Origin of the sequence: Clostridium sp. CS001, assembly GCF_020443565.1 — a bacterium.
GTDB lineage: Bacteria > Bacillota > Clostridia > Clostridiales > Clostridiaceae > Clostridium_AD.
In genome coordinates this window covers 57,672-106,489 of sequence record NZ_JAIZZN010000012.1, presented here as the reverse complement: position 1 = coordinate 106,489, position 48,818 = coordinate 57,672, and the positions used below count along the sequence as shown (strand labels likewise).

Annotated in this window: 37 protein-coding genes and 1 riboswitch (1 of these 38 only partly in view); of the genes, 20 read left to right on the top strand and 17 right to left on the bottom strand. The window is 31.1% G+C overall.

Going from position 1 to position 48,818, the window contains the following annotated elements; genetic code table 11:
* Window positions 1-171: 171 nt before the first annotated feature.
* Both LGK97_RS10220 and LGK97_RS10215 read left to right on the top strand, forming a co-directional pair.
* Window positions 172-426 (top strand): hypothetical protein, encoded by a 255-nt coding sequence (locus tag LGK97_RS10220; RefSeq protein WP_226259663.1) that lies wholly within the window; start codon window positions 172-174, stop codon window positions 424-426.
* Window positions 427-678: 252 nt separating this feature from the next.
* Window positions 679-4,575 carry a tetratricopeptide repeat protein gene (locus LGK97_RS10215; protein ID WP_226259662.1) on the top strand — a complete coding sequence of 1,299 codons (3,897 nt, stop codon included), beginning with the start codon at window positions 679-681 and terminating at the stop codon, window positions 4,573-4,575.
* A gap of 245 nt (window positions 4,576-4,820) precedes the next feature.
* Here LGK97_RS10215 and LGK97_RS10210 read toward each other — a convergent pair whose 3' ends face one another.
* Window positions 4,821-6,557, bottom strand: coding sequence for a TnsD family transposase (locus tag LGK97_RS10210; RefSeq protein ID WP_226259661.1), 1,737 nt, complete (start codon window positions 6,555-6,557; stop codon window positions 4,821-4,823).
* 108 nt (window positions 6,558-6,665) lie between these two features.
* Between LGK97_RS10210 and istA the strand changes: the two genes are divergently transcribed.
* A complete protein-coding gene (gene istA, locus LGK97_RS10205; protein WP_226259660.1) occupies window positions 6,666-8,174 on the top strand; it encodes an IS21 family transposase in 1,509 nt (502 codons plus the stop codon).
* Complete coding sequence (istB, locus tag LGK97_RS10200; protein ID WP_226259659.1) at window positions 8,171-8,902, top strand: IS21-like element helper ATPase IstB; 732 nt, start codon at window positions 8,171-8,173, stop codon at window positions 8,900-8,902. Before istA ends, istB begins: the two co-directional genes overlap by 4 nt.
* Here the strand turns inward: istB and LGK97_RS10195 are convergent.
* The 5 genes from LGK97_RS10195 to LGK97_RS10175 all read right to left on the bottom strand — a co-directional run bounded on the left by LGK97_RS10195 (window position 8,866) and on the right by LGK97_RS10175 (window position 17,319).
* Entirely contained in the window at window positions 8,866-9,153 is a 288-nt protein-coding gene (locus tag LGK97_RS10195) for a hypothetical protein (protein WP_226259658.1), read from the bottom strand. The genes istB and LGK97_RS10195 overlap by 37 nt on opposite strands.
* A 12-nt stretch (window positions 9,154-9,165) precedes the next feature.
* On the bottom strand, window positions 9,166-10,842 hold the full coding sequence (locus tag LGK97_RS10190; protein WP_226259657.1) for an ATP-binding protein: 1,677 nt from the start codon (window positions 10,840-10,842) through the stop codon (window positions 9,166-9,168).
* A 16-nt stretch (window positions 10,843-10,858) separates the two neighbouring features.
* Complete coding sequence (locus LGK97_RS10185) at window positions 10,859-13,027, bottom strand: transposase family protein (protein WP_226259656.1); 2,169 nt, start codon at window positions 13,025-13,027, stop codon at window positions 10,859-10,861.
* A gap of 10 nt (window positions 13,028-13,037) precedes the next feature.
* Complete coding sequence (locus LGK97_RS10180; protein ID WP_226259655.1) at window positions 13,038-13,892, bottom strand: TnsA endonuclease N-terminal domain-containing protein; 855 nt, start codon at window positions 13,890-13,892, stop codon at window positions 13,038-13,040.
* Window positions 13,893-14,298: 406 nt separating this feature from the next.
* Window positions 14,299-17,319 carry a vitamin B12-dependent ribonucleotide reductase gene (locus LGK97_RS10175; protein WP_226259654.1) on the bottom strand — a complete coding sequence of 1,007 codons (3,021 nt, stop codon included), beginning with the start codon at window positions 17,317-17,319 and terminating at the stop codon, window positions 14,299-14,301.
* Window positions 17,320-17,673: 354 nt separating this feature from the next.
* Here LGK97_RS10175 and LGK97_RS10170 point away from each other — a divergent pair, with 354 nt between their 5' ends.
* From LGK97_RS10170 to LGK97_RS10160, 3 genes are all read left to right on the top strand, one after another.
* Window positions 17,674-18,180 (top strand): gamma carbonic anhydrase family protein, encoded by a 507-nt coding sequence (locus LGK97_RS10170; RefSeq protein WP_226259653.1) that lies wholly within the window; start codon window positions 17,674-17,676, stop codon window positions 18,178-18,180.
* A 74-nt stretch (window positions 18,181-18,254) separates the two neighbouring features.
* Window positions 18,255-18,752, top strand: coding sequence for a GAF domain-containing protein (locus LGK97_RS10165; protein WP_226259652.1), 498 nt, complete (start codon window positions 18,255-18,257; stop codon window positions 18,750-18,752).
* 59 nt (window positions 18,753-18,811) lie between these two features.
* Complete coding sequence (locus tag LGK97_RS10160) at window positions 18,812-19,651, top strand: S1 RNA-binding domain-containing protein (protein WP_226259651.1); 840 nt, start codon at window positions 18,812-18,814, stop codon at window positions 19,649-19,651.
* Window positions 19,652-19,709: 58 nt separating this feature from the next.
* On the opposite strand, the gene LGK97_RS10155 is transcribed toward LGK97_RS10160, so the two are convergent.
* The 3 genes from LGK97_RS10155 to LGK97_RS10145 form a co-directional block, all read right to left on the bottom strand.
* The gene (locus LGK97_RS10155) at window positions 19,710-22,373 is read right to left on the bottom strand and encodes a cation-translocating P-type ATPase (RefSeq protein ID WP_319001559.1); all 2,664 of its coding nucleotides are present in this window, start codon (window positions 22,371-22,373) and stop codon (window positions 19,710-19,712) included.
* Window positions 22,374-22,554: 181 nt separating this feature from the next.
* Window positions 22,555-23,082: a chromate transporter gene (locus tag LGK97_RS10150; protein ID WP_226259650.1), complete on the bottom strand. Its 528-nt coding sequence runs from the start codon at window positions 23,080-23,082 to the stop codon at window positions 22,555-22,557.
* A complete protein-coding gene (locus LGK97_RS10145) occupies window positions 23,083-23,619 on the bottom strand; it encodes a chromate transporter (protein WP_226259649.1) in 537 nt (178 codons plus the stop codon). It lies immediately after the preceding gene.
* 314 nt (window positions 23,620-23,933) lie between these two features.
* Between LGK97_RS10145 and LGK97_RS10140 the strand changes: the two genes are divergently transcribed.
* Window positions 23,934-24,356, top strand: coding sequence for a YaaR family protein (locus tag LGK97_RS10140; protein ID WP_226259648.1), 423 nt, complete (start codon window positions 23,934-23,936; stop codon window positions 24,354-24,356).
* An 88-nt stretch (window positions 24,357-24,444) separates the two neighbouring features.
* Here the strand turns inward: LGK97_RS10140 and LGK97_RS10135 are convergent, their stop codons facing one another.
* Window positions 24,445-26,361: an NAD(+) synthase gene (locus LGK97_RS10135; RefSeq protein WP_264175011.1), complete on the bottom strand. Its 1,917-nt coding sequence runs from the start codon at window positions 26,359-26,361 to the stop codon at window positions 24,445-24,447.
* A gap of 522 nt (window positions 26,362-26,883) precedes the next feature.
* Here LGK97_RS10135 and LGK97_RS10130 point away from each other — a divergent pair.
* Complete coding sequence (locus tag LGK97_RS10130; RefSeq protein ID WP_226259647.1) at window positions 26,884-27,312, top strand: NfeD family protein; 429 nt, start codon at window positions 26,884-26,886, stop codon at window positions 27,310-27,312.
* A 30-nt stretch (window positions 27,313-27,342) separates the two neighbouring features.
* Entirely contained in the window at window positions 27,343-28,293 is a 951-nt protein-coding gene (locus tag LGK97_RS10125; RefSeq protein WP_226259646.1) for an SPFH domain-containing protein, read from the top strand.
* Between the two features lie 88 nt (window positions 28,294-28,381).
* On the opposite strand, the gene LGK97_RS10120 is transcribed toward LGK97_RS10125, so the two are convergent.
* The gene (locus tag LGK97_RS10120) at window positions 28,382-28,999 is read right to left on the bottom strand and encodes a flavin reductase family protein (RefSeq protein ID WP_226259645.1); all 618 of its coding nucleotides are present in this window, start codon (window positions 28,997-28,999) and stop codon (window positions 28,382-28,384) included.
* Window positions 29,000-29,230: 231 nt separating this feature from the next.
* On the opposite strand from LGK97_RS10120, the gene LGK97_RS10115 reads away from it, so the two are divergent.
* The 5 genes from LGK97_RS10115 to LGK97_RS10095 all read left to right on the top strand — a co-directional run bounded on the left by LGK97_RS10115 (window position 29,231) and on the right by LGK97_RS10095 (window position 35,309).
* A complete protein-coding gene (locus tag LGK97_RS10115) occupies window positions 29,231-31,561 on the top strand; it encodes a DUF4901 domain-containing protein (protein ID WP_226259644.1) in 2,331 nt (776 codons plus the stop codon).
* Window positions 31,562-31,769: 208 nt separating this feature from the next.
* The gene (locus tag LGK97_RS10110; protein ID WP_226259643.1) at window positions 31,770-32,702 is read left to right on the top strand and encodes an alpha/beta hydrolase; all 933 of its coding nucleotides are present in this window, start codon (window positions 31,770-31,772) and stop codon (window positions 32,700-32,702) included.
* A gap of 153 nt (window positions 32,703-32,855) precedes the next feature.
* Window positions 32,856-33,950, top strand: coding sequence for a PfkB family carbohydrate kinase (locus LGK97_RS10105; protein ID WP_226259642.1), 1,095 nt, complete (start codon window positions 32,856-32,858; stop codon window positions 33,948-33,950).
* Window positions 33,944-34,861, top strand: coding sequence for a pseudouridine-5'-phosphate glycosidase (locus LGK97_RS10100; protein ID WP_226259641.1), 918 nt, complete (start codon window positions 33,944-33,946; stop codon window positions 34,859-34,861). Before LGK97_RS10105 ends, LGK97_RS10100 begins: the two co-directional genes overlap by 7 nt.
* A gap of 160 nt (window positions 34,862-35,021) precedes the next feature.
* Entirely contained in the window at window positions 35,022-35,309 is a 288-nt protein-coding gene (locus LGK97_RS10095; RefSeq protein ID WP_226259640.1) for a hypothetical protein, read from the top strand.
* Window positions 35,310-35,373: 64 nt separating this feature from the next.
* Here the strand turns inward: LGK97_RS10095 and lpdA are convergent, their stop codons facing one another.
* From lpdA to gcvT, 5 genes are read right to left on the bottom strand one after another with little or no spacing between them, the layout of a single operon-like run.
* On the bottom strand, window positions 35,374-36,753 hold the full coding sequence (gene lpdA / locus LGK97_RS10090; RefSeq protein WP_226259639.1) for a dihydrolipoyl dehydrogenase: 1,380 nt from the start codon (window positions 36,751-36,753) through the stop codon (window positions 35,374-35,376).
* Between the two features lie 42 nt (window positions 36,754-36,795).
* Window positions 36,796-38,262 carry an aminomethyl-transferring glycine dehydrogenase subunit GcvPB gene (gene gcvPB, locus LGK97_RS10085; protein WP_226259638.1) on the bottom strand — a complete coding sequence of 489 codons (1,467 nt, stop codon included), beginning with the start codon at window positions 38,260-38,262 and terminating at the stop codon, window positions 36,796-36,798.
* A complete protein-coding gene (gcvPA, locus tag LGK97_RS10080) occupies window positions 38,262-39,602 on the bottom strand; it encodes an aminomethyl-transferring glycine dehydrogenase subunit GcvPA (RefSeq protein WP_226259637.1) in 1,341 nt (446 codons plus the stop codon). Before gcvPA ends, gcvPB begins: the two co-directional genes overlap by 1 nt.
* Window position 39,603: 1 nt before the next feature.
* Window positions 39,604-39,999 carry a glycine cleavage system protein GcvH gene (gcvH, locus tag LGK97_RS10075; protein ID WP_226259636.1) on the bottom strand — a complete coding sequence of 132 codons (396 nt, stop codon included), beginning with the start codon at window positions 39,997-39,999 and terminating at the stop codon, window positions 39,604-39,606.
* A 12-nt stretch (window positions 40,000-40,011) separates the two neighbouring features.
* Window positions 40,012-41,118: a glycine cleavage system aminomethyltransferase GcvT gene (gene gcvT / locus LGK97_RS10070; RefSeq protein ID WP_226259635.1), complete on the bottom strand. Its 1,107-nt coding sequence runs from the start codon at window positions 41,116-41,118 to the stop codon at window positions 40,012-40,014.
* 336 nt (window positions 41,119-41,454) lie between these two features.
* Between gcvT and LGK97_RS10065 the strand changes: the two genes are divergently transcribed.
* From LGK97_RS10065 to LGK97_RS10045, 5 genes are all read left to right on the top strand, one after another.
* Entirely contained in the window at window positions 41,455-42,948 is a 1,494-nt protein-coding gene (locus LGK97_RS10065) for a YjjI family glycine radical enzyme (RefSeq protein WP_226259634.1), read from the top strand.
* Window positions 42,941-43,792: a YjjW family glycine radical enzyme activase gene (locus tag LGK97_RS10060; protein WP_226259669.1), complete on the top strand. Its 852-nt coding sequence runs from the start codon at window positions 42,941-42,943 to the stop codon at window positions 43,790-43,792. The genes LGK97_RS10065 and LGK97_RS10060 overlap by 8 nt, the downstream gene beginning before the upstream one ends.
* 151 nt (window positions 43,793-43,943) lie before the next feature.
* A complete protein-coding gene (gene pepF / locus LGK97_RS10055; RefSeq protein ID WP_226259633.1) occupies window positions 43,944-45,743 on the top strand; it encodes an oligoendopeptidase F in 1,800 nt (599 codons plus the stop codon).
* Window positions 45,744-46,083: 340 nt separating this feature from the next.
* The gene (locus LGK97_RS19945) at window positions 46,084-46,389 is read left to right on the top strand and encodes an RNA polymerase sigma factor (protein WP_319001560.1); all 306 of its coding nucleotides are present in this window, start codon (window positions 46,084-46,086) and stop codon (window positions 46,387-46,389) included.
* The gene (locus LGK97_RS10045; protein WP_226259632.1) at window positions 46,379-47,035 is read left to right on the top strand and encodes a hypothetical protein; all 657 of its coding nucleotides are present in this window, start codon (window positions 46,379-46,381) and stop codon (window positions 47,033-47,035) included. The genes LGK97_RS19945 and LGK97_RS10045 overlap by 11 nt, the downstream gene beginning before the upstream one ends.
* 109 nt (window positions 47,036-47,144) lie before the next feature.
* Here the strand turns inward: LGK97_RS10045 and LGK97_RS10040 are convergent, their stop codons facing one another.
* A complete protein-coding gene (locus LGK97_RS10040; protein ID WP_226259631.1) occupies window positions 47,145-48,479 on the bottom strand; it encodes an APC family permease in 1,335 nt (444 codons plus the stop codon).
* A gap of 303 nt (window positions 48,480-48,782) precedes the next feature.
* Window positions 48,783-48,818, bottom strand: a riboswitch (glycine riboswitch) (it continues 61 nt past the right edge of the window).

Sequence of the window (48,818 nt, the reverse complement as noted above, 5' to 3'; positions counted from 1 at the left end):
AAAAGCCGTAGGCAGTTTAGAACTTATATAAAAGCTATCTACGATTTTTTTTAATATTCTTGCTGCAACTTTTCTTGTCCTGAATGCTGCAAACTGAGATGTCCTATAACACTTGTATATTCTTTCATAAACATTATCGCTATGATAAAGCAAACAATTTATGATAGCTTTATGAATCGAATATATGTGATAAAAGAAGGCATTGACATAATTTCAATGAAAGAAAAACAAATTGGAAAATTAAAAGTAATTAAGATTGAATTTGTACCTAATGCTGAATCCATTAATTCTATGAATAAATGGATTATGAGGATAGAAAAAAAGGATGGAAATGTTATGCATGGTCAAATATTTACAAAACAAACGAAGTTCAATAAAGAAAATTTTACAATTACTGCAAAAGCAATTGTGTACATTTTACTTTAGATTACTCAGTATTATTATACTACGATATCCATCTAAAATAGATGAATAAAAAGTTAAGGGTTGAATAAAAAGTCATAAGACACCTAGAGATTTAGATTATAATTTGAAATAGTAGCGGAAATGTTATTATAGAATTACCTATAATAAGTGTAATGAACAACTTCTATTTTCTAATTATGTAATATATGAATAAGTCTAAATTAATTAAGTTTTGAAATGATGGCAATATTTCTACGAAAGGGATGATTTAATATGCCAATATGTCCTCAATGCTCAAGTATATTGGAAGTTGTAAATAACAATATTTATGAATGTCCTAATTGTGGATTCATGATGAGAATTGATAAATTTAAAAGTAAATATGAAAATAATAAAAAAAGTTGGTTTATAAAAATTTGTGAGGATGATGAACTATGGTTTAAACCAGCATTTAGCGAATATCCATCTATTATTGCTCACGAATATTATAGAATTTATTGTATGTTAAAAGAAGGACACACCTACGGAGCAATTCTTCAGATAAAAGATCTTCTAGAAGTATTGCTAAAGTTTCCGACGCTAATGGCTATGAGTGTTATATATAATAGAAAAGAAAAATCTATACAAGAAATAGAGTTAATAGCATTGTCTTTTCAAAAAATTCTTGGACTTGGAGATTGGAGAAATTTAACTAATATAATATATAAAGAAAACTTAATCAATGATAGTGTTATATTACCGATATTGAAAAGCATTAGGGATATTTATTTTAATCAGAAGATAGATATCGTTAAATGGAGAAATGAAACTATTGGGCATGGTGCTCTAAAGTTTGATTCGGATATTGAATTTCAGAATGAAGTTATTAATCTTATAAAAATTATAAAAAGGCACTTTAACGTATGTAATCATTTATACTTGAAGTTGAACTTCTGTATGGAAATGAGTAGTAGTAATATAGAACTTAGAGGAATAGAGTTAGCAAAGAACCTTTCTGTTGATGGTATGCTATATTTTGAAGATGAAATGTCCTTAAACAAAATTCATCCATTTATTTTGGTAGATAACGGTGAAATATTCTTCTTCGATACATATATTGAAAAAAAGAAAAAAGTATCCATATTAAATTATATAAATGGAATTAAAAAAGATATTGTAAATGGCAATATGATTCGATATTACCATTCACTTTATAAGGAAAGTATTGAGATTTTAAAAAGTAATGGAAATATAAAAATTATAGAACAAAACACTGAAAGTCCGGAAGAAGAAAGTTATCTAGCAGAAAGCGAAAGAGTTTTAAATGAAATACAGCATATTAATGATTATAAAAATCCTATGTATATTGAAGAATGGTTGAGAAGTAGATTGTTAAATACTAACAAAGGGATTTTCTTACTTCAGATGGAAAGAGGTATGGGTAAAACTACATTTTCAAAAGCCTTAGATGAAAATGGCTATAATAAAATTGAAATTGATGATTTTACAGTTAGAAGTTATTATATGAATGACTCATACCTTTCAGATTATGGTTATTTTTATACAGGATTAAGTGATTTATTTAGGACCAATAGCGAAGGAAAGGTTATCATTAAGGAAAAAAATATTAAAATGTTATCCGGAAAACCAGCTGAAATGAAAAAAAAATTTGGTGAGCTACTTTCTGATTATAGAGACAAGTATAAAAAGTATTTTGGTAAAGATAAGTTATTGCTAATTATTGATGGAATAGACGAGATGCCAAATAAAGATAATGATTCAATATTAAAAATTATTCCTCATGATGAAGAGTTAGATGAAGGAATTTATATATTGTTAACATGTCGAACTGACAAGGAGTTACCTCCACACATACTTCAATCAGTTAAAGAATACAATATTCCAGAAGAAAATCAGATTGTCTACGATAGATTTAATGCTGAAAATATAGAGATACTAAAAGAGTATATAATTGAAGAGTTAAAGTTTCAAGAAGAAGAGAAAATTCAAGTTATTCTGGAAAAAGCTGATTACAGATTTTTATATTTGAGTATTTTAAAAGTGATTATGCAAAATTCAGATGATGAATTACTCGAGTTATTACCTAAAGGAGCTAAAATATTTGAAATCTTTTTAAAAAAACTTAACCTGCATTTGGGAGATAAATATTTTAAAGGGTTTCAACAAGTATTGGCAATTGTAGCATTTGCTGACGAGCCCCTTACATTAAAAGAAATTGTTTATCTTTACGGTGATGATAGAATAACGTTTAAAGTTCTTTCTTATCTTTACCAAATTCAAAGTTTGTTAAAAAGTGAAAGAAGTTATCGTGGAAATCTACTATCAATATCACATATAGAATTAAAAGATTTTATACAGGAAAAGTTAAAAACTACAATTGAACAGCTCGTAGAAGGATGGATAGTGAAGCTATCAAATTATAAGTTTGATGAGAATGAATCAATTAATGATGGAGAACTGTATCTAATTTCAAATATACTGAGCTATTTTGATAAAGGAATTGATGTAGACTTTTCATCTATTCTAAATGAAAATTTCTGCAAAATTCTTATTGATGAGGGTATAAAACTCGATCATAGTAGCTTTAATGAACACAATAGAAAGCGTTATTTTAAAATTTATTCTGAGCTTATAAAGATTCAGAAATTGTTATCAGGTGAAATAGATTACTTTAAGACACTTTACTTTGAAGCTTTTGGAAATTCAAAGTTGGGAGATTCATTATTTGAAAATATTGAAACTGAATATGAGATTGCAATTGAAAAATACAATATGGCAATTAATTGTAGAAAAGAAATGTTTAAAATTTTTTCTAATATTACGTTTGAAGAGTTTTTAGAAGATGAAGATACTTTAGAGAATTCTAATGAATTACTTATTTACTTAATAAAAGAGATAGCAGAAGAGTATGTAAATATAGGTAGAGTTTATTATAGAGTATCCGATTACGGAAAAGCTGAGGAATATTATGACAAGGCAATTAAGATTTATAATAGATACATTGATGATAGCGATAAACATGATAATTGGATGTTTTCCAATGTTCTTCTTGAGATTTCCAGAGTTTATTGCTATACCCGAAAATATGATAAAGCATTAGAAACCGCGGAAACGACGTTAGAAATTCAATATAAACTATTACAGGAAGATAAAGAATTTGTAAGCATGATTGCAAGAACTGAAGAGTGTATTGGTAGTATATATTATAATATGGGAAAAGTAGATATTGCTCTAAAAAATCTAAACGAAGCATTGAATAGACTTGAGGAAGTAACTGGGGTTAATCAAAGTGTGAATTACTCATTTATTATACATATTGCCACTGAAATTGGAACAATTTATTCTATGGAAAAAAAGTTTGAAAGTTCAGTTCCTTATTTTAGTAAAGCAATTGAATTATGCGATAACATAGAAAATGCTGGCATAGTATATGAAAAAATGAGTTGTTTAAATGCTCATAAAGGAATAGGTCTAGCCTATCTTGATTTAGGAATGAATTATAAAGCTATTAAACATTTAAAAAAAGCTTTATATTTAAGTGAGAATGATATTATTTTAATTAAATCAAGTCATTATGCATATACAATAAACAAATGTGAAATATATATGGGACTTGCTGATAGTTATTATTTAATTAAAAACTATCGAGAGTGCTTAAAATACTATTTAGAGTATTTTATGATGGTATTAGAGGATTGGCCTAAAGATCATAGAATTAGCACGCATGATTTACACGTATCATTTGAACGTATATGTAGTGCATATTTAAACCTTAAAAATATAAAAGAAGCTAGAATTCAATATGAAAGGTTTGAAAAAATAGACAATTTGTTAAATTGTAACAAAACAGATTTAACGATGAATGAGCTTAGGGTTATTCTTGGAGATATTGAAAATCACGAAGTAATTAAAGAAAGAAAACAAATAGAAAGCAATTTCCCTTATGGTTATTTTATTATTGATATAAATACTCATGCTGTAAGAGAATGCATTAATGCAGTGAAGCCTTTAGAGTCTAGGTACTCTGATAGCAAAAAAACATATTCAATTAAATTTGACACTAAGATTTGTAGTGCTTGTAAATTAAAGGATTGTCCTTCCAAAAAGAAAAAAGGGATAGTTAAATTTAGTAAAAAGGCTTGGGAAAAGAACAATAAAGTTGAAGCATAAATAGTAAACGGAATACAATAAAAATAAATAAAGCATTGAAATATTATAAGTTACCTGAAAAGTTATTATTTTGAGTATTGATAATATTATGAGTATACAATTTTTAATTATTCATAGAATTAGAAGCAACAATCCAAGTGTTAAAGTATACAAAATTCAAAAAATTCAGTAACATAGATGTTTTCGGGTATGTAAATATATGTATATTTATAAAGTAAAGAATTGGATTATCCCAATTCTTTACTTTAGTTATCGCTATTTTCTATAACAATTACATCGCCACAGTTATGCTTGTTTACCGTTTCTTCTATATAATTAAGAACTTCTTCATTTGCTCGAGTTCTTAAACCTGCATCTCGCATAACTTTAGCAATACTTATATTAACACCATTATCAGCCATTTCCTTCATAACGTAATTCACCCTGCGTTTTTGATAATCGGGGATTGTTTCACATACTTTATTTAAAATCTCAGAACATCTAGGAAGTTTTTTTCTGTTTTGATGCAAATTATAATATCCAATATATTTTTGTAAAACAGTAATGGTTAATCTTTCATAAAGTGGTTTTTCAGCTTTAATTTTACTTATTGCCTTTAATAAATCTCTTGCTATTAATTCATCTTTATTTAACCAATACTTATTAAGTCTTTCTTCTTTTGAAACAGTTATATGTCCCTCAACAAATTTTATATTATTAAATATCCACTCATTATCATTTTCAGACAAGTAATTATAGGCCTTTGGGTTAAATCTACGCATATCTAATCTAGTAGCAGTAGGGGTATCTTTTATGAAACTTATGAATTCATTTTTATACTGCTCTATTAATAGAATATCAGGCTCATTAGTTAATTCCATTTCAGGGGTTTTCACTAAATTAGGATGCTTGTATTCATTAGCCCAAGTTCTAAGGCTTTCAATGTTGCAGCCTATTATCTTAGACATTTTTCTAAGACTAAAACCTTTATCTACACATTCTTTTAATTTATCATGACATAGATGACCATAATGCTTAACATAGGTCTTGTTATATATATCATTATCATTCTTATCTGGTCCTCTACTGGAATATTTAAAGCCACAATGTTCGCATATAAAAGTAGCCAGTGGATAACCATGTGATTCATTTATTTGCATTACATCCTTTATTACAAGCTTATTGTAATTAGAGCAGACTATATTTAAACAAGGATAAGGTCCTTCTTTAAATACCCTATATTCTTTATTATAATTATAAAATTCTTTAAAACTACCAAACAAATATCTTATAACTAAAATAAACTTTAAAGGATCTCCTACAGGTTTCTTTCTAGTAGTAGTATGCCTAATCCAACTATCATTTTCATCTACATCGAAATTATATCCAATATAATCTAAAAATTCTTCAGTATAATATTTTTTGAAGTCTTTACTAAATTGTTGCTGTAATGTTACACCATTAACTGTTACATATCCTTTTTCAGCAATTCTATTTGATATCTTATTTTTGGTGATTTCAATACTCCAGTTGTCTAAGTTTGCAGTAAATATAGTATTTATATCCTCAGCGATATCCAAGAATCTTTCTTTGAATTCTCCGCGGATAGCTATCTCTTTTGAATTACTTAAAACTGTATAGTAATCATCATATCTTCTTGGTATTTTATACGGGAATATATTATACTCATACAAAGGAACTTTATGTTTATAACACATTCTGTTTAATTCAATCTCATGTTGCCGTCTATAATAAGGCTCCCCATAAATATTAAAATCTTCTTTAATACATTCTTTACATACTCTTATGTATGTTTTTGTTTTAGTAATATCGCTTATTCTAAGGCATTTATTAATTTTATCAGCATAATCACCTTTGAAATATGCTAAAGCCTTTTCCTGCTTTTCTGTTGTTAAAAAAGGCATAAAAAGAGGATAGATAGTATTATTGTTAAGAAAAGATTCAGAAGTAAAGTTTGAATGTTTCTGGTATACTAAAATCAATGCAGACCGGCCTTTAAAAAACCAAGCATAAAATGGAAAAATCCATTGCCAGCACCCTCAAAATATACTATCCTTTTTAGTGACGAAACTGAAAAGGAGAACGAGGAGATGCTAACAATGGAACACATATATCGTATCAGACATTTGAGGAAATTTGAAGGAAAAAGTTTAAGAAAAATTGCTGAAATTACTGGGCATGATTTTTCTACAGTAAAAAGATATGTTGATAAAGAAGATTTTAATCTCGGAATGCCCATAAAACAAAAGCGTGAGGGCAAATTATCACCTTACAGAGATATTGTCTTGAAATGGCTCACTGATGATAAGAATGCTCCGCACAAACAACAGCATACAGCAAAAAGAATACATGATCGATTAGAAGAACTTTATCCAAACGAGTTTGATGCTCATGAAAGATCAGTAAGAAAATTCGTTGCAAAGCTACGAAAGGAATTGGTCATGGTTACCGATGGATTTCTACCACTAGAGCATCCGCCAGGTGAAGCTCAGGTTGATTTTGGAGAAGCTCGTTTTATTGAAAATGGTATTACATATGATGGCAATTATCTTAATATTTCTTATCCACATAGCAATGGTGGATATATGCAACTCTTTAAAAGTCAAAATCAAGAATGTCTATTAGAAGGTATGAAAGCAATATTTGAACATGTTGGTGGTGTTCCAATAGCTATATGGTTTGACAATATGTCTACAGCAGTTAAGAAAGTTAAAGAATATGGAAAACGTGATTTAACAGATGGATTTATAAGATTTATGATGCACTATGGCTTTCAAAGTAATTTTTGCAATCCAAATAGTGGTAATGAGAAAGGGTCCGTTGAAGCAAAGGTGGGATACCACCGCCGAAATCTCTTAGTGCCAGTTCCGGAATTTAAGAGTCTAAAAGAATTCAATAAGGAACTTCTTGAAAAATGTGATAAGGACATGAATAGAATGCATTATAAAGGCCATGGGCTTATCAAAGATTTGTTTGAAGAAGATATCATAGAATTCTTTAAACTTCCGGATGCTCCATTTGAGGTGTATTTGCATCACTTTGCAAAGGCAGACAATTATGGTAAAGCGAAGTTTGATGGAAGACTTTATTCAACATCTCCCAATATGGCAGGCCAACAAGTTATGTTTAAAGTTGGAGCCGATGATATTGATGTGTTAGATTATAACAGTAAACTTATAGTTACTCATAGTAGGCTATATGGAGAGGAAAAAGAATCGATGATTTGGGTTCCTTATTTAGAACTTATGTCTAACCGGCCTACGGCCCTAAAATACACAGGACTCTTTAATCAATTACCTACAACCATTAAAGAATATATGAATCAATGTGATTATGTAACCAAAAAGCAAGCACTTAAATTACTTACCAGAATGACAGCAAATACAAATATAGATTCCGCAATAGCAGCATTTGAAGAAAGCATTAACTGTGGGACAAGTGATGTAGATAGTATTTTGGCTACCTATTGCCGATTAACGACCGGCCCTTTACCGGAAGTAGATATTTGTCTTTCCGAAACAGTACCAAAACTTGAGAAGTACACTCCTGACATAACTGTTTATGATAAATTAATGGTTGCAGGAGGACTAAATCAATGAACTCAGATGTATTAATAAAACATTATTGCAAAGAACTTAGACTAGGAACTAGTTTTTACGAAAACTATGCGGAAATTCAAGCAACGGATTTTGGGGACTTCTTAGCACAAATATTAAAACGTGAAGCTGAAAATAGAGAAGTAGTTAGAAGAAATAGAAACCTTAAATCAGCTGGATTTGATGTTATTAAAACCTTTGAAGATTATATTTTTAAAGATATTCAAGTTCCTCAAGCAATTGATATTGATGATTTAAAAACCGGAGGTTTTATTGATAAGCTAGAAAATTTAGTATTATATGGCCCTGTTGGAACTGGGAAAAGTCACATGGCCACTGCCATAGGCGTAGCTGCTTGTTCTAGAGGAAAAAGAGTAAAGTTCTTTCGCACAGCAGCACTAGTTAATCAATTGAGCGAAGCAAAAGCTAAAGGAGAATTGAAACGATTTATGCGTCAGATAGAGAAAGTTGACCTGTTGATTTGTGATGAGTGGGGGTACGTCCCTTTTGAAAAAGAGGGAGCACAGCTACTATTTCAAGTAATCTCGGAATGTTATGAAAAACGAAGTGTAATTATCACCACTAACTTAGAATTTAGCAAATGGAATGGTATTTTTTATGATGAAAAGCTTACCAGCGCTATCATTGATCGACTAGTTCATCACAGCCATTTATTAGTTTTTAGTGGGCCAAGCTACCGCTTAACACACTCAACCATGAATACCCAATAATGGAAATAGGGTGCTGGAAAAATTAAGTTCCGCAATGCATGGTTTTTAGCTTGCCAAAAACAGTTTGAAGGAAGATTATTGCATAGATAATCAAAAGAACCTTGGAAGTTTAATCTTCCAACTTCAAATTTTCTATTAAAAAGCATTATTCCCATAACTTCAAAATTAGGTGGTTGCATAGCAAATTGAAGCCTTGAAAAAATACTATAGGTTGACTCCTCATCTCTTATTTGAGGAAAATAGGAAAGCATATTTACACCGCCTTAATTTATGAACTCTATAGGAGATTTAATATAGCCCATCTCGTGAAGCACCATATATACATCTTTTTTCTCTTTTTTACCATTATCAAATGCACTGCGCAAGTCATCTTTTTTATAAGAAGCAATATTTTTGATTTTTTGTTGCTTTTGTAGATTCTGTGATTCATTCATTAATTTATTCCTAAACTTCTCCATAAACAATACTTGTGCATCCTGTTCAATCTCTAAATATGATTTAGTTATATCAACATTCTTTAATGTTTCATGTAATGCCTTTTTTAATAAGTCAGTCTCTCCAGAGGCCATCTTTTGCATTTTATTAAGCAATTCTAAATATAAATCCTCTTTCCGATTTTCTAGTACCATCTTATCTAAAGCGAAGGTTTGTTTTATAATTTCTTCTTTTTCTGATAATCTAGCAAGATCCCTTAATTTTTCTGTTGCATCAGGTATTAAGATATCTTCATATTGAGCCATCAGTTCAATATCACCGCTTTTTATTGCGTCTCTCATTTTCTTAGTAAGAGCAAGATCCTTTTTGGAAGTTTCATTGATTGTTTGTTCATCTATTTTTTCATGGCCATTATAAATCGAATTAGCTTGAGTGAATGTAAAAAGTTTAACTGCAAAGTCTACAATGCCCTGGGAGTGTTCATAAAACAAATCAATTAGCTTATCTGATAAAGGAACTTTCTCTTGAGTCCACTGATATTGCCATAGGGCTGTCATAAAGGTATTCCATTCACTCTTATCGGTTATCCTATCCCAAAGCATAAACCCATTACCACCTATCCTTCTTGGCCCTCTAATGTTATCCTGTAGAACCTGATAGGCTTTATTTGTGCCAATTACAAGTATAGGAACTTGGATAGTATTTATTATCTCAACCAGGAAATCTAAAAGTTCTTTAGTTTTCGATTGGGTTCTTGCAAGATGCTGTATTTCATCTATTACAATAAGACCAATGTTTTCATTAATAGCAGCATTAGGCATATTTTGAACCATAGTTCCACGTCTTTCCCCACCCCAATTTTTAAAATACTGAGCATTATCTATAATTTCATCAAGTTTGTTGAATAGGGCATTACATAGAGATTTTATGGTTCCATCTGTAGGACATTCTAATTTAATATAAACTATTTGATTCTCTATTAATGAATAGCCTTTATATTCAGTATGCTGTACAAATTGAGGAAAGAGATTAAGTATTTTGTTAGTTGAAACAGTCTTTCCACCACCACTAATACCAAATATGCATAAGCCACTGGAGGTAGTATATATATCCTCAATCATATCTTCATCTATATAAAAATTACTAATATCAATATTATGATTAAAGTATTTTCGTCGTATATTACATTTCCTTCTGACATTCTCAGGGTTAAAAGGGTTTTTATCTTTGTAACCATCTGTAAGTGCCATGTAGATTTTATTATATAGCTCAACATGTTTATTATTAGGCATAAAAAATTGTTTTAACCTACTTAGAATTTGTATTCTTTGACTTTTTGATAATGTCCTTTCATCATCACTATACTTAATAGGTGAATATAGCTTCCTATATAGTTCAGTGGGCTCAAGGAGTGGAGGTAGAGCCTCTATAAAAGGATTACCATCATAATCAGGTAGAGAGGGAGTAGTGTATATTGCATTCATCCTACGTTTATATTCAGTCAAAATTTATCTACCTCCATTATTTATTATACTTATCTGCAAACACAATACTTTGCAATAAAGCATTCATTTCATCCTTATGCTTTTGTTCATGTTCTTCATATGACAATTCACCATTATCTGAAGGCAGTTTTTTATATTTATCTAACTCCACAACAGGGGTTTCATTACTTTGAATTTGAGGAGCAAGATCAAAGTATTCCTCTTTACGCATAATTGTTCTTTCAAGTCTTTTATTTAGAGGTATATTTTTTATCTTACCTTTTGATAATGGGGATAAGACTTTTGCTTGTTTTACAGCATTATCAATTATATCCTTCATCTGATGATGGGAATTTATTTGTACTGAGATATTTTCAGTATTATTTAATTTCTTTAATTTAGACTCAGTACTTCTTATCTTAACTAATTCATCAAGGGATATATCTTTATAATCTTTAAGACTTTTTTGAAGCATATTGCAGGTTTCAAATTGCATCGTTTTTTTGTCATAGACGTATATTTTATTAAGATTCCTTGGATCATAGGCAATATCAACACTTCTAGGTGCATTTGAAACTCTTAAGAACCAATTCTCACGTATTCCAGTTTCACATGAATAATATAGCCGTTTAAAACAAATGCCACCCCTTTGAACCGATGCCTTATCCTTTGGCATTAGTGCAAGCATCATTTTTTCTTTGGGTATACTATTTGTAAAGAGAAGTTTCATTGTAGCACCATAATTCCAGATGTTTGCCGGTGTAGGAACTATTTGATTATCAATCATATCTCTACTCATAGAAAATGATTGCATGACAGTATTGTTATAACCAAGGATAAATCTTATCATCATCTCATTAAACTCTCTTATATTAAGTACAGCACTTTTCCTATAATCTTCACCACCTCTTTGCTGATGATCTTTTCTAACTCCACCTGGAACATAGCGTTGCAAATATTCACTAATAGTTTTAAACCATCTTTCAACGATACCTTTCATATCAGGGCAATAGGGAGGGTTATTTTCAATGTTTATATGAAGATGTTTTACAAGTTCGTCAGATGCCTTACTTATAGTTTCGCCTCTATCTGCATTTATTCTGGAGGGTATGCCATAGGAAGGCCATTGTTCTTCTTCAATATCTATATCATATGTTTTACAAAACTCTACCTTATTTTCATTCATATTCATGTATGCCATCATAGCAGCAATCCAACTACTCTCTTCAAGTCCTGTATAAAATCCAGTTATAAGGCGGCTATACACATCAATTGTTATGTATAAAACTGCTCTTCCCACAACTATATTCCTAGAAAAATTGCTTGTAAGGTAGATATCACTTACTGTTGAGTCAATTTCATATAAATGTCCTGGACCAAAGATATTAATATCTTCTCTTGAAAGAGTAGGTCTTTCAGTTTGCTGATATTTAATTTCTCCAATTTTGCGTATTATTTCTTGTTTAATATTTCTAATCTTATCCATGTGGTATGTAAACTGTCTAAGTGTTGGTATCTTATCATCATCAAGTATATTCCTAACTTCATTGTCATTTTCTATTGTAAGATAAGAATAATATTGATATAAAAATTCATGATACGCTTGTTTTATAGTTGAACCATCAATCTTTAGGTAATACTTTTCATAGATGTTTTTTATATGTAGTAAAACATTATCATCAATTATGATGCCTTCACCTTGAGTTACGGATCGTTTTCTTCCAGTTTTAACTGAAAATATAGGAACTTTGGGTTTTGGTGGAGGTGGTAAAAGAGTATTTTTGGTCATTCCACCTTGAAGAAATTTACGCATGTTTTTATATATAGTTCGTTTAGTTACTTTAAAGGTTGTAGCCACTTCATTAATAAAATTTCCCCTCTTGTATTCATTGCAAAGGTCAAATAAGTTCTTAGAGGAACATAAGTTTTGTATATATTCAAAAGCGTTATCTCTCATTAATAAGAATTTGGATGGAATAACGCTTTCATCAAAAAATCTAAAATAGGGATCATTCTCTAAAAGTTCTAATTCACTATCACTAATTTGAGATTCTACATTTGCAGTATTATCACAATATGGAAGTGCTTTTTCATTATTAAGATTTATGCAAACTATGTCAGAATAATCATAGGATATATGGATAATTCTAAAATCAATATTATCTTTTGTATTTCTAAACACCATATTGACCTGTAATTTTTTCATGCTATACCTCCTAGAGTGCATTAACTGCCATTAAAAGTATTTCGTTATTTACTTTTACATCACTTATAGTTAATGTTGTTATATTTAAAGGCTTATTATATATATCTAAAACTATTATTTTATCGGCTATTGCTTTTAAAAATATTTCAGTTATATCTGAAATACTTACATTCAAGTCGTTTGATAGCTGTGTAAGAGTATAGGCTATTGGAATGTTTTTAGGAGTAGCTTTTTCTATGCCTTCAGTCAGCTGTTTATACATAGCAAATAAATACTGTTTTTCTAAGATGGTTCCATTACTTAGTAATTTATTTGAATGAAGTAATTCCATATTGCTTAAAAATACATCTGATAACTCTTTTTCAGTTATGATGCCCCAGTCTATGCCCTTTGAATTAAAGAATCGCCTCTCAATTTCAAACTTTTCTATAATTCTTTCATCAGAAAGGTCAGCAGATGGTTTTACTGTTCTAGCATAGTGAATTATCTTGCCATTTATCTTAGTGGTAATGAGGAAATCTGTAGTCATAATAATAGGTTCACCATTAAAACTAGGATAATCTATTCCAGCTTCTATCGCTATATGTTGTAAAGCTTCCATGGGAAAAAGAGGATACTGTTCTTTTATATCTAATATGTCATCACTCCAATCAAAATAATAAAATGCAGCATATTCTAACTTTGATAAGAAATGATGTTCTCTACAAGTTTTCCATCCAATAATACGGTTAGCCTTACCTTTAGTTGGTACACTTCTTACGCTTAAGAAAGGAACATAATCAGAGTTATCTTTTTCCCAAAGTCTATCCTTCATATAGCCCTTAACAAATTTAGTTGTAAGTTTATTTGAATTGTATCTGCCCATTTATATTCCTCCTGATAGTTTAAAAGGATTTATTTGTAACAATTTGTTAAAGATAAAACCCCCTGGAGTTTCCTCCAGAGGGTGAAGTGCAAAAATCAAACATTAGGATAATGATTTTTAATTTACAAGATGTTCACCTTCTTAGAGAACAAATGTTCTTATAAATTAGTATATCCCAAGTTACATATCAATATGTAACAAAAATGACTATTTATATTAAATTTATAAATAGTCATTTAAAGTTTTATTTAAAAGTAAAATTATATAAATATACATTTTAATAAAAATTTCAGTATACAACAAAGTTGTATTAGGATATGAGATTGTTGTTTGAGGATACAACATAGTTGTTTCAGTATACAACTATGTTGTCTTTATACTTTTGCCACTTGCCACTTGGGTGGCACTAGCTACAACCTGTAGTTGTTCCGCAGTCCAAGCATACCTTGCAAGTTCCGTTTCTAACAAGTCTAGTGCTTGAGCAATGAGAGCAGGTTTCAGAGTATAACCTTTCACCTTGAATTTTATCAGTACTTAAAGTAACTACCACATCTTCACATTCTGCCATGCTACTTGAAATTTCACTTTCTTCGGGCATTAGTGGGTTTTTAGGTGTATTGTTGTAATTGTCAGGTTTTATTTGACACCTAGTATAGTCTCCTAGTTCAATATCTATAATTTTACTAATTAAATCTGATATTGAAGAAACAGATTTAATATATGGATGTTTTTGCACAAAACCATAAGGTTCAAATTTTTGACCTCTTAGCATTTTAGAAATATCTTCTGCAGGCACATGGTACTGGAGCATTACTGAAATTGACTTTGAAAGAGAATTCAATAGCCCTGTAATTATTGTACCTTCTCTATCTGTTGTTATATATATTTCAGAGATTTCTCCGTTTGAACGCCTATTTACTGTAGTATAGACTTTTACATCATCAATTTGTGCAGGATGAGTAGTGCCATAACGTATTCCAATTGGTTTTTCTCTTGTAGAATGATTTGAAACTTCTTGTTGTGATTTAGCTTTTTTCAAAAGGTCTGAATAAGATAAATCTTCAAGGGACAGTTCTTTATCTTCAGATAAAGTAGTGTTTAAAGGCTGACTTGCCTTAGAACCATCTCTATACAAGGAGATACCTTTAACACCTAATTTCCAAGACTGTAATATAACTTCTTTAAAATCCTCTATAGTAGCATTTCCAGGTAGATTTACTGTTTTTGATATAGCACCTGATATCATTGGAGTTATTGCTGCCATCATTAAAACATGACCCATATAAGGTATATATCTCTTTCCACTACCGCACTTATTAGCTGTATCAAATACATGTAGATGCTCAGGTTTTAGATGCGGTGCGCCTTCGATTTTTCCATCAATAATCTTTTCATACTCAAAGCCATTTTCGCTAACTTTTTCTTTTCTAAGAATATAATCTAGAATATCATTTATTTCACTTTGAGAGTACCCTAAGTTATCCAATGAATCTTTAATTACAGGGTTTACCATGGTCATATAACCACCACCGGATAATTTCTTATAAATAAAATGACTAAAATATGGTTCAATAGAAGTTGCTCCACAATCCATTGCAAAGGAAATAGTGCCAGTAGGAGCAATAACCGAAACCTGGGCATTTCTAAAGCCGTGTTTTTCACCGCTTTTAATTACCTTTAACCAACAACTTTTTAAGGTTTCTGAAATGGACTCTAAGGAGTTTTTACTTAAAATATCATGGTTAACTTTTATAGGCTCATAATTTAAATTTTCATAGGCACTATTTAGTGCTCCAGCTGCTCTAGCGTGATTTCGTATAACCAGTTGCATATGCTCTTTATTGATTTCATACTTATCAAAAGGAGCTAACTCTTTTGATAGTAGTGATGAAACATAATAAGACTGAGCAGTCATTATTCCAATTAACGAGGAGGCTAGGTTTCTTGCGTTTTCTGAATCATAGGCATAACCCATTACCATAAATAAAGAGGCTATATTTGCAATTCCAAGTCCTGTGCTTCTAAATAAGTAAGATTTTCTTGCTATATCTTCAGTTGGGAATTGACCCCAATGAATAGAGGCTTCAAGTACTAATTGAGTAAGTCCTATTAAATGCACATACCCCTCTACATCAAACTTCTTAGTTTTAATATCATAGAATTTATAGATATTAATAGAAGCTAGGTTACACGCTGTATCATCTAAAAAGGCATATTCGCCGCAAGGGTTAGTTGAATTGATTCTGTTGTGTTTAGCATTAACTTGTCCATCTTCTCCAGCAGGGCAAGTATGCCAAGCGTTAAAGGTATCATCAAATTGAGGAGCGGGGTCAGCACATTGCCAAGCAGCGTTATTAAAGGTATCCCATAGTTTTTTAACACTTATATCTGTATCTACCGAACTATCAGTTCTTCCTTTAAGGGTAATTGTCTGTTTAGGATTGCTTGGAAGGTTACTAACCTTTTTCATGAATTCATCTGAGAATCTTATAGAGTTGTTTCCATTTTGGCCAGAGACAGTCTCATATGATTCGCCTTCAAAACTACCATCATAACCCATTTTTGTGAGAGCTCGTACTTTGTCTTCTTCTTTAGCCTTCCAAGTCATAAACTCCATTATTTCAGGATGGTCAATATCAAGACATAACATTTTAGCAGCACGTCTTGTAGTTCCACCAGATTTTATTGCTCCTGCATTTCTATCTAGGCCTTTTAAAAAACTCATTAGACCTGAAGAAATTCCACCACCAGATAATCTTTCACCTTTACCTCTTATAGAAGAGAAGTTAGTACCTGTACCAGAGCCACCTTTAAATAACTTAGTCTCTGTTACATACTGCTCAGAGATAGAGTGCTTTCCAAGTAATTTATCTTCAATTGAGAGAATGAAACATGCTGAAGCCTGAGTTCTTGAATAAGCATCTTCACTTTCCACTATTTTATTTTCTTTTTCATCAAAATAATAATTTTCTAAAGATCTACCCTTTATACCATAGGATAAGTTAAGACCAGTGTTAAACCATTGTGGAGAATTAGGAGCAAACATTTGATTTAAAAATGCATATACTAATTCATCATAAACAATGTTTTTTTCTTCTTGAGATTTAATGACAGTTTCATCAATCAGAGCTTCACACCAAAAGTTAACAAGCCTATGAGCCACTAATCGCATACTGTTTTCATAGCCAACTTTATTATTGACACCGGACTTTCTGAAATATTTTGAAGCAATAATATCGCAGGAATTTTGTGAGTAATCTTCAGGAAATTCTAAATCCTTCATATCTACAAGAGTTTTATTAGATTTATGGTCTTTTAGAAAAACATCTACCTTTTTCCATTTAAACAAATCAAAAACAGTGATGTTTTTATTGTTTTCTAGTTCTTTTGTGTAAAACCTTTTAAATAAACTTTTTATCTCAGTCATAATTAATACTAGCTCAAAAAGCTAGTACCTTCACCCCCTATTATTTAACAGTTATTTAAAGCTAGGTCCATATTATGTAAGTTAATCTTTTGTATTGCATGCGTTGATATATCTAAAGGCATTATAAATTACTTAGCACAATATTATTTGCTAAGGTAGTGCAATATACAATATGTAGTAAGCACAAAGAAATCAATAACTATATATGGTATCATATAGCAAAGCCATAGAAAAATCAATAACAATTTTTCTTTAGGAATATTAAAGAAAATATCAAATTATAGGTGAATTTATAGAATATATGAGTATAATAGAGATATGTTTATTATTTTAAGAAGAGGGGTCGTTTAACTTATGATACATCAATTTGATGGACAAATACCAAATATACACAAAGATTGTTTTATTGCTAGTAGCGCGGATGTTATAGGAAATGTGTGTATAGGCGAGAATAGTAATATATGGTTTGGAACTGTATTAAGAGGTGATATGAATTATTTATCTATAGGTACTTGTACAAATATTCAAGATAACTCTACAGTGCATAATGATGATGATTTTCCAACGGATATCGGAGATTATGTAACTATTGGTCATAACTCCATAATACATGGGTGTAAAATTTCTAATAACACTTTAATTGGTATGGGTAGCACGCTATTAAATGGTGCTGAAATAGGGGAATACACAATAATTGGAGCTGGTAGTTTAGTTACTCAAGGTAAGAAGATACCTTCGGGGGTGCTTTGTATGGGAGTACCTGCAAAGGTAATTAGAGAACTAACAGTGGAAGAAAAAGAAAGCATAAGAATATCTGCAGAAAATTATGTATCGCTTTCAAAAAAATATGGTATAAAATAAAATAGATTTTATTTTTATGAGAGTTTAACCAGAATAAAGGGTATGGACTTATTGTTTTTTAAGGAGTGATAGAAATGATAAAGCTAAATGGTATAGAAAACATGACAAATGAGCAGAAATATAAATATATGCTTATTCTTTTAGAAGGACAGCTTAGCTCAGAAAAAGACAATCTAGCAAATTTATCAAATGCTGCAGCAATAATTAAAGCGGTTATGGATAGACTTAATTGGGCGGGGTTTTACATATTAAGAGAAGATACATTAGTTCTTGGAATGTTTCAGGGACTTCCAGCTTGTAACAGAATAGACATGGGCAAAGGTGTATGCGGAACAGCGGTAGCTCAAAAGAAACTTCAGCGCGTTGAAAATGTAGAGGAATTTCCAGGACATATTGCCTGTGATGGTGCAACAAAATCAGAAATAGTTATACCAATAATAAAAGATGATATAGTTTATGGGGTTTTAGATCTAGATAGCCCGGAAATCGGAAGGTTTACAGAGCTTGAAGAAAAATACTTAGTACAATTTGTTGATAAGCTTAACAAATATGTAGATTGGTCAAAAGTTTAGAGGTATTTTAATATTATATCACCGCGGGTGATGATTAAATAAGAGGTAGGAGATTATATATGATAAAAGTAGGAGATTTTAATAGTTTAAAAGTAGTTAGAAGAGCAGAATTTGGGTACTACTTGGACGCTGAGACAGGAAACACAAGTGATGACATATTATTACCAATGAAAAGTACTTTAGGTAGGGCGCTTAATATTGATGATGAAGTTGAAGCATTCATATACAGGGATACAAGCGACAGGTTAATTTCAACTCTAAAAAGACCCCATGCAAAGGTTGGAGATTTAGCTTATCTTAAAGTAATCGATATTACTGAAATAGGAAGTTTTGTAGATATCGGTTTAGAAAGAGATGTACTTGTTCCTTTTAAGGAGGAAAATTACAAATTAGAAACAGGTAGAAAGTACCTCTTTTATGTTTATTTAGATAAGACGGGAAGACTTGCAGCAACTACATATATTGACAAATATTTACATGATACAAACTCATACAATATTGATGATGAGGTTGAAGGTACAGTATACGGAATCCAGACAAATGGTACTCTAATGATTGCTATTGAAGACACTTATAGAGCGGTTGTTTTAAGAAATGAGAATTATACTAGCATAACACCTGGAGATAAATTAACTGTAAGAGTAAAAAAATACTATGAAGATGGTAAAATGGATGTAACTACAAGAAAACCAAGACTAGAAGAAAGAGATGTAGTTGAAGAGCAAATATTAGAATTTTTAAATAAAAATAATGGGTCAATGATATACAATGATAAAAGTTCTCCAGATGATATAAAGAAGATTTTCAGAACTAGCAAAAATGCTTTTAAAAGAGCATTAGGAGGACTTATGAAAAGTGATCTAATTGTTCAAAACGAAGAAGGTACAAGATTAAAATAATTATATTTGTTTTAAAGATAAGAGGCTAATGAATTAAATTCATCAGCCTCTTATCTTTTTATATCTTAGATGACCCACGTTTAAATATTTTTACGATTTCATTAATAAGTAATGGCATCAAGGAAAGAATAGTAACAAATCCCCAATCCATTAAACTTAAGTCATGAACACCAAAAACATTTGCAAGAAGTGGTATTGTTATTATAAAGTCTTGAAGTAAAACACCAAAAACTATGGAACCAATTAAATACTTGTTTGAAAATAAACCTATTTGGAATATGGATTTCTTTTCATTTCTCATATTTAAAGAATGAACTAACTGAGAAACGCTAAGCACCACAAAAGCCATGGTTTGTGCATGCATTAAAGCATCATCTGAAATATTTCCAGGGAATAGTGGGAATAAATTTGTTGCACCTGTATAATATTTCAAACCTACTATAAATGCTGTTAATGTTAATACACCGATTAATAGTCCGTTAAGAAGTAAATTCAAAGTTGCACCCTTAAATAAGCTATCATTTGAGTTACGTGGCTTATATTTCATTACGTCAGGGTCACCAGGATCTACGCCAAGTGCTAAGGCTGGGAGTGTATCTGTGATTAAGTTAACCCACAATATATGAATAGGTCTAAGTGGAGTAGCCCAACCTAGAAGTATGGCAAGAAATAGTGCTATAATTTCTCCTATGTTACAAGAAAGAAGGAATATTATAGTTTTCTTAATATTTGTGAAGATATTTCGTCCTTCTTTTATTGCAGTAACAATTGTGGAAAAATTATCATCTACAAGGATCATGTCAGCAGCACCCTTGGCTACATCAGTACCTGTTATACCCATGGCTACACCGATGTCTGCCATTTTAAGTGATGGAGCATCATTTACTCCGTCTCCTGTCATTGATACAATGTTTCCTTTAGCTTTAAGAGCTCGCACAATTTTTACTTTGTGTTCAGGGGATACTCTTGCAAATACTCTTATATTGTCAATTTTATTATTTAGGTCTTCCTCTGACATTTTATCAAGCTCAGAGCCGGACATAACTGCTAAAGGATCATTTGTAATATTAAGTTCCCTTGCTATAGCAAAGGCTGTATTTGCGTGATCACCAGTTATCATTACAGTTTTTATTCCAGAATTCATGCATAATGAAATAGAATCTTTAACTTCTAGTCTAGGCGGGTCTATCATACCTACCAGTCCAATAAGTATTAAATCGCTTTCTAATGAATCAATATCTGCATGAGCGCTTGAAAGGATTTTATAAGCAGAACCTAGAACTCTTAGTGCATTGTCAGACATACTATTGGCTGCCACTAATATATCTTCTTTTATTTTTGGAGTGATATCTACAATAGTGCCTTTAATATAAGCTTTATTACATAGTTTTATAAGATTATCAATGGCACCTTTTGTCATTACATAAAATTCATCACCATACTTATTTACAGTAGTCATTAATTTTCTATCTGAATCAAAAGGAACTTCATCAATTCGTTGATGTTTTTCCTCTAAAGCATCTTTAAATATGCCGTAATCAACACCGGCTATTAGAAGAGCAATTTCAGTAGGATCACCAGTTTTTGAATTTTCAGAGTAAGTAGCGTCATTACATAAAACAAGATTTTCTAGTAATAGCTTATGTCCATCATCATTAATATTTAGGCTTTCTATGTTTGTTAAGTCACCATCTACATAGAATTTTGTTATAGTCATTTTATTTTGAGTTAAGGTTCCTGTCTTATCAGAACATATTATATTTACTGAACCTAAAGTTTCAACAGCTGGTAATTTTCTTACAATGGCATTTTTCTTTATCATCTTTTGAACACCCATAGCAAGAACTATAGTTACTATGGCAGCAAGACCTTCAGGAATTGCTGCAACTGCTAAACTTATGGATATGAGTAGCATTTCAAATAGATCTCTCTTTTGTAGAACACCTACTATAAACATTAAGGCACATATTAGTAGGGCAGCTATTCCTAGATACTTTCCAAGTTGCGTTAGTTTCTTTTGCAGAGGAGTCTGATCATCCACATTTTCATCTAACATTTTAGCAATTTTACCTATTTCAGTATTCATTCCAGTGGATACGGCTAGACCAATACCTCTACCATAGGTTGCTAAGGTAGACATAAAGAGCATATTCTTTTGGTCGCCTAAGGGAATATCTTCACCATTTAGAACCAAAGATGCATCTTTATCTACGGGAACGGATTCTCCTGTAAGGGTAGATTCTTCGATTTTTAAATTTGCAGCTTCAATTAGCCTTAAATCACAGGGAATGTATCTTCCGGCATCGATAATAACGATATCTCCAGGGACAACTTCTTCAGATGGTATTTCTTTTAACTGTCCATCTCTTTTTACTACGGCCTTTGGCGTTGATAATTTTTTTAGTGCGTCAAGGGCCTTTTCTGCTTTAGATTCTTGAATAATTCCTACTGTAGCATTAATTATGATTACAATAGCAATTATGATTGCATCGCTTACTTCACCAAGGAGAGCAGAAACTGCGGCAGCTGCAATTAAAACATAAATTAACATATCATTTAGTTGGGCAAAAAACATTGATATTAAGGTTTTAGGTTTTTTACTTGCTAATTGATTTAATCCAAATTTCTCTTTTCTTAGATCTGTTTCTTTTTCTGAAAGTCCTGTTATTGGACTAACATTTAATTCATTTAAAGCTTCTTCAATAGTTTTGTTAAAGAACACGAATATCACCTCGGTTTATAGTATTTGTTATTTCATTTTAATTTATTAATCATCATCTACGATGCTGCAATATTAATAACTTTGGAAGCAGATTTAGATACCACCAAAGCAACCTTTCTAGGCTAGGCAACTGCAACTGCAACTTATAGAAAATTGCAGGCTTGAAGCTTCCAAAATGTTATTAAAATAAGAAAAATATCACACCCAATACCCCTGAAATTATTATTATTAATATTGGGTGAAGTTTGTTAGTAAGTAATAGTCCTAAAATTATAAATCCGATTACTACGCTTTTGATGTCTTTATAAGCTTCGCGGCCCATGGATAAGAATACAGAGATTATAAGACCAATTAGTGCAGGTCTCATACCTTCAAGAGCAGCCTTCATTATATAGGATTCTTTAAATTTCAAGATATAGTGATTAGCTATGGAAACCAAGATAAAAGAAAATGTAATTACACCTAGTGTACCAGCAATTGCTCCTAAAATTCCAGAAATTTTGAAGCCTACAAAAGTAGCTGAATTTATTGCAATAGGCCCTGGAGTCATTTGAGATATGCCTATAATATCAATAAATTCTTTAAAGGTAATCCAATTATGACTATCTACGATTTCTCTTTCGATAAGTGGAAGCATAGCATAGCCTCCACCAAAGCTAAAGGCACCTATTTTTAAGAAGGATAAGAAAATTTTAACTAGAATAGACAATTACTTCACCTTCTTTCCAAGAAATATAATACCGTATAAACCTGATAAAAGTATAACTATAACAGGGTGTACATTTAAAAATAATATACTTGCCATAGAAATTAAAATTATAACAAGGTTTGAATAGTTTCTTTTTACGGATTTAGATAAGCTTACTACAGCTATTAGTATAAGCATTGGTACCGCAGCAGAAATACCTTTGAAAACCAAATCTACATAGTAATAATCTCTAAATTTCATAAAAAAAACTGCAATGATAAGTATTATAAAAAATGAAGGTAAAACTACTCCTAAAAGTCCAATGATAGCTCCAAGAAGGCCAGATATTCTATAACCAATAAATATGCTGCTGTTAACAGCTAAGGCTCCAGGAAAGGTTTGGGAGATAACAATTATGTCTAAGAAATCTTCTTTAGAAAGCCATTGTTTTTTATTCACAACTTCAGTTTCAATTAGTGGTATCATTGCATATCCTCCACCAAAGGTAAATGCTCCTATTTTAAAAAAAGTCAAAAACATATCAAGCAATTTTTTCATTTACACACCTCACGGAATTAAATTTTTGCATTAATAGAAATGCAAAGTTTCAATATGTAGCCTATAACAATTCAATTATAAGCTACAAGAGCGTTATCTGTTAATTATACTAGTATAAAAAAAAAATGGCAAATTTATACGTTAAAAAGTAGTTATAATTGCTTTTTAACGTATTAATTTTTATATAAGAAAAGAATTAGTTGTTAATATCAGATGTTTTTTTACATAAAGTTCGATATAATAGGTATATGTGAAGATAATAATGCGAAAAACTTAAAATAAATAATATAAAATAACTAGGGGTGAGAAGAATTATGGAAATATCAAGGTCTAGAAGAAATTCACCAGTTACACAGGATAAAAAGACTATATCTAGTAAAAAGGATTTTTCTCAAAACTTTAGCTTTGCTAGGCAACAAAAATCAGAGCAACAACTAAAGGATATGATGGAGGATATAAAAAAGAGGGGTAATAGATTAAGCGTTACAAAGTGTTTTTCAGACGTGAAAGCATATAAAAATTTAATTAAGGAATATTTAGAATCTGTTTTGAAACATATGTACGAGATTAAAAAAGATATTAGCTTTTGGCAAACTCAATATTTTATAACTGTAGAGACCATAGATTTAAAATTGGAAGAGCTTACTCAAATGTTATTAAGTGAGGAAAAAGAGAATTTAGATATTGCAAACACTATAGATGAGATTTCAGGATTAATTGTGGATATTTATAAATAAAGAGGGAAAAAGTATATATTACTACTAATGCTCGTTCAAATGCATTATACGTAATATATACTTTTTTTTCGTGTAAAAAGACATTTTATTATTTATAAATGAAGGAATTAAAGCTAGCGTCAGAAGGCATTCTAAGATCTCCTCTTGGAGATAAGCTTATGCTTCCTACCTTTGGACCATCTGGTAAGGCTGAACGCTTAAATTGTTGAGTGAAAAATCTTTTTATAAATTTATCTAACCATTTGTGTATCTCATCCTCGGAATAATCCGCTTTAAAAGCTTCCTTAGCTAAGAATAGTATTTTTTGCGGAGAAGCACCTTGCTTCATAAAATAATAAAGGAAAAAGTCATGTAATTCATAGGGCCCTACTATGTCTTCAGTCTTTTGAGTAATTTCGCCGTTCTTATCTTTTGGTAGAAGTTCAGGACTTACAGGAGTGTCAAGAATATCTAAAAGGATATCTGAAACTTCCTTTGTGGATTCCACATCTGCTACATATTTAACTAAATATCGAACCAAAGTCTTCGGAATTGAGCAATTTACAGAATACATGGACATATGGTCGCCATTATATGTACACCAACCTAAGGCTAGTTCTGATAAGTCTCCTGTGCCTACTAACAGACCGCCCTCCTTATTGGCAATATCCATAAGAATTTGAGTTCTTTCTCTTGCTTGAACATTTTCATAAGTTACATCATGCTTTTCAATTGGGTGGTTTATGTCTTTGAAATGTTGAAGACATGCATCAACTATATTAATTTCTCTAAGCTCGGTACCTAAATGATTACATAGATCTACTGCATTCATATAGGTTCTATCTGTAGTTCCAAAACCAGGCATTGTAATAGTAATGATATTTTTTCTTGGAATATTTAGCATGTCAAAGGTTTTAATTATAACTAATAGTGCTAAGGTTGAATCCAGTCCACCGGAAATGCCAACTATAGCTTTGCTTAGACCAGTATAAGAAAATCTTTTGGCAAGAGCTGCAGATTGAATACTAAAAATTTCACTACAACGCATTTCACGCAAATGTTTATCTTTTGGAACAAAAGGATGTTTATCGATAGTTCTATTAAAAACACCAAGATCTAAGTTTAAAAATTCAAAAGGTATTTCTTCTACTTTAAAAGGCGACATACTGCCACTATTCTTAAAACTTACATTTTTAAGCCGCTCGCCATTTAACTTATCTATATCAATAATGGAAGTTATAATTTCATTTTCTCTTTGAAATCTATTATTTTCTTTTAATAATAAACCATTTTCACTAATTAAAAGATGTCCGCTAAAAAGTAAATCTGTTGAGGATTCAAAAACACCAGAGGATGCATATAAATAAGAACATATACATTTTGCACTCTGAGATGAAACTAAGGATCTTCGGTAATCAGCTTTGCTAACTAATTCATTTGAGGCAGATAGATTAGCAATTATATTTGCACCTTGAAGAGCTAAGTAGCTACTTGGTGGGATAGTTACCCAAAGGTCTTCACAAACCTCAAAGCCAAATTTAATGTTGCCGCATGTAAATAAAAGGTTTGTTCCAAAAGGAATGTTTTTAGCAAAGGATAAGTTTACTTTTTCGCTAGTTAAGCCAAGACCTTCATTAAACCATCTTTTTTCGTAGAACTCAGAGTAATTTGGTATATAACTTTTTGGTACTATTCCTAAAAGCTCACCATTGAATATTACATATGCACAATTATATAGACTGTCATTAAAGTGTAGTGGGGAACCTACAGCAATCAATATATTCTTATTTTTAGAAAACTCACATAGAGATTTAATTGCATCTTCGGATTTTTTAATCAGTTGATGCTGCAGAAATAAATCGGCGCAGGTGTAAGCTGTTATGCAAAGTTCTGGGAAGACTATAAACTTTGATTTTTCAATGATAGCCTTTTCAATACAGCTTTGTATGTTAATTAAGTTAAATTCTATATCTGCCACATTTACAATTGGGCAAGCAGCAGAAACCTTTATAAAAGAAGTTTCCAAAATAATTCACAACCTTTCTTTGGTTTTTCAACAATAGTATGTGCAAGTTGACTTTAAAAAATATATATTTACTAAAATTATATCATTATCTTAGATTCAATAGTAGGGACGGTTATCAATTAATTATACTTTGTTTAAATATTTCTAGAAAAGACAAGCTTTTATTTGATAATTCTCATAGTTTTGCGAATTTATTGAAGATATGCTCTAAGTAATAATGAAAAGAGGCGAATTAAAGAGATAATGTAAGCAATTAAGAGTTAAAACCACGCAAATACTAAAAAGGGTATAAATTAACCCTTTAAGGGATATATTTAAACTTTAATTAGAATATAAAATACTGTATAATAGATTTAAGCAGATATTGATTATGTAGTATTATTACATTAATAAAATTTTGCTTTAAAATTAGGATATAGTGGTATTATAAAGTTGAAAAAAGAGATATAATTAAGTTGTGGCTAGTAATTCTAAAAGGGGTAGAACTTATAATATTAATTAATGTTCGAAAGGGGGTAAAACATGGACTGGACTATGATAATATTTTGGACGGTTGTAGCACTGGGAGCACTATTTATTGATATTACCACTAGTAGTTTTATGTTTGTATGGTTTGCTGGAGGTGCAATTGCAGCAATAATCGCAATGTTATTTAATGCATCAGTGGCTGTGCAGATAATTATATTTGTAGCAGTTACCGCGGCATCTATGGCTGTTGGATATCCTATAGTCAAGAAAACCATAAAGAAAACTGTAAATAAAACTTTAACAATGGAAGAAGCTTATATAGGTAAAGAGTTTACATTAGAGGAAAAAATTGATTTGAAAGCAAAGATAAAGTTTCAAGGAATTTATTGGACTGTAAAAAATGTGGGTAAGCCTTTGGAAAAAGGTGACGTTGTCCAAGTCATTGGAATTGAAGGAAATAAGTTATTGATAACAAAGGTATAAATAATACCAAAATTTAAGGAGGAATTTATAATGGGAATAGGACTGGGTACGATTTTAGGTTTCGTTTTATTGTTAATAATAATAATTGCGATTTTATCATCTATTAAAATTGTTAATACAGGATCTGTTGTTTTAATAGAAAGATTTGGTCAATTTCATAGGATATTAGAGCCAGGTTGGCATTTAACAATTGTATTTGCAGATTTCGTTCGTAGAAGAATATCTACAAAACAGCAAATATTAGACATACAACCACAGAATGTTATAACTAAGGATAATGTTAATATATCCATTGATAATGTTATATTTTATAAGGTTATTAATTCAAAAGATGCAGTATACAATATAGAAGATTATAAATCAGGTATTGTGTACTCTACAATAACCAATATGAGAAATATTGTGGGTGACATGACTTTAGATGAAGTATTATCAGGGAGAGACAGAATAAACTTAAAACTTCTTGAAATAATCGATGAAATTACAGATGCTTATGGAATAAAAATACTATCTGTAGAAATTAAAAATATAATTCCGCCATCTGAAATTCAACAAGCTATGGAAAAACAAATGAGAGCAGAAAGAGATAAGAGAGCTTTCATACTTACTGCAGAAGGTGAAAAACAAAGTCAGATAGAAAAGGCAGAAGGATTTAAACAAGCCCAAATATTAAATGCTGAGGCTGAAAAAGAAGCAAATATCAGACGTGCAGAAGGAATGAAAGAATCTCAACTTCTTGAAGCTGAAGGTAAGGCTAAAGCTATATTAGAAATTGCAATTGCAGAGGCAGATGCAATAAGAAGAATAAATTTGGCTATTATAGAGTCAGGTACAAACGAAACAGTAATAGCATTAAAACAGATTGAAGCTCTTAAAGAAATGGCAAAGAATCCAGCAAATAAACTTATATTACCTAATGAAATGTTGTCTAGTCTAGGTAATGTAGCAGCTATAGCTGAAACATTAAAAATGACTAAATAAACAAATAAATATAAAGAAAGCCTGAGGTAAATTTATACCTGTATAATAGATGTTTTAAGCAGTCTATTATACAGGTACCTAATTAGTATCAGGCTTTCTTTTTATGTTTAGGCTTGTTAGCTTTTTTAGAATCCTTATTAACTTTTTTTTGAACTGAATAACCAAACTTCCCCAGAGGGTTTGAATTAACACTAAAATATTCACCATGAGAATAAGTGATAAGATCTGCTTTTTCAAAATGAATCTTACCATTGGTATCAATTAAGCTATTATCTACATGAGTATTCACAACTTCAGCTAAAAATAAATCATGGGTACCTAAAGGAGTAATATTTTTAACTCTACACTCTAGTGCTATAGAACACTCAGAAATAATAGGAGCACTAACATCCTTACTATCCTGCGTAGTAAAGTTCATATCTTTAATTTTATCTATTTGATTTCCAGAGCGTACCCCGCAATAATCTACTTCTTTAACCATGCTAGAATTAGGTAGATTTATTACAAAATCACCACTTTCTTTTATATAATCATATGAAAGCCTCTCAGGTCTTATGGCTACAGTTATCATTGGTGGCTTAGTGCAGGCTGTTCCCACCCATGCTACTGTAAAAACATTAATTTTACCTTCTTTATTTTTTGAGGTAATTAATACTACAGGAACAGGATTTAACATTGCACTTCCTTTAAAAATAGTTTTTGTCATATAAGTTCACTCCTATATCTGCAACTACATTTCTGCAGTAGTTAATATTACATCACTTAAGGTGATGATTTACATTATACAATACTCTGAAAGATTTATATAGTTTTGAGTTAAGATAAAATAATTATGTAAAACAAAGAAAAGTTGTAATTAATATGTAACCAAAAATAATTTACAATCGTCTATAATATACATTATAGGAATATTATACAATGAGGGGTGGGAATTATTATGAATAAGAAAAAGATTTTTTCAATACTGCTAGCAATGGCATTAACTTTTAATGGAACAACTTCAGTTTTTGCGAATGGCATGGCCCAAAATCAGAAAACAGCAGGACCAATTTTAGTCCCAATTACAGGTATTAACGATGAAACTACAAAAAATGATGAAGATGAAAAGAATGTTAAAATAGTAAAGGAAAAGGCTAAAGAAATTGCTAAGGCAACAGTAAAAAATTATTTTAATATAGAAATAGACGAGAGTAAATTCACCCAAAGAATTAATCTTAATACATCAAATTACAATGGTAAGGAAAATAGTTCATGGAACATTAATTGGGAATTATACAGTATGGATAAAAACATCAATATTGGCGTTACATTAAATGCAGAAACAGGAGAAGTTATTCAAGCTAATAATTATGACCGTAAGGTGAATGAAGAAAGTTCAGTACCAACAATTACTGTTAAGCAAGCAGAAAAGATTAGTGATGAATTTATTAAAAGAATTGACCCTCAAAAGTTTAAGGAATCCATAAAAAAAGATTATAATAATTCAGGGTATTATGGATCAACTAATTATAACTTTAGTTATGTTAATAAAGTTAATGGTATAGAGTTTGAGAGCAATGCCATTGGTGTTGAGATTGATGGAGTAAAGGGAGCGATAGTTTCATACTACAAGAGTTGGAATGAGGGTTTAAAGTTTCCTGAAATAAAAGATATAGTGGATAATAAAATTGCAGTTGAAGCTTATAAAAAAGAGGCTAAGACCAATTTAAAGTATGTATCTTTTTCACAAAACTATAATGATTATGAAAGTAAAAAAAATATAAAATTAGTGTACAACACAGAGTTTATTAATGGGTACTTATTAGATGCTAAAAATGGAAAGATACTAAATCCCTATAATTCTTCTAATGGGATAGTAATTAAGGATTTAACTGAAAAAGAAAAAGAAGAGCTTTATAAGAAATCAATTGTGGTAGCACCTAGAGAGAAAGCAATAGAGGAGGTAGAAGCAAAAAAAATAATAAGTAGTTTCATAAACAAACTTTATGGTGAGGGATATGTAATTAAAGATCTAGGATATCAAGAATATGTCCAAGGTCAAGGGAATTCACCTACTAAAATGTGGAATGCATATTTTAGTAAAGAGGGATCTGAAAGATATAACGAGAGTGGTAATCTATCAATAAATGCTTTAACAGGAGAAATAATAAACTGTAACAAATACTCTAATGAGGACAATAACATGAGTGAAAAATTTAAAGCTAAGCTAACTTGGGAAGAGGCATATGCCAAAGCTATAGATATAGTTGCAAAGTATTATCCTGATAAGGTAAAGCAAATAAGAACTGAGCAATCTCATTATAATTATAATAGTAATGCTTATGATAAAATGGAGGAAAGAAATTATTATTTTAATTTTACAAGATTAGAGAAGGGAATAGAGTATAATGAAAATAGTATAGATGTTGGAATAAGTGCTGCAACTTCTGATTTGAATAATTTAAACTGTAATTGGGATAAAGATGTTAAGTTTCCAGAAGTGAAAAATGTTATAAGTAAGGAAGATGCAAGTGAAATACTATTTAATAAATACAAACCAGTACTGGTTTATACTCAAATTGACAAAAGTAATAACCCTGAAAAACCAGAATTAGAAGTAAAATTAGCTTATAAATTAAGTGATAGCAACGGGCTGTATGATTATACAAATATTGATGCTTTTACTGGTAAGTTTATAAGTTATAGTGGTGAGAACATCGATCAAAATATTGGATTGTTTAAAGCGATTATTAAAGACAGTAAAGCAGAAAAAGAATTAAGCATTTTAGCATCTAGAGGATTAATAGAAACTATTGATTTTAAATTAGATAAAAAAGTTACTCAAATTGATTTAATTAAGATGTTGGTTAATGCAAGAGGATATAGACCGTATATGATGGAAAAAACTGCAGATTTAAGGTTCTCAAATATTGCAAAAGACGATGCAAACTATAAATATCTTCAAATGGCCATATCTTATGGAATAATGGAAAATTCAGATGGTGAATTTATAGAAGAGAAATTAGTTACTAGAGAAGAATTAGCTAAAATTTTAGTTAAATTCACTAACTACAGTAAGCTTGCTCAACATAGCGAACTTTTTAAGTGTAATTATGGAGATGCTAGTAAGATAGGTAAAGACAACCTTGGATATATTGCTATTGCTGAAGCTTTTGGGTTTATACAAATAGAAAACAATGAGGTTAAGCCAAAAGATAATTCAACTATGGAACAATTAGCTATAGGTGTATATAATGCACTTAACAACTTGCGAAATACACAGTATTAGGCGATGTAATATTAATTAAAAAATTCAATAATACTACTTTTCAAATATTGATTTTAGTGATATAATATAAATGAGAGTAAATATGAAATATAGCTAAGAAAAATGCGAACCACACTAAACGATAAATTTGTTTAGTGTGGTTTTTATGTTTTAAGGAACATTTTTACATAAAGAATATAAAAATTTAAAAATAAATGGGGGTAAGGCTATGAAATCGGAAAACTTTATGTTTAAGGATAATGGAGGGCTCGAGATATTTGTTTACAAATGGTCTCCGGAGGAAAGTGTGAAAGTAAAGGGAGTAGTTCAGATAGCTCATGGAATGGCAGAGACAGCATCAAGGTACGAAGGTTTTGCAAATGCTTTAACAAATGATGGATTTATTGTTTATGCTAATGATCATAGAGGGCATGGGCAAACTGCAGGGGATATCCAAAAGCTAGGTGACTTAGGTGAGGATGGCTTTAACTCCATGGTTGAAGATATGCATGAACTAAACGAGATTATTAAAAAAGAAAGTTGTAATTTACCTATATTTTTATTTGGGCATAGTATGGGATCATTTTTAACGCAAAGATATATTTGCTTATATGGAAGTGAACTTAAGGGAACGATTCTTTCAGGGTCTTGTGGTAAGCAAGGACTTATTGTAGATATAGGTAGATTAATAGCCAAAAGAGAAATTAAGAAAGTTGGAAGAAGGGCTAAGAGTATTAAACTAAATAAATTATCTTTTGGAAGTTATAACAATTGCTTTAAGCCAACAAGGACAGACTTTGATTGGTTAAGTAGGGATAACAAAGAAGTGGATAAATATATGGATAATTCATTCTGTGGCACGATTTTCACAACAGGTTTTTTCTATGACTTTTTAGGAGGACTTAAGATAATAGCTATTGACAAGGAAATTGACAATGTTCCTAAGGACTTGCCTATTTATATTTTTTCAGGAGATAAAGATCCTGTAGGAAAGAATGGCAAGGGTGTTTTAAAACTTATTAAGACTTACAAAGAGCATGGAATTTATGATTTAACTTATAAGCTTTATAAAGATGGAAGACACGAGATGCTTAATGAAATCAATAGGGAAGAAGTAACTTTGGATGTAATAAAATGGCTTAATGCACATTTAGATAAATAATATGACCCAAGTAGCATTTCCTTAAATTACGATATAACGAGATAGATGCGTTTTAAAAAATTATATATAATATTACTTGAAAAGTAAAAATGGATATGATACAATCTAAATAAGCTGATGCTTAACTACTAAACATATGTTAAGGAGAATTTTATGACAAATAGAGAACAGGAAATTTTAGAATTGATTAAGAAAAATCCTATGATTTCTCAAAAGGAAATAGCTGATTCCTTGGGAATTACACGTTCCTCGGTGGCAGTTCACATTAGCAATTTGCTAAGAAAAGGATTCGTGGTAGGTAAAGGCTATATCACACGCGAACAGCCATATATAAGCGTTGTTGGCGGGACTAACATTGATATTCAAGGGTTTCCCAATAATGATTTGATCTTAAAGGATTCAAACCCTGGAGAGGTGAAGGTTTCACTTGGAGGAGTAGGACGTAATATTAGTGAAAATCTAGTTAAATTAGGAATAGAAACTAAGCTTATTAGTGCTGTAGGTGATGATGTTTATGGGCAGAAGATACTAGACGAGGCAAGGCTTATTAACCTTAATATGGAGGATACTCTTGTGTTAAGAGAACATGCTACTTCTACCTACTTATCAATACTAGATGGTACTGGTGATATGATGGTAGCTATAGCTCATATGGATATTATTGAAAAGGTTAGTGTAGACTTTATTAAAAGTAAAAAGCATTTAATAGAAAATTCAAAGGTTTGTATCATTGATACGAACATTCCAAAAGAAACTATTGAATATATTATAACTAATTATAAGGGTGTAGATTTTTTCTTAGATACAGTATCTACAACTAAAGCGAAAAAAGTCAAAGATATCATTGGTTATTTTCACACCATTAAACCCAATAAACTTGAGGCTGAAATGTTATCAGGTATTAAAATAAACAATGAAACTGATCTAAAGAGTGCAGCAAACTACTTTTTAGAAAAAGGAGTTAAAAAGGTGTTTATAAGCCTTGGAGAAGAGGGTATGTATTATAATGATGGCGTTAATTCTAGCCATATAATAAGTCCCAAGGTACATGTGGTTAATGCTACGGGAGCAGGTGATGCATCTTTGGCAGCACTAGCCTATAGTCATTTTAATGATTTTGATATAGACTATAGTACACGGTTTGCTATGAGTGCAGCCATACTGGCAGTGTCCCATGAAGACACAATTAATCCAAATATATCTGTAGAAAATATAAATAAGAAGATGAAGGAGATTAAATTATGTTAAAAAGTTATTTAGATATAAACCCTGAGGTAGCAAAAGCATTACATGAAGGTAAAGCGGTAGTAGCGTTAGAGTCTACTATTATATCTCATGGAATGCCTTACCCAAGAAATGTAGAGACTGCATTAAAGGTAGAAGAAATAATAAGAGAAAATGGAGCAGTACCCGCTACTATTGCAATTCTAAATGGAAGACTTAAGGTGGGTTTAACAAGAGAGGAAATAGAAGTACTTGGAAGTGGAAAAAATATAATCAAAACTAGCAGACGGGATATTCCATTTATAATAGCAAACAAGGCAGATGGAGCGACTACAGTAGCATCAACAATGATAATAGCTGCACTTGCAGGAGTTAAGGTCTTTGCTACAGGTGGTATTGGTGGAGTTCATAGGGGAGCGCAAGAAACTTTTGATATTTCAGCAGACCTTCAAGAACTAGCACATACTAATGTAGCTGTAATTTGCGCGGGAGCAAAATCTATATTAGATATAGGACTTACTTTAGAATATCTAGAAACTCAAGGTGTACCAGTAGTTGGATTTGGTACAGATGAACTACCTGCTTTCTATACTAGAAAGAGTGGTTTTGGAGTAGATTATCGCGTAGATTCAGCAGATGTACTTGCTAGAGCTTTAAAAGCAAAGTGGGACCTAGGTTTAGATGGAGGAGTGGTTATAGCTAATCCAATTCCAGAGCAATATGAAATGGATTATGATGCCATAACTAATGCTATACAAGATGCCTTAAAAGAGCTGAAGGAAAAAGGAATTAAGGGAAAAGAAAGTACACCATTCTTACTTGGAAAAGTTAAAGAGATTACTGGTGGGGCTAGCCTTGATTCAAATATTGAATTAGTATATAATAATGCTAAAATTGGAGCGCAAGTAGCTGTAGAACTAGCTAAACTTGGATAAATAATATTATTATGATAATGTTGGTTATGAAATATATATAGGGGAAAAGTTCAGATTGAGATGTAGAAAAAGAAAATGTAAGACATTACAAGTTGATAAGGCAATTCTAAGATGTTATAATAACTACACTTGAAAATTAAAATTGTGGTGGTGATTTATAATGGATAATGAAACAAAAGAAATGTTTGAAATGATATTGACAAAATTAGGTGGTATGGAACAAAAGATTGATGGTATGGAACAAAAGATTGATGGTATGGAACAAAAGATTGATGGTATGGATCAAAAGATTGATAAAAACCATGATGAAGTTATAGATAAATTAGAGATATTAGAGAAAAATCAAAGTGCAATCATGAGTTATATATTAAATTCCGATGACACATTTAAAAAAGTAGAATCAGATCATAAATTTATCCAAAATTTAAAAAATATTGTTAGCCAATAAATTTTACAATAAAAAATGACTTATCTAAATAGATAAGTCATTTTTTATAGTGTAAACAAAACACTTATTTGTTTATGCTGTGAATAGCTTCTTTATTTAAGCCTAAAACTGCTTCATGCAATGCTTCACCCAATGTAGGATGACTGTGAATTACTTCCTTTATGTCTGAAACTGTCATCTTTTTCTCTACTAGTATTGTACCTTCTAGTATTAAATCAGAAGCATGAGGACCAAGAATGTGAACACCTAGGATTACATTATCGTCGTCACTTATAACTTTTATTAAGCCTTCACCTTCACCTAGCGCTAAAGCTTTTCCATTAGCTCCAAATAAAAACTTATTCTTTTTATAGCTTATACCTTTAGCTTTTGCCTCTTCTTCAGTAATTCCAACCACTGCAATTTCAGGAAAAGTAAAAATACAAGAAGGAATTGTTGAATTATAACAAGGTTTATCTAATAGTATATGCTCAACTGTTTCTACTCCCTGGAAGGAGGCTGCGTGAGCAAGAAGTGAAATTCCATTTACATCACCTATAGCATACACTCCTTTTAAAGAAGTTTCATAGTTAGCATCAACTATGATACCTTTTTTATGGATATCTATTCCTAGACTTTCTACATCAATGCCTTCATAATTAGGTTTTCTTCCTTTAGCAAGAAGCACTTGCTCACTTCTTATTTCGAATTCACCTTTTTTATCTTCGCATTTTATAATAACTTCATCATCACTGCTAAAACTCATTACTTTAGTTTTTGTAAGAATTTCTATTCCAGCTTTTTTTGCCATAAGGGTATATCTTTTTGAAATGTCCTTATCTATATCGTATAATATAGAATCACGTGCAACTACAACAGTTACTTTACTTCCTAAAGAATTAAATATGCTGGCAAATTCCATTCCAATTACGCCACCACCTACAACCACTAAAGATTTTGGTACATGATCAAAATCTAAAAGTTCTTTACTGGTTATAATATTCTTACTGCTAACCCCATCAAGATGAGGAATTTCTGATTCGGAACCTGTAGCTATAATTATGTTTTTAGCTTCAAGGGTTATTTCACCATCTGCTGTACTTACTTTTACAGTGTTTTTATCGATTAAATCAGCTTTGCCCCTTATAATTTCTACATTGTTACCTTTTAAGACAAATTCAATTCCAGTTACTAGGCTTTTTATAATATCTTTTTTTCTTTCTTGAATCTTTGATACATTTATTTCAGGGCTAGAAACACTAATACCAAAGTCTTCAATATGGCCTAAAGTATTTAAAAGTTCTGCGGTTCTATATATAGTTTTAGTTGGTATACAACCCCAATTAAGGCATGTGCCACCTAAACTTTCTTTTTCAACTAGGCATACTTTTGCTCCTAATTGAGCAGCCCTGATGGCTGCTACATAACCACCAGGACCTCCACCTATTATAATTATATCTTTCATGGCGGTACCTCCCAATGCTCTCATATTAAACTTAAAGAGATACTAAGCTAGTCTAGTCTCTTCCCACTTTAATATTGGCGTTCTAGCTGCTTTAACTTGGTCTAATCGTCTTACTGGAGCATTTTGAGGTGCTTCATGTAAAATTTCAGGATTTTCTTTAGCTTCCAGAGCCACGTTTTTCATAAGTTTAATAAACTCATTAATAGACTCTAAACTTTCAGTTTCGGTTGGTTCGATCATAATAGCATCTTCAACAATTAAAGGGAAATAAATTGTTGGTGGATGTACTCCATAATCAATTAATCGTTTAGCTACATCCAAAGTTGATATATGATTTGGGTTATCTTTTAATCCAGAAAAAACTACTTCATGCATACATACGTTATCTATAGCCAATTTATAATGATCTCTTAGTGATTCTTTTATATAGTTAGCATTAAGAACTGCGGTCTCAGATGCAGCTTTCAAGCCATCTGAACCCATAGTAAGTATATAAGTATAAGCTCTAACTAACACACCAAAGTTGCCATAAAAACTTCTAACTTTTCCAATAGATTCAGGTCTATTATAATCAAATATAAATTTATCTTCTTTCTTTGTTATAACAGGTACTGGAAGAAACTTAGAAAGTTTACCACAAACACCTACAGGACCTGCTCCAGGACCTCCACCACCGTGAGGGGTAGAAAATGTCTTGTGAAGATTTAAATGGCACACATCAAAACCCATATCTCCTGGGCGTGCTTTTCCCATAATGGCATTTAAATTTGCTCCGTCATAGTATAAAAGACCACCAGCTTCGTGAACTAAATTGCTTATTTCTTTTATATCTTTTTCGAACAATCCCAAAGTGTTAGGGTTAGTAAGCATTAGTCCTGCAATTTCATCACTTAAAACCTTTTTAAGTTCTTCTATTGAAACTAAACCATCTTTATCAGATTTGATTTCAACTATATCAAATCCTGCCACTTTTGCACTGGCTGGATTTGTTCCATGAGCAGAATCGGGAACTATTATTTTTTTTCTTTTAAAATCATTTCTGCTTTCATGATATTGCTTCATTATTAGAAGTCCTGTAAATTCGCCATGAGCACCTGCTGTAGGCTGCAGTGTAAAATCATCCATACCTGTAATTTCACATAAGCTTCGTGAAAGATCATGCATAAGCTCTAAAGCACCCTGTACATTTTCAGCTGGTTGCCTCGGATGAATTTTACTAAAACCAGGCAGTGCAGCAACATCTTCATTAATTTTAGGATTATATTTCATTGTACAAGAACCTAGTGGATAGAATCCTTTTTCAACACAATAGTTTTTATTAGAAAGGGCAGTGTAGTGTCTAACTACATCAACCTCACTTACCTCAGGTAGAAAAACTTCATTTTCTCTTAGCATGCTTTTAGGTAGAAGAGAATCTATACTTATATCATCTACATCTAATGCTGGAAGTTTATATCCTACTTTGCCCTCACATGATAGTTCAAAGATAACTTTATTATAATCCTTCATTATATCTCCTCCATCACTTTAACTAGCTTATCGATATCTTCTTTTGTTCTTTTTTCTGTTACACAAAACAGCATTGAATCCTTATGCTCAGGATACTCTTTTTCTAAAACATATCCACCTAAAATATTATTTTCAAATAGTTTTTTATTTAAATCTTCAACAGGAGAAGCTGATGTAACTGCAAACTCCTTGAAAAACGGTTTATCGAATACTGGCTTGTATTTTCCACTTGCTATTAACTTATTATAAGCATAATGAGATTTTTTGATGCATTGAAGTCCTATTTCTCGTATACCTTCTTTACCAACAGTTGACATATATACAGCAGCTGCAATGGCAAGCAATGTTTGGTCCGAACATATATTAGAGGTAGCTTTATCTCTTCTTATATGTTGTTCTCTTGCTTGAAGAGTAAGTACGTATCCCTTATTGCCATGACCATCATCTGTTTCTCCAACCACTCTACCTGGAATTTTTCTCATGAGTTTTGTAGTAGTATTTAAAAATCCAAGACCAGGACCACCAAAGTTAAGGTTACCACCAAACCATTGAGCATCACCTACAGCTATATCTGCGCCAAGCTCACCAGGACTTTTTAAAACACCCAAAGATAATGGGTCTACATTCATAATGAACAAAGATTTATTTTCATGAATTATCTTTTCTAATTCTTCTGTTTCCTCTATAATTCCAAAGAAATTTGGACTTTGGATAATAACAGCTGCAACATCTTTGCCAAGTGATGATTTTACTTTTTCAATATCGGTAGCTCCATTACTTTCATCAATTTCTACAAGGTTATATCCTTTATATTTCATATAAGTCCTTAGTACGTCCCTTGTATCTGGATTTACTGTTTTGGAAACTACTATAGTATTACGTTTTGTATTTTCTATAGCCATTACACAAGCCTCTGCTGTAGCTGTAGCACCATCATACATTGAAGAGTTAGATACAGCCATGCCAGTTAAGCTACAAATCATAGTTTGATATTCAAATACTGCTTGCAAAGTACCTTGACTAATTTCAGGTTGGTAAGGAGTGTAAGCTGTATAAAACTCGGTCCTTCCAATTAAATGCTTTACAATAGACGGTACATAGTGATCATATGCTCCTGCACCTAAAAAGCAAGTTAAATCATTTGTAGATTTATTCTTTTCAGATAAATTTGTCATGATTTTCTCAACTTCAAGTTCTGACAGTCCCATAGGAATGTTTAAATCCCTATTTAATTTTAAATTATCAGGAATATCCTTAAATAAATCATCTATAGACTTTGCAGAAACGAAGTTAAGCATTTCGTTTTTTTCTTTTTCTGTAACTGGAATATAAGGAAACATATTAATCCTCCTTTTCATCTAATTCTTTACATAAAGCTTCGTATTCACTAGGCTTTAACAATTCGTTTAGTTCATCTTTATTAGATAATTCTATACAAATCATCCAAGCATCATATGCTCCTTCATTTATTAAAACTGGATTATCAGATAAATCCTCATTTATTTCTAAAACTTTTCCACTAGCAGGTATAAAAATGTCTTCAGCTGCTTTAACAGATTCAATTGTTGAAAAAGAATCACCTTTAGCAATTTCATCATCTTCTGATGGTAGGTCTACAAAAACGATATCGCCTAATAATGTTTGTGCATAATCAGTAATTCCTATATATGCTTTATCACCCTCTACTCTTATCCACTCATGGTTTTTTGTATATAATAAATTTTCTAATATTAACATAATTAATCCTCCTTAATTTTGAGTTTTTTTACTATAGAACTTTTTATTTACAACTACTGCTTTTAACTGCTTATTTCTAACTTGTATAAATATTTCAGTACCTAAGGCTGCGTATTCTTGAGAAACAAAAGCAAATCCTATACTTTTATTTAAAGTAGGCGACATGTACCCAGTTGTAACATGACCTATTTCTTTTCCATCACCAAGCACTGTATACCCATGTCTTGCTATGCCTTTATCTACTAATTCAAAGCCAACTAATTTTCTAGATAAGCCATCTTCCTTTTGCTTTAAGAGAGCTTCTCTACCTATGAAGTCTTCCTTGCCTAGTTTAACAAAATAACCAAATCCCATTTCTAATGGAGTGATGGTTGCATCCATCTCATTTCCATATAGTGGAAGTGTAGCTTCAAATCTTAAAGTATCTCTAGCGCCAAGTCCAATTGGTTCAGCACCATATGGTTCTCCAACTCTAAGTATTTCTTGCCACAAAAATGCTGCGTCTTGGTTAGTGCTATAAATTTCAAAACCATCCTCACCGGTATATCCTGTTCTTGAAATTAAAACCTTTTTACCGCATATTTCTAAATCGTTTTTAAATGTGAAAAACTTTATTTCAGATAGATTAATTTCGGTTAACAGTTGTAGTACTTCTTGTGCTTTTGGCCCTTGAAGTGCTATTTGAGCAACGTTTTCTGAAATATCTTCAATAGTAACTTCAAAATTACATTTATTATCTAATATCCATTGTAAATCTTTGTCTTTATTGCTGGCGTTTACAACTAAATAGTAGAAATCTTCTGAGAATTTGTAAGCCAGTAAATCATCTACAACTCCGCCATCAGGATAACACATGAAGCTATATATAACTTCTCCATTTTTAAGTGTTTTTACATCGTTAGTTAAAAGATAATTAACAAAGGTTTCAGCATCTTTTCCTTTTACAAGAATTTCGCCCATGTGAGAAACATCAAATAACCCTGCCCTCTCTCTTACAGTCTCATGCTCGTGTAAAATGCCTTTAAATTGAGTTGGTAATTCGTATCCACAGAAATCTACAACTTTTCCACTGTGCTTTTCATACTCGCCCCTTAATGGAGTGACTTTTAAAATATTCAAATTAATTCCCTCCTAATTTAAAAAATAGTCTATACAACTGTATTATAGAGTTAATAAAGCAATATGTAAAGATTTATGATAAAAATATAACAATGTAAAATATAAAAGATTATGACTTTTATATTTTAGCTATACTGTGTTTGTCGTATGTGAGTGGTATTATACATAATAATAATTAATAAATAACTTTTATTAATTAATTTATAAAACCTTTGCAAAAATCTAAGATTCGAGATAAAATATAGTTAACAGCATATAATAAATTCACATGATTATATGTTAAAAAACCCATTTTAAATAATGTGGTTAAAATAATTTAAATGGAGTGGTGTTATAATGAACAACATTTTAGAAATTATTAAAAATGGGACCCTAACTTATGAGCAAAAGGTACTAACTCTTGCTAGAGCAGCAGAAGACAGTATAGATGTTTTGAATATTGATAAGGATACTCAGCAGCTTCGTAATGAAGGAATAATTTGTGATCTTTTTGAAGGTCATGCACCTTATAGACCTAGGTATATTGTGCCTAATTACGAAAAGTTTATGGAAAATGGAAGTGAGTTTTTAGGACTTACACCACCAAAGGATATTTGGGAAGCTACAAATAGTTTGCTAATATTATATAGACATGTACCATCAATTTCTTCATTTCCAGTATATATAGGAAATATTGACACTCTTTTAGAACCTTTTGTAATAGATGAAGAACAAGCTTTTCATGCTATAAAATTATTTTTAACACATATAGACAGAACTATAACGGATTCTTTCTGTCATGGAAATATAGGACCAAAAGATACGAAAGCGGGAAGATTAATATTAAGAGCAGAGAGAGAACTTCAAAATGCAATTCCTAACTTAACTATAAAATATAGTACTAGTACCCCAGATGATTTTGCCATTGATGCAATTAACACTGCTTTAATTACTGCAAAACCAAGTTTTGCAAATCATGAAATGTTTTTTAATGAGTTTGATGGAAACTACGCTATAGTTAGTTGTTACAATGGATTAACTATTGGTGGAGGAAGTTATACTTTATCAAGATTAAATTTAGCTGGGCTTGCTAAAAAAGCAACAAATGAAGAAGAATTTATAAATATAGTATTACCAGATGCAGTAGGAAAAATGGCTGGTTATATGAAGGAAAGAATTAGATTCTTAGTAGAGGAAAGTGGATTCTTTGAGACTAATTTCTTATCTAAAGAAGGACTAATAAATAAAGACAGCTTCACTGCTATGTTTGGTATGTTTGGACTGGCTGAATGTGTAAATTATTTTATAAACTCTACTAAACTTGAAGATAAATTTGGTCACAGCGAAGTAGCTAATGCACTTGGATATAGAATCATTGAAAAGCTAGAAGTTGAGGTTAATAAATATAATGATCCTCATTGCAGTATATCTAAAGGTAAGTATTTGTTACATGCTCAAGTAGGTATTGATTCTGATATGGGGATAAGTCCAGGATGTAGGATTCCAATTGGGGATGAACCTGAGCTTCCACAGCATATAGTAGAATCAGCTAAATTCCATAAGTTTTTCCCATCAGGAATAGGTGATATATTTAATTTTGATAGTACGGTTAAGAGTAATCCAAACTATGTGTTAGATATTATTAAGGGTGCTTTTAAACAGCAAATGAGATATTTTTCAGCATATTCCACTGATTGTGATGTAATAAGGATTACTGGATATCTTGTAAAAAGATCAGATATAGAAAAATTACAAGCGGGAAAGCAAGTATTACAGGATACAGTAGCATTAGGACTTGGTGCAGTTGAAAACCAAAAAGTATTGGAAAGAAAGATTAGAAAAAATGGTTAAAGGGTTAGTTAACCGTATAATTCCATTTAGCTCTGTAGATGGTCCCGGAAATAGGACAGCTATATTTTTACAAGGGTGCAATTTTAATTGCCTTTATTGTCACAATCCAGAGACTATAAATGTTTGCAATAATTGTGGAGAGTGTGTAAGTGCTTGTCATTATAATGCACTAGAAATTAAAGGTATGCAATCTAAGCCATCTAAAGTGACCTGGGATAAAGATGCATGTACCAGTTGCGATGAATGTATAAAGATTTGCAAAAGAAATAGTTCTCCAAAGCCACTTAGTATGACTGTAGAAGAAGTTATAACAGAAATAGAAAAAAATAAAGTATTTATATCAGGAATTACAGTTTCAGGTGGAGAGTGTACTCTTCAAAGTGAGTTTTTAACAGAGCTATTTATAGAAGTTAAAAAGCTAGGGTTAACTTGTTATGTGGATACAAATGGTTCTATACCTTTATGGGAACATGAGGACCTTGTGGATGTTATGGATATGGCAATGGTGGACATGAAATCCTATGATAGTCAGGAGCACAAAATGTTAACCGGCATGGATAATACAACTGTTATAGAAAATATAAACTATTTGGCTAAGCTAAATAAAATTTATGAGATTAGGACGGTTATAGTACCAGAAGTGTTAGATAATTATCGTAACGTAGATGAAATTAGTAGACTTATTGCCTCTTTAAATCCAGAGATAAGATATAAACTTATAAAATATAGACAACTTGGGGTACGACTTGACATGGTTAACAGCTATACTCCTAATGATGAATACATGGATGAGCTGCAAAGGATAGCTATAAATAATGGTTGCAAAAATATAGTTTTAGTATGATTTATAATTAATAAAAGCCTCACATTTTGTGAGGCTTTTAATTTGTAGAATTATTGTAATATATATGATAATATAGTTATAATATGTTATTTGACAATTTATTTTATTGAATTAGTTACAGTACTAAATTTAAAAGAAAGAAGGGTGTTTAATGAGTGAAGTTAAAAAACTTAAAACAAGAGATGAAATTGATAGTAAGTATAAGTGGAATGTTTCAAAGATGTATGAAAGTTCAGTGCAGTGGGATGCAGATTTTGAAATTCTAAAAGTTAAAGCGTCAAATATGAAAAGGTTTTCAGGAAAATTAGGAAATGCCGAAGACTTGTTATGCTTTTTAGAAAGTAATGTAGAGGTTCAAAGGCTTTTAGAAAAGCTACTTGTATATGCACACTTAAGAAGCGATGAAGATACTGCTAAGGCAGAGTTTCAAGTGCTTAAAAACAAAGCAGATACTTATGCAGCACAAGTTTCAAGTATAATAGCATTTTTTATTCCAGAGCTATTATCATTACCAGAGGGAGCTGTAGAAGAGGAAATTTTAAAGCTTCCAGAACTTAAAGTTTATGAATTCTATTTGAAAGATATTTTAAGTCAAAAACCACATACATTAAGTTCAGAGGTAGAGGAAATTTTAGCCTCAGTAAGCGATTGTTTAAATGCACCAGGGAATATATTTGGAATGCTTACAAATGCAGATATGGTATTTCCAAATATAATAGATGAAGAGGGCAAAGAAGTAGAGCTAACAACAGGGAATTACAGTACTTTTATAAAATCAAAGGACAGAAGAGTGAGAAAAGATGCCTTTGAAACATTATTTAAAACCTATAAGGGTTATAAAAACACTTTAACAACATCTTTAACTTCTTCAATAAAGAGTTTTATATTTAATGCAAAAACAAGAAATTATAATTCTGCATTAGAAAGCTCTTTGAAACCTAATAATATTCCAGTAGACGTTTACCATAATGTAGTGGATACCATAAATAAAAATCTACCTTCACTTCATAAGTATGTAAGTCTTAAAAAGAAATTACTAGGCCTTGATGAAATTCATATGTATGATTTATATGTGCCAATAATTGATACTGTGGAAGACCACATAGAAATTGATGATGCTATTAAGATGATCTTAGATGGTATTAAGCCACTAGGAGAAGAGTATTTGAATATATTAAAAAAAGGAATTAGCGAAGGTTGGGTAGATATTTTTGAAAATAAAGGTAAGCGTTCAGGTGCATATTCTTCAGGTTGCTATGATAGCATGCCATATGTACTTTTAAATTACAATTACCAATATAATGATGTTTCTACTTTCGCTCATGAAATGGGGCACTCTATTCATTCTTATTACTCAAAGAAGAATCAACCCTATATATATTCAAACTATGAATTATTCTGTGCAGAAGTTGCGTCTACTACTAACGAGTGCCTATTAATTAATTATTTAATTGAAAATGAAAGTGATAAGAAAAAAAGATTATTTTTAATAAATCAGCAATTAGAGGGAATAAGGGCCACAGTGTTTAGACAATGCATGTTTGCGGAGTTTGAAAAAATAACTCATGAAAGCCTTGAAAAAGGTAAGCCGTTATCTCCAGATGATTTATGTGAAATATATCATGAGTTAAATGTAAAGTATTTTGGGCCGGAAATGGTGGTAGATGAGGGAATAGATATGGAATGGTCAAGAATACCTCATTTCTACAGAGATTTCTATGTGTATCAATATACTACAGGTTTTGCAGCTGCTAATTCTTTCAGTAAAATGATAGCTTACGAAGGTGAAAGTGCAGTAGAAAAATATAAAGAGTTCCTAAAAAGCGGTGGAAGTGACTATCCACTAAATATCCTTAAAAAGGCAGGGGTTGATATGTCTACGCCAAAACCTATAGAGGATACTATTAAAAGATTTGATGAATTGTTAGAGATGCTCGAAAAAGAGATATAGGGAGACATAAAAAGGTATATTATTGAATATATCTTTTTATTTTTATTATATGATATATGAATATACTAGCTAATATCAACTCTATTCAGTTTAATGTCATTGAGATTTGCATCTTATCAACATAATCCACTTCTTACTTACAAAATCATTATATTATATCTCGATAACACATAAATGCCTGCATCATAACATTAATTACATAAATTTATAATTTTTTTTAATATTGATGAACCTTTTACTAATATGTAATACACTCTTATTATATATATATGAACTCCAAAAAAAGAAAGGGGAGATGAAATATGGATAAGGTAGACTTGATAGAACACTTGCAGAGGATATCGTACAGGAATCATTTATTCAATGCTTTCACTCTATAAAAACATTAAAGAATATTAAAACTTTTGATGTATGGTTCTACAAAATAGTAACTAGAACAGGTTGGAGAACAGTTATAGTTTTATATTATTTTAATGATATGACTATTAAAGATATCTCAAAAGTCCTTGGATGTTTTGAAGGAACAGTTAAATCCAGACTTCATAATGCAAAAAAGCAGCTAAGACACATTATTGGAGAAGATGTAAAAGTGCCTGTTATAAAAACAAATTATACTGAAAAGGAGTGCGTAGATCATGGAAAATAAGCAAGACTTTGAAGAAAGAATTAGAAAGGAATTAAAATTAAAAGGTAATGAAATATATCCATCAGCTGGAAAAGGTACAATCTTAAGTGATAATGACCTCACAAAAAAGGTTGGATTTCAAGTTTTTTTCCCAAAAGCCCTTTGTAACGATATGAAGCTTACTTATAAATCTGAATCAATTCACCTAAATAAAATGACTTATGAAGATAATCAAAAGCTTCAAGCGAATATGCTTAAGGCAATTGATGATGAAGCTATATTTAATAGCCTATCTACCTATGCACCAACAAGAGGCGTTGAAGCACAATATATTAATGATAAAACTCAATTAAGTATTTCTATTGCGCCCATTTCAGTAGAAATAAAAAATCTACTTTCCTCATCCCCATCAATAAAAGTAGATTTAAATGGTACACTAGGCTATTGGCATGAAGTACAATTTCCATCATATCCTTTGATAGAGAAGAATGATATTACTCAACAAGATATGACTAAGAAGCCAACAGATATTAAAACTGCACATACATTTTTCTGGTCTTCAAATGAGGTCTACTACTCAATAGGTTTTCTCACAGACAATGAACTTTCAATGGATGAAACAGTAGCTCTTGCAAAATCCTTCATAGATCAATCTACAAAAGAATAAAAGTAAGGAGCTAACTTTGCAGTTAGCTCCTTACTTTTATGACAATATTCTTAATATTTTACATCGCTACTGTAAGTAGACAATGATATTGCACATCTTCTAACCTACATTATTTCTTTTTTATATACCAATATACAGGCAATCCAATCAAAGTTATTACAATTCCTATAAGTGCATTTGATGTATCAGTCATAAGCGTACTTACTAGAATATATATACCTCCAATAATTCCTACCATTGGAACTATTGGGTATAATGGTACTTTGTATGGCCTATCTAAATCTTTATGTTTTGTTCTTAATATAAAGATACCAGCTACTGCCATTGTGAAGAAAATCCATAAAACAAAGGTAACAAGATTTGTTAAGTTGTCAAAAGAACCACTGAATACATATAAACAAGCAAGTCCTATTTCGAAAACAAAAGCGTTTAAGGGAGTTTCATATTTTTCATTAACTTTTCCAAGGAACTTATTAAACGGTAAAAGTTTATCTTGTGCCATTGCAAAAGGTATTCTAACACCTGTCATTAGGTAGCCATTTAATGTTCCAAAGATTGAAATTAGTATACCGGCAGCGATAAATAGTGAACCGGATTTTCCAAATAAGATTGTTGCAGCTTCAGAAGCTACTTTATTAGAACTTATAATTGATTTTATAGGGAGTATGTTTAAAATTGCTAAGTTGAATAAAACATAAACTATTATAATAACGATTAACCCTAAGATTATAGAACGTGGTAGGTCTTTTTTAGGATTTTTAAGCTCTCCTGCTATATTGGCTACGCCTACCCAGCCATCATAGGCCCAAAGTGTGCCAAGCATAGCTGCTCCAAAACCAGCACCAGCGGCGATGTCTCCTACTGGCATTGAGAAACTATGAGCTGTTCCTTTAATAAGCCCTAAAGCTATGATAATAAAAATTGGAATTAGTTTTGCAATAGTTGCGACAAATTGAATTTTACCACCAAGTTTTGTTGATACAACATTTGCTATGGTGATAATTAATATCATGGATATTGCAAATAATTTTTGAGAAAGTCCACTCATAGGTATAAAATTAGTAGCTTGAGTTGCTAAGACTATTGCTAATGCAGCTGAAGCAGCAGGAACATAGACCACAGTTTGTACCCAGCCAAATAGAAAGGCCCACTTTTCACCATAAAGTTCTTTAAGATATATAAAGATACCTCCACTTTTAGGAATAGCGGCTGCAATTTCAGCTATTGTAAGAGCTGAGGCCATTGTAATAATACCACCTACTATCCAAGCAAGTATTCCGAGCATTGGAGAACCAGCATTATTAAAGACAATTGAGGGCTTAAAGAAAATTCCTGAACCTATAACCATTCCTACAACTATTGTTATAGCTTCTCTTAAACCAATTTCTTTTTTTAGTGTTTTAGGCAAATTACTGTTAGTATTTAACTTTTTTGATGCTTGCAAAATAAATCATCCTTTCTTTTTTAAGTTTTTTAGTAATGAAAATTAACTTTGAAAGATTGTCTAGCACATTAACTAAGATTTTCACAAGAATGATAAATCAGCAAATTTTCTTCTGAAATAATAATTAAATCATCATCTGCGATGCTGCAATATTAACAACTTTGGAAGCAGATTTAGACTACCACCAAAGTAACCTTTCCGGGCTAGACAACTGCAACTTATAGAAGATGGCAGACTTGAAGCTTCCAAAATGTTGTTAAAATATAAAAAGACAGGGAGTAAAAATGCATCAAAAATAATGCCTTCTTACTCCCTGTCCTTTTATCTGAAAGTTTCCTT

Excerpts from the sequence above, each read along its gene's own strand:
- LGK97_RS10065 (WP_226259634.1), top strand. The coding sequence starts at position 41,455 with ATGAACAACATTTTAGAAATTATTAAAAATGGGACCCTAACTTATGAG.
- LGK97_RS10160 (WP_226259651.1), top strand. The coding sequence starts at position 18,812 with ATGATAAAAGTAGGAGATTTTAATAGTTTAAAAGTAGTTAGAAGAGCA.
- LGK97_RS10100 (WP_226259641.1), top strand. The coding sequence starts at position 33,944 with ATGTTAAAAAGTTATTTAGATATAAACCCTGAGGTAGCAAAAGCATTA.
- LGK97_RS10180 (WP_226259655.1), bottom strand. The coding sequence starts at position 13,892 with ATGGGCAGATACAATTCAAATAAACTTACAACTAAATTTGTTAAGGGC.
- LGK97_RS10145 (WP_226259649.1), bottom strand. The coding sequence starts at position 23,619 with ATGAAAAAATTGCTTGATATGTTTTTGACTTTTTTTAAAATAGGAGCA.
- gcvPB (WP_226259638.1), bottom strand. The coding sequence starts at position 38,262 with ATGAAGGATTATAATAAAGTTATCTTTGAACTATCATGTGAGGGCAAA.
- LGK97_RS10220 (WP_226259663.1), top strand. The coding sequence starts at position 172 with ATGAATCGAATATATGTGATAAAAGAAGGCATTGACATAATTTCAATG.
- LGK97_RS10175 (WP_226259654.1), bottom strand. The coding sequence starts at position 17,319 with ATGACTGAGATAAAAAGTTTATTTAAAAGGTTTTACACAAAAGAACTA.
- LGK97_RS10105 (WP_226259642.1), top strand. The coding sequence starts at position 32,856 with ATGACAAATAGAGAACAGGAAATTTTAGAATTGATTAAGAAAAATCCT.
- LGK97_RS10140 (WP_226259648.1), top strand. The coding sequence starts at position 23,934 with ATGGAAATATCAAGGTCTAGAAGAAATTCACCAGTTACACAGGATAAA.
- LGK97_RS10120 (WP_226259645.1), bottom strand. The coding sequence starts at position 28,999 with ATGACAAAAACTATTTTTAAAGGAAGTGCAATGTTAAATCCTGTTCCT.
- LGK97_RS10060 (WP_226259669.1), top strand. The coding sequence starts at position 42,941 with ATGGTTAAAGGGTTAGTTAACCGTATAATTCCATTTAGCTCTGTAGAT.
- LGK97_RS10165 (WP_226259652.1), top strand. The coding sequence starts at position 18,255 with ATGATAAAGCTAAATGGTATAGAAAACATGACAAATGAGCAGAAATAT.
- LGK97_RS10185 (WP_226259656.1), bottom strand. The coding sequence starts at position 13,027 with ATGAAAAAATTACAGGTCAATATGGTGTTTAGAAATACAAAAGATAAT.
- LGK97_RS10045 (WP_226259632.1), top strand. The coding sequence starts at position 46,379 with ATGGAAAATAAGCAAGACTTTGAAGAAAGAATTAGAAAGGAATTAAAA.
- LGK97_RS10215 (WP_226259662.1), top strand. The coding sequence starts at position 679 with ATGCCAATATGTCCTCAATGCTCAAGTATATTGGAAGTTGTAAATAAC.
- istB (WP_226259659.1), top strand. The coding sequence starts at position 8,171 with ATGAACTCAGATGTATTAATAAAACATTATTGCAAAGAACTTAGACTA.
- LGK97_RS10110 (WP_226259643.1), top strand. The coding sequence starts at position 31,770 with ATGAAATCGGAAAACTTTATGTTTAAGGATAATGGAGGGCTCGAGATA.
- LGK97_RS10095 (WP_226259640.1), top strand. The coding sequence starts at position 35,022 with ATGGATAATGAAACAAAAGAAATGTTTGAAATGATATTGACAAAATTA.
- LGK97_RS10130 (WP_226259647.1), top strand. The coding sequence starts at position 26,884 with ATGGACTGGACTATGATAATATTTTGGACGGTTGTAGCACTGGGAGCA.
- pepF (WP_226259633.1), top strand. The coding sequence starts at position 43,944 with ATGAGTGAAGTTAAAAAACTTAAAACAAGAGATGAAATTGATAGTAAG.
- LGK97_RS10195 (WP_226259658.1), bottom strand. The coding sequence starts at position 9,153 with ATGCTTTCCTATTTTCCTCAAATAAGAGATGAGGAGTCAACCTATAGT.
- gcvH (WP_226259636.1), bottom strand. The coding sequence starts at position 39,999 with ATGTTAATATTAGAAAATTTATTATATACAAAAAACCATGAGTGGATA.
- LGK97_RS10170 (WP_226259653.1), top strand. The coding sequence starts at position 17,674 with ATGATACATCAATTTGATGGACAAATACCAAATATACACAAAGATTGT.
- LGK97_RS10125 (WP_226259646.1), top strand. The coding sequence starts at position 27,343 with ATGGGAATAGGACTGGGTACGATTTTAGGTTTCGTTTTATTGTTAATA.
- gcvPA (WP_226259637.1), bottom strand. The coding sequence starts at position 39,602 with ATGTTTCCTTATATTCCAGTTACAGAAAAAGAAAAAAACGAAATGCTT.
- LGK97_RS10115 (WP_226259644.1), top strand. The coding sequence starts at position 29,231 with ATGAATAAGAAAAAGATTTTTTCAATACTGCTAGCAATGGCATTAACT.
- istA (WP_226259660.1), top strand. The coding sequence starts at position 6,666 with ATGCTAACAATGGAACACATATATCGTATCAGACATTTGAGGAAATTT.
- lpdA (WP_226259639.1), bottom strand. The coding sequence starts at position 36,753 with ATGAAAGATATAATTATAATAGGTGGAGGTCCTGGTGGTTATGTAGCA.